This window comes from Phyllobacterium myrsinacearum, from assembly GCF_014138285.1.
Lineage (GTDB): Bacteria > Pseudomonadota > Alphaproteobacteria > Rhizobiales > Rhizobiaceae > Phyllobacterium > Phyllobacterium myrsinacearum_A.
The window spans coordinates 1-56,864 of the sequence record NZ_JACGXN010000014.1 but is presented as its reverse complement, the minus strand read 5'-3'; the positions used below and the strand labels follow the sequence as shown (position 1 = coordinate 56,864).

At 53.8% G+C, this 56,864-nt stretch carries 59 protein-coding genes (1 of these 59 running past the window's edge); 36 read left to right on the top strand and 23 right to left on the bottom strand.

Features of this window, described 5'->3' with window-relative positions; genetic code table 11:
• Nucleotides 1-174 carry the final stretch of a quinoprotein relay system zinc metallohydrolase 2 gene (locus FHW16_RS25115; protein ID WP_182552010.1) on the top strand. The gene continues 786 nt to the left of window position 1, outside the view, so the window shows 174 of its 960 coding nt (coding positions 787-960); the start codon falls outside the window, past its left edge; the stop codon is at nt 172-174.
• Nucleotides 175-401: 227 nt separating this feature from the next.
• Nucleotides 402-1,124, top strand: a complete 723-nt coding sequence (locus FHW16_RS25110) for a quinoprotein dehydrogenase-associated SoxYZ-like carrier (protein ID WP_246711943.1) — start codon at nt 402-404, stop codon at nt 1,122-1,124.
• A gap of 17 nt (nt 1,125-1,141) precedes the next feature.
• On the opposite strand, the gene FHW16_RS25105 is transcribed toward FHW16_RS25110, so the two are convergent.
• Nucleotides 1,142-1,492, bottom strand: a complete 351-nt coding sequence (locus FHW16_RS25105) for a hypothetical protein (protein WP_182552008.1) — start codon at nt 1,490-1,492, stop codon at nt 1,142-1,144.
• A 473-nt stretch (nt 1,493-1,965) separates the two neighbouring features.
• On the opposite strand from FHW16_RS25105, the gene xoxF5 reads away from it, so the two are divergent.
• From xoxF5 to pqqE, 9 genes are all read left to right on the top strand, one after another.
• Nucleotides 1,966-3,771: a lanthanide-dependent methanol dehydrogenase XoxF5 gene (gene xoxF5, locus FHW16_RS25100; protein WP_182552074.1), complete on the top strand. Its 1,806-nt coding sequence runs from the start codon at nt 1,966-1,968 to the stop codon at nt 3,769-3,771.
• A gap of 146 nt (nt 3,772-3,917) precedes the next feature.
• Nucleotides 3,918-4,442, top strand: coding sequence for a c-type cytochrome, methanol metabolism-related (locus tag FHW16_RS25095; RefSeq protein ID WP_182552007.1), 525 nt, complete (start codon nt 3,918-3,920; stop codon nt 4,440-4,442).
• Nucleotides 4,443-4,446: 4 nt separating this feature from the next.
• Nucleotides 4,447-5,307, top strand: a complete 861-nt coding sequence (locus FHW16_RS25090) for a substrate-binding domain-containing protein (protein WP_182552006.1) — start codon at nt 4,447-4,449, stop codon at nt 5,305-5,307.
• Entirely contained in the window at nt 5,285-5,884 is a 600-nt protein-coding gene (locus tag FHW16_RS25085) for a PQQ-dependent catabolism-associated CXXCW motif protein (RefSeq protein WP_432652085.1), read from the top strand. Before FHW16_RS25090 ends, FHW16_RS25085 begins: the two co-directional genes overlap by 23 nt.
• Before the next feature lie 59 nt (nt 5,885-5,943).
• A complete protein-coding gene (locus tag FHW16_RS25080; RefSeq protein ID WP_182552005.1) occupies nt 5,944-6,039 on the top strand; it encodes a pyrroloquinoline quinone precursor peptide PqqA in 96 nt (31 codons plus the stop codon).
• A 101-nt stretch (nt 6,040-6,140) separates the two neighbouring features.
• Nucleotides 6,141-7,079 (top strand): pyrroloquinoline quinone biosynthesis protein PqqB, encoded by a 939-nt coding sequence (gene pqqB, locus FHW16_RS25075; protein WP_182552004.1) that lies wholly within the window; start codon nt 6,141-6,143, stop codon nt 7,077-7,079.
• A complete protein-coding gene (gene pqqC / locus FHW16_RS25070) occupies nt 7,076-7,831 on the top strand; it encodes a pyrroloquinoline-quinone synthase PqqC (RefSeq protein WP_182552003.1) in 756 nt (251 codons plus the stop codon). The genes pqqB and pqqC overlap by 4 nt, the downstream gene beginning before the upstream one ends.
• Nucleotides 7,828-8,127, top strand: coding sequence for a pyrroloquinoline quinone biosynthesis peptide chaperone PqqD (pqqD, locus tag FHW16_RS25065; protein ID WP_182552002.1), 300 nt, complete (start codon nt 7,828-7,830; stop codon nt 8,125-8,127). The genes pqqC and pqqD overlap by 4 nt, the downstream gene beginning before the upstream one ends.
• A complete protein-coding gene (gene pqqE / locus FHW16_RS25060) occupies nt 8,124-9,248 on the top strand; it encodes a pyrroloquinoline quinone biosynthesis protein PqqE (protein WP_182552001.1) in 1,125 nt (374 codons plus the stop codon). The genes pqqD and pqqE overlap by 4 nt, the downstream gene beginning before the upstream one ends.
• Nucleotides 9,249-9,251: 3 nt before the next feature.
• On the opposite strand, the gene FHW16_RS25055 is transcribed toward pqqE, so the two are convergent.
• From FHW16_RS25055 to FHW16_RS25030, 6 genes are read right to left on the bottom strand one after another with little or no spacing between them, the layout of a single operon-like run.
• Entirely contained in the window at nt 9,252-9,878 is a 627-nt protein-coding gene (locus FHW16_RS25055; protein WP_182552000.1) for a hypothetical protein, read from the bottom strand.
• Nucleotides 9,875-10,678, bottom strand: coding sequence for an ABC transporter permease (locus tag FHW16_RS25050; RefSeq protein ID WP_182552072.1), 804 nt, complete (start codon nt 10,676-10,678; stop codon nt 9,875-9,877). Before FHW16_RS25050 ends, FHW16_RS25055 begins: the two co-directional genes overlap by 4 nt.
• Nucleotides 10,679-10,734: 56 nt before the next feature.
• Nucleotides 10,735-11,541, bottom strand: coding sequence for an ATP-binding cassette domain-containing protein (locus FHW16_RS25045; RefSeq protein ID WP_182551999.1), 807 nt, complete (start codon nt 11,539-11,541; stop codon nt 10,735-10,737).
• A 53-nt stretch (nt 11,542-11,594) separates the two neighbouring features.
• Nucleotides 11,595-12,089, bottom strand: a complete 495-nt coding sequence (locus tag FHW16_RS25040; RefSeq protein ID WP_182551998.1) for a hypothetical protein — start codon at nt 12,087-12,089, stop codon at nt 11,595-11,597.
• A gap of 29 nt (nt 12,090-12,118) precedes the next feature.
• A complete protein-coding gene (locus tag FHW16_RS25035) occupies nt 12,119-13,093 on the bottom strand; it encodes a YVTN family beta-propeller repeat protein (RefSeq protein ID WP_210278272.1) in 975 nt (324 codons plus the stop codon).
• A 26-nt stretch (nt 13,094-13,119) separates the two neighbouring features.
• Nucleotides 13,120-14,352, bottom strand: coding sequence for an ABC transporter substrate-binding protein (locus tag FHW16_RS25030; protein WP_182551997.1), 1,233 nt, complete (start codon nt 14,350-14,352; stop codon nt 13,120-13,122).
• Between the two features lie 160 nt (nt 14,353-14,512).
• Between FHW16_RS25030 and FHW16_RS25025 the strand changes: the two genes are divergently transcribed.
• The 5 genes from FHW16_RS25025 to FHW16_RS25005 are packed head-to-tail and all read left to right on the top strand — an operon-like array spanning nt 14,513 to nt 18,857.
• Nucleotides 14,513-15,682 (top strand): (5-formylfuran-3-yl)methyl phosphate synthase, encoded by a 1,170-nt coding sequence (locus FHW16_RS25025; protein WP_182551996.1) that lies wholly within the window; start codon nt 14,513-14,515, stop codon nt 15,680-15,682.
• A complete protein-coding gene (locus tag FHW16_RS25020; protein WP_182551995.1) occupies nt 15,679-16,314 on the top strand; it encodes a dihydroneopterin aldolase in 636 nt (211 codons plus the stop codon). Before FHW16_RS25025 ends, FHW16_RS25020 begins: the two co-directional genes overlap by 4 nt.
• The gene (locus FHW16_RS25015) at nt 16,311-16,853 is read left to right on the top strand and encodes a flavoprotein (protein ID WP_182551994.1); all 543 of its coding nucleotides are present in this window, start codon (nt 16,311-16,313) and stop codon (nt 16,851-16,853) included. The genes FHW16_RS25020 and FHW16_RS25015 overlap by 4 nt, the downstream gene beginning before the upstream one ends.
• Nucleotide 16,854: 1 nt before the next feature.
• Nucleotides 16,855-18,255 (top strand): DUF6513 domain-containing protein, encoded by a 1,401-nt coding sequence (locus FHW16_RS25010; RefSeq protein WP_182551993.1) that lies wholly within the window; start codon nt 16,855-16,857, stop codon nt 18,253-18,255.
• Nucleotides 18,252-18,857 (top strand): DUF447 domain-containing protein, encoded by a 606-nt coding sequence (locus FHW16_RS25005; RefSeq protein ID WP_182551992.1) that lies wholly within the window; start codon nt 18,252-18,254, stop codon nt 18,855-18,857. The genes FHW16_RS25010 and FHW16_RS25005 overlap by 4 nt, the downstream gene beginning before the upstream one ends.
• 1 nt (nt 18,858) lies before the next feature.
• Here the strand turns inward: FHW16_RS25005 and FHW16_RS25000 are convergent, their stop codons facing one another.
• Nucleotides 18,859-19,923: a hydantoinase/oxoprolinase family protein gene (locus tag FHW16_RS25000; RefSeq protein ID WP_182551991.1), complete on the bottom strand. Its 1,065-nt coding sequence runs from the start codon at nt 19,921-19,923 to the stop codon at nt 18,859-18,861.
• Nucleotides 19,924-19,950: 27 nt separating this feature from the next.
• Between FHW16_RS25000 and FHW16_RS24995 the strand changes: the two genes are divergently transcribed.
• On the top strand, nt 19,951-20,652 hold the full coding sequence (locus FHW16_RS24995; protein ID WP_348643932.1) for a HisA/HisF-related TIM barrel protein: 702 nt from the start codon (nt 19,951-19,953) through the stop codon (nt 20,650-20,652).
• Between the two features lie 132 nt (nt 20,653-20,784).
• On the opposite strand, the gene fae is transcribed toward FHW16_RS24995, so the two are convergent.
• The 7 genes from fae to FHW16_RS24960 form a co-directional block, all read right to left on the bottom strand.
• On the bottom strand, nt 20,785-21,291 hold the full coding sequence (gene fae / locus FHW16_RS24990) for a formaldehyde-activating enzyme (RefSeq protein ID WP_182552070.1): 507 nt from the start codon (nt 21,289-21,291) through the stop codon (nt 20,785-20,787).
• Nucleotides 21,292-21,446: 155 nt separating this feature from the next.
• Nucleotides 21,447-22,310, bottom strand: coding sequence for a triphosphoribosyl-dephospho-CoA synthase (locus tag FHW16_RS24985; RefSeq protein WP_182551989.1), 864 nt, complete (start codon nt 22,308-22,310; stop codon nt 21,447-21,449).
• Entirely contained in the window at nt 22,307-23,221 is a 915-nt protein-coding gene (locus FHW16_RS24980; RefSeq protein WP_182551988.1) for an ATP-grasp domain-containing protein, read from the bottom strand. Before FHW16_RS24980 ends, FHW16_RS24985 begins: the two co-directional genes overlap by 4 nt.
• An 8-nt stretch (nt 23,222-23,229) precedes the next feature.
• The gene (gene mch, locus FHW16_RS24975) at nt 23,230-24,183 is read right to left on the bottom strand and encodes a methenyltetrahydromethanopterin cyclohydrolase (protein WP_182551987.1); all 954 of its coding nucleotides are present in this window, start codon (nt 24,181-24,183) and stop codon (nt 23,230-23,232) included.
• Nucleotides 24,180-25,172 (bottom strand): ATP-grasp domain-containing protein, encoded by a 993-nt coding sequence (locus tag FHW16_RS24970; protein ID WP_246711942.1) that lies wholly within the window; start codon nt 25,170-25,172, stop codon nt 24,180-24,182. The genes mch and FHW16_RS24970 overlap by 4 nt, the downstream gene beginning before the upstream one ends.
• 109 nt (nt 25,173-25,281) lie before the next feature.
• Nucleotides 25,282-26,178 carry an NAD(P)-dependent methylenetetrahydromethanopterin dehydrogenase gene (locus FHW16_RS24965; RefSeq protein WP_348643931.1) on the bottom strand — a complete coding sequence of 299 codons (897 nt, stop codon included), beginning with the start codon at nt 26,176-26,178 and terminating at the stop codon, nt 25,282-25,284.
• The gene (locus FHW16_RS24960; RefSeq protein ID WP_182551985.1) at nt 26,175-27,191 is read right to left on the bottom strand and encodes a beta-ribofuranosylaminobenzene 5'-phosphate synthase family protein; all 1,017 of its coding nucleotides are present in this window, start codon (nt 27,189-27,191) and stop codon (nt 26,175-26,177) included. Before FHW16_RS24960 ends, FHW16_RS24965 begins: the two co-directional genes overlap by 4 nt.
• A gap of 101 nt (nt 27,192-27,292) precedes the next feature.
• On the opposite strand from FHW16_RS24960, the gene FHW16_RS24955 reads away from it, so the two are divergent.
• The 5 genes from FHW16_RS24955 to FHW16_RS24935 all read left to right on the top strand — a co-directional run bounded on the left by FHW16_RS24955 (nt 27,293) and on the right by FHW16_RS24935 (nt 32,210).
• Nucleotides 27,293-27,691, top strand: coding sequence for a 4a-hydroxytetrahydrobiopterin dehydratase (locus FHW16_RS24955; RefSeq protein WP_182551984.1), 399 nt, complete (start codon nt 27,293-27,295; stop codon nt 27,689-27,691).
• An 82-nt stretch (nt 27,692-27,773) separates the two neighbouring features.
• On the top strand, nt 27,774-28,871 hold the full coding sequence (locus FHW16_RS24950; protein ID WP_182551983.1) for a tungsten formylmethanofuran dehydrogenase: 1,098 nt from the start codon (nt 27,774-27,776) through the stop codon (nt 28,869-28,871).
• On the top strand, nt 28,865-30,499 hold the full coding sequence (locus FHW16_RS24945; RefSeq protein WP_182551982.1) for a formylmethanofuran dehydrogenase subunit A: 1,635 nt from the start codon (nt 28,865-28,867) through the stop codon (nt 30,497-30,499). Before FHW16_RS24950 ends, FHW16_RS24945 begins: the two co-directional genes overlap by 7 nt.
• Nucleotides 30,487-31,395 carry a formylmethanofuran--tetrahydromethanopterin N-formyltransferase gene (gene fhcD / locus FHW16_RS24940; RefSeq protein ID WP_182551981.1) on the top strand — a complete coding sequence of 303 codons (909 nt, stop codon included), beginning with the start codon at nt 30,487-30,489 and terminating at the stop codon, nt 31,393-31,395. Before FHW16_RS24945 ends, fhcD begins: the two co-directional genes overlap by 13 nt.
• Nucleotides 31,392-32,210, top strand: coding sequence for a formylmethanofuran dehydrogenase subunit C (locus FHW16_RS24935; protein ID WP_182551980.1), 819 nt, complete (start codon nt 31,392-31,394; stop codon nt 32,208-32,210). Before fhcD ends, FHW16_RS24935 begins: the two co-directional genes overlap by 4 nt.
• A gap of 50 nt (nt 32,211-32,260) precedes the next feature.
• Here FHW16_RS24935 and FHW16_RS24930 read toward each other — a convergent pair whose 3' ends face one another.
• Nucleotides 32,261-33,178 carry a cation diffusion facilitator family transporter gene (locus tag FHW16_RS24930; RefSeq protein WP_182551979.1) on the bottom strand — a complete coding sequence of 306 codons (918 nt, stop codon included), beginning with the start codon at nt 33,176-33,178 and terminating at the stop codon, nt 32,261-32,263.
• 474 nt (nt 33,179-33,652) lie between these two features.
• Here FHW16_RS24930 and FHW16_RS24925 point away from each other — a divergent pair, with 474 nt between their 5' ends.
• Together FHW16_RS24925 and FHW16_RS24920 are read left to right on the top strand one after the other, a co-directional pair.
• Nucleotides 33,653-35,032 (top strand): peptidase S41, encoded by a 1,380-nt coding sequence (locus FHW16_RS24925; RefSeq protein ID WP_182551978.1) that lies wholly within the window; start codon nt 33,653-33,655, stop codon nt 35,030-35,032.
• Nucleotides 35,033-35,257: 225 nt separating this feature from the next.
• On the top strand, nt 35,258-36,250 hold the full coding sequence (locus FHW16_RS24920; RefSeq protein ID WP_246711941.1) for an alpha/beta fold hydrolase: 993 nt from the start codon (nt 35,258-35,260) through the stop codon (nt 36,248-36,250).
• Between the two features lie 97 nt (nt 36,251-36,347).
• On the opposite strand, the gene FHW16_RS24915 is transcribed toward FHW16_RS24920, so the two are convergent.
• Both FHW16_RS24915 and FHW16_RS24910 read right to left on the bottom strand, forming a co-directional pair.
• Nucleotides 36,348-37,556: an MFS transporter gene (locus FHW16_RS24915; RefSeq protein WP_182551977.1), complete on the bottom strand. Its 1,209-nt coding sequence runs from the start codon at nt 37,554-37,556 to the stop codon at nt 36,348-36,350.
• A gap of 59 nt (nt 37,557-37,615) precedes the next feature.
• Entirely contained in the window at nt 37,616-38,605 is a 990-nt protein-coding gene (locus FHW16_RS24910; protein ID WP_182551976.1) for an AraC family transcriptional regulator, read from the bottom strand.
• A gap of 399 nt (nt 38,606-39,004) precedes the next feature.
• Between FHW16_RS24910 and FHW16_RS24905 the strand changes: the two genes are divergently transcribed.
• Complete coding sequence (locus FHW16_RS24905; RefSeq protein ID WP_182551975.1) at nt 39,005-39,187, top strand: hypothetical protein; 183 nt, start codon at nt 39,005-39,007, stop codon at nt 39,185-39,187.
• Between the two features lie 66 nt (nt 39,188-39,253).
• On the opposite strand, the gene FHW16_RS24900 is transcribed toward FHW16_RS24905, so the two are convergent.
• Both FHW16_RS24900 and FHW16_RS24895 read right to left on the bottom strand, forming a co-directional pair.
• Entirely contained in the window at nt 39,254-40,120 is an 867-nt protein-coding gene (locus FHW16_RS24900) for an SDR family oxidoreductase (protein WP_182551974.1), read from the bottom strand.
• Between the two features lie 86 nt (nt 40,121-40,206).
• Nucleotides 40,207-40,863 carry a class I SAM-dependent methyltransferase gene (locus FHW16_RS24895; protein ID WP_182551973.1) on the bottom strand — a complete coding sequence of 219 codons (657 nt, stop codon included), beginning with the start codon at nt 40,861-40,863 and terminating at the stop codon, nt 40,207-40,209.
• A gap of 86 nt (nt 40,864-40,949) precedes the next feature.
• On the opposite strand from FHW16_RS24895, the gene FHW16_RS24890 reads away from it, so the two are divergent.
• From FHW16_RS24890 to FHW16_RS24860, 7 genes are all read left to right on the top strand, one after another.
• A complete protein-coding gene (locus FHW16_RS24890) occupies nt 40,950-41,597 on the top strand; it encodes a TetR family transcriptional regulator (protein ID WP_182551972.1) in 648 nt (215 codons plus the stop codon).
• Nucleotides 41,598-41,855: 258 nt separating this feature from the next.
• Nucleotides 41,856-42,782, top strand: coding sequence for an ArsR/SmtB family transcription factor (locus tag FHW16_RS24885; RefSeq protein ID WP_182551971.1), 927 nt, complete (start codon nt 41,856-41,858; stop codon nt 42,780-42,782).
• A gap of 142 nt (nt 42,783-42,924) precedes the next feature.
• Nucleotides 42,925-44,436, top strand: coding sequence for an alpha-N-arabinofuranosidase (locus FHW16_RS24880; RefSeq protein WP_182551970.1), 1,512 nt, complete (start codon nt 42,925-42,927; stop codon nt 44,434-44,436).
• Nucleotides 44,437-44,445: 9 nt separating this feature from the next.
• Nucleotides 44,446-45,516: an ABC transporter ATP-binding protein gene (locus FHW16_RS24875; protein WP_182551969.1), complete on the top strand. Its 1,071-nt coding sequence runs from the start codon at nt 44,446-44,448 to the stop codon at nt 45,514-45,516.
• A 70-nt stretch (nt 45,517-45,586) separates the two neighbouring features.
• Nucleotides 45,587-46,855 (top strand): extracellular solute-binding protein, encoded by a 1,269-nt coding sequence (locus tag FHW16_RS24870; RefSeq protein WP_182551968.1) that lies wholly within the window; start codon nt 45,587-45,589, stop codon nt 46,853-46,855.
• Between the two features lie 67 nt (nt 46,856-46,922).
• Entirely contained in the window at nt 46,923-47,801 is an 879-nt protein-coding gene (locus FHW16_RS24865) for a carbohydrate ABC transporter permease (protein ID WP_182552067.1), read from the top strand.
• Nucleotides 47,798-48,628, top strand: coding sequence for a carbohydrate ABC transporter permease (locus FHW16_RS24860; protein WP_182551967.1), 831 nt, complete (start codon nt 47,798-47,800; stop codon nt 48,626-48,628). Before FHW16_RS24865 ends, FHW16_RS24860 begins: the two co-directional genes overlap by 4 nt.
• Before the next feature lie 282 nt (nt 48,629-48,910).
• On the opposite strand, the gene FHW16_RS24855 is transcribed toward FHW16_RS24860, so the two are convergent.
• Nucleotides 48,911-49,645, bottom strand: a complete 735-nt coding sequence (locus FHW16_RS24855) for an alpha/beta fold hydrolase (protein ID WP_182551966.1) — start codon at nt 49,643-49,645, stop codon at nt 48,911-48,913.
• 103 nt (nt 49,646-49,748) lie between these two features.
• On the opposite strand from FHW16_RS24855, the gene FHW16_RS24850 reads away from it, so the two are divergent.
• Nucleotides 49,749-50,672 carry a LysR family transcriptional regulator gene (locus FHW16_RS24850; RefSeq protein ID WP_182551965.1) on the top strand — a complete coding sequence of 308 codons (924 nt, stop codon included), beginning with the start codon at nt 49,749-49,751 and terminating at the stop codon, nt 50,670-50,672.
• 146 nt (nt 50,673-50,818) lie between these two features.
• Here the strand turns inward: FHW16_RS24850 and FHW16_RS24845 are convergent, their stop codons facing one another.
• Nucleotides 50,819-51,904 (bottom strand): LacI family DNA-binding transcriptional regulator, encoded by a 1,086-nt coding sequence (locus tag FHW16_RS24845; protein WP_182551964.1) that lies wholly within the window; start codon nt 51,902-51,904, stop codon nt 50,819-50,821.
• 216 nt (nt 51,905-52,120) lie between these two features.
• Here FHW16_RS24845 and FHW16_RS24840 point away from each other — a divergent pair, with 216 nt between their 5' ends.
• The 3 genes from FHW16_RS24840 (at nt 52,121) to FHW16_RS24830 (ending at nt 55,780) form a co-directional block, all read left to right on the top strand.
• Nucleotides 52,121-52,963, top strand: coding sequence for an ABC transporter substrate-binding protein (locus FHW16_RS24840; protein WP_432652084.1), 843 nt, complete (start codon nt 52,121-52,123; stop codon nt 52,961-52,963).
• A gap of 82 nt (nt 52,964-53,045) precedes the next feature.
• The gene (locus FHW16_RS29120; RefSeq protein ID WP_182551963.1) at nt 53,046-54,599 is read left to right on the top strand and encodes an amino acid ABC transporter permease/ATP-binding protein; all 1,554 of its coding nucleotides are present in this window, start codon (nt 53,046-53,048) and stop codon (nt 54,597-54,599) included.
• A 56-nt stretch (nt 54,600-54,655) separates the two neighbouring features.
• Nucleotides 54,656-55,780: an NAD(P)/FAD-dependent oxidoreductase gene (locus tag FHW16_RS24830; protein ID WP_182552065.1), complete on the top strand. Its 1,125-nt coding sequence runs from the start codon at nt 54,656-54,658 to the stop codon at nt 55,778-55,780.
• 266 nt (nt 55,781-56,046) lie between these two features.
• On the opposite strand, the gene FHW16_RS24820 is transcribed toward FHW16_RS24830, so the two are convergent.
• Nucleotides 56,047-56,682 (bottom strand): helix-turn-helix domain-containing protein, encoded by a 636-nt coding sequence (locus tag FHW16_RS24820; protein WP_348643935.1) that lies wholly within the window; start codon nt 56,680-56,682, stop codon nt 56,047-56,049.
• Nucleotides 56,683-56,864 lie beyond the last annotated feature (182 nt).

Here is a 56,864-nt window from a genome sequence, read left to right as displayed (position 1 = left end):
CGTCGGTATTTTGACGTGCTTGCGAGCGACATACGTAGAGCCATTGCTGACGGTGTGCCGATGACAAATGCCGTCAAGTCGGCTGCACAGCGCGAACGCGCAAACTGGAAACTTTTCGACGAATACAATCAACGTAACGCGATCGCGGCTTTCGCTGAACTTGAGTGGGAATGATTTGGCAATGTCGGCATTTGCCAGACCGTTCGGTTGGATGGTATAGTTCATGAGAAGCCGGGCACCGCCAAACTTATCCTTGGTGGAGGCAGAACACTATGTTTGCAACGATTCAACTGCGCAATCCTTTGGTTGCCGTTGTTCTTTTTGCGTTTTTTGGTTCGGCGATATCTTCCTCTGCCTGGGCTCAAAATGCAGATTCTCCTGAAAGTACAACCTGGAGCAGCTTGAAGGGTGATGTCTTCGGGCAGAAGTTCATTGAGCCCGCGAACGGTATTGTCAGTATCGAGGCGCCTAAGCGAGCGGAAGATGCTGCGATCGTTCCGATTGACCTGCATTTCAAAACGGATGCCGCATCCGGCCGCATCAAGACAGTGACCTTGATCGTCGACGAGAATCCATCACCGGTTGCTGCTGTATTCAGGTTTGGTGTCGATGCGGGCGTGACTCACCTGGCAACGCGATTGCGTGTGAATGCTTATTCCTATGTAAGGGCCATCGCGGAGACCGAAGATGGTAAACTCCGCATGACAGAAACCTTCGTCAAGGCATCGGGCGGCTGCTCTGCGCCAGCCATGAAAAATTCCGACGAGGCGCTCGCCAACCTTGGCAAAATGAAATTGCGTGTGTTTTCATCCAAATCATCCGGGATGGAGCCGATGACCCGTGCGACTGAAATGCAGCTCATGATCCGCCATCCGAACAATTCCGGACTGCAGATGGACCAGGTAACCCGGTACTACATACCGGCGCACTTCATTCAGGGACTGATCGTGTCCCAGGGCAACCGGCTGATCATGTCGATGGAGGGTGGAATTTCGATTTCGGAAGATCCGAATTTTCGCTTTGAATTTGATGCGAAGCCAGGAGAGGACGTTAAGGTAGAGGCGTCCGACACCGAAGGAAAGAAATTTCAGGACGAGTGGCCGCTTGCATCATCAAGCTTGTAACGAGATGAATCAAGGCTTTAAAAACAGCGTATGTCGGCTTCGGCCTGGGCGCGTTTCAGTTCCGTGATCGAAGTTTTCGCCGGAGCGCTTTCGCGAAAGAGGGCGCCATTTTCGCCGGGAACCATTCCCATTGATTTGTATGTTTCAGCGGCCACATAGTGATCATAGGAAATGACCGACGCAATGACATCGATCGAACAGGAACAGCGTTGCAGCGAATCCCGGTTCTCTCCGTTGGCCTTCATGCAGCCGTAAACGTATTCGGCAAGGGCTGGCGTGGGATAATTCGTGGCTGATTTTGCCGGCAAAGAATATGCAATTGTTGCGATTGCGAACAGGCTTAATTGCAGGGCTTTTGATATTGACATCGGGCCGTTGCCTTTGCGCTGATGAAGTGTCACATTTTTCAAATGGATAACAAATAATAATATTGATTGGAAAGAATTGTCTAGTATTAAAGTATCAAATTATGATGTTCCTATAGATTGCAGAATAAAATAGGAAAATGCAAAATATGCTGCAATGCAAAAAGTGTATATTGCGGTGCAGAAAATATAAATTGATAAACATGCTTGCCTAATGCAAATCTTTCTCCTATCGTCATCTTGTTTCCGGCTTCAAGGACGTTACCGTCAAGGGAGTGGTGACAGTCTTCGTAGGCCAAGCGGGGTGGGCAGTAACGGTGCCCTCTGCGCGCCTGGCTTAGGTCGTGACACGCTGCCGGAAATACTTCCCCATTTGCGTGAGCTAATGGAGCGGGCCGTTGCTATTAACGGTTTCGCCCGATGGTTCATAAATGTGAACTTAGGGAGGACTCATAATGCGTGTACACAAGAATTTAATGCGAGCGTTGGCTACTTTTACTTTGTCATTTTCATTGGCGGGAGGAGCTTTGGCCAATGACGATCTGCAGGCTTTGATTTCCAATTCCAAGGACTGGGCGATCCAGACCGGCGATTATGCCAATACCCGATATTCAAAACTCAACAAGATCAATAAGGATAACGTCAAGAACCTTCAGGTCGCCTGGACGTTTTCGACAGGCGTGCTGCGCGGCCACGAAGGTGGTCCGCTCATCATCGGGGATGTCATGTATGTCCATGCGCCCTATCCGAATACAGTCTATGCGCTTGACCTGAACAATGACGGCAAGATCCTGTGGAAGTATGAACCCAAACAGGATCCAAATGTTATTCCCATCATGTGCTGCGACACCGTTAATCGCGGCGTAGCCTATGGTGACGGAAAAATCTTCCTTTACCAGGCTGATACAACCCTCGTGGCTCTCGATGCAAAAACAGGCAAGCCCGAATGGTCAGTGAAGAATGGTGAAGCTGCCGATGGTAGCAAAGGCGAGTCCGGCACTTCTGCTCCGATGGTCGTGAAGGACAAAGTCATCGTCGGTATTTCCGGTGGTGAGTTTGGTGTGCGCGGTGCTTTGACTGCCTATAATATCAAAGACGGCAAGCAAGCGTGGCGGGCATGGTCGATCGGTTCCGACAAGGACACATTGATTGATCCGGAAAAGACGACCCAGCTCGGTAAACCGGTCGGCGCTGATTCCAGCACCAAGACATGGGAAGGTGATCAGTGGAAGATCGGTGGTGGAACAACCTGGGGTTGGTATTCTTATGATCCCAAATTGAACCTCATTTATTATGGCACGGGTAATCCCTCCACATGGAATCCCAGTCAGCGTCCTGGCGACAACAAGTGGTCCATGACAATCATGGCCCGTGATGCCGATACCGGTATGGCGAAATGGCTGTACCAGATGACCCCGCATGACGAGTGGGATTATGACGGTGTTAACGAGATGATCCTTGCAGACGGTATAAAAATAGATGGCAAGGATCGCAATGTTCTGGTGCATTTTGACCGCAACGGCTTTGCCTACACTCTGGACCGTGCAACCGGCGAACTTCTGGTAGCAAAGAAATACGATCCGGCTGTCAACTGGGCGACAGAAGTCGTGATGGACAAGAACAGCAAGGACTATGGGCGTCCTATCGTCGTCGACAAATATTCGACGGCAAAACAGGGTGAAGACGTCAATACGACGGGTATTTGCCCTGCCGCTCTTGGTACCAAGGACCAGCAACCCGCCAGCTATTCACCGAAGACGAAACTCTTCTATGTCCCGACAAACCATGTCTGCATGGATTACGAGCCCTACAAGGTCAGCTATACCGCCGGTCAGCCTTACATCGGTGCAACGCTTTCCATGTATCCGGCTCCGAACAGCCATGGCGGCATGGGCAACTTCATTGCCTGGGACGCAGCAAAGGGCGAAATAGTCTGGTCCAAGCCGGAGCAGTTCTCGGTCTGGTCCGGTGCTCTTGCAACCGATGGCGACGTGGTATTCTACGGTACGCTTGAAGGTTATCTGAAGGCAGTCGATAAAAACGGCAAGGAGCTTTACAAGTTCAAGACTCCTTCCGGCATTATCGGTAACGTCACCACCTATGAACACAAGGGCAAACAATATGTTGCCGTTCTGTCTGGTGTGGGTGGCTGGGCAGGCATCGGTCTTGCTGCCGGTCTTACAAAAGGCACGGATGGTCTGGGTGCAGTCGGTGGTTATGCCGGTCTGTCCGACTATACGGCTTTGGGCGGTCAGCTGACCGTTTTCGCCGTCCCCGAATAAACAGGGGCGGATGGACACATAAACAGGGTGCCCGGTTTCAACCAGGCCGGGCCCCTCGTGTCACCTGACCGACAATTGATGATCAATCATAACCGTTGAGCCGGCGCTGAGAGGTGCTGCCCGACGGGTGAATGCGAGGTTACCGGATGCCGATTCGAACAACACTTCTGGCGGTCGCAGCCGCTTTTGCTCTCCTTGCGGGGCAAGGCAGCAGCTATGCTGATGACAAGGCTGCAGCCGCAGTCGCTTCTGAGGACAACGGTAAATATGCCGACAAAGACGGAAATCCGACATTCAAGATACAACCGGATGGAACGGTCGATTGGTATACCTACAGTGGTTATCGCCGCTTCAATTCTGAATGCAATGTTTGCCACGGAGCTGATGGGGCCGGGTCGTCCTTCGCGCCGGTTCTGGCCAATTCACTCAAGACGATGTCCTATGCCGATTTTATGGCAATCGTTGCCGGCGGTCGTAAAAACCTGAGCAATGGCAATGACAAAGTGATGCCGGCTTTCGGCGACAACAAGAATGTCTATTGCTACATGGATGATCTCTACGTCTATCTGCGCTCACGCGCTGTCGGTGACCTTCCGCGAGGACGGCCGGCAAAGCATGAAGACAAGCCTGCGGCCGCCAAACAGGCGGAAGATTCCTGTATGGGTGGATGAGACAATGCAGAGCTCAAAATCTTTCCTGTACTGGTTTGCTGCCTTGTTGTTCGCGGCTATTGCCGTGGCGCCTTCGAGTGTCCGTGCGCAGGGGGCCGGCTTGGGAGCTGCCGGTGAACTCGTTGATCCTGATATACTGCGTGTTTGTGCCGACCCATCGAACATGCCGTTTTCCGATCAAAGCGGCAAAGGATTTGAAAACAAGCTGGCGGAACTGGTAGCGTCCAAAACCGGACGGAAGTCAGTGGCTTATACCTGGTATCCCATGGCTACCGGCTTTGTACGCAATACCCTGCGGTCCAACCACTGCGATATCATCATGGGTTATGCCCAGGGTGACGAACTTGTGCAGAACACCAATGCCTACTACCGCTCTACATATGTCATGGTCTTCAAGAAGGGCACCGGTCTGGATGATGTGGTATCGATCGAGGACAAGAAGCTGGCGGACAAGAAGATCGGTGTTGTTGCGGGAACTCCTCCTGCAGCCAATCTCGCCAAGGTTGGCTATATGCGCAACGTTCTTCCCTATCCATTGATGGTTGATACGCGATTGGCACCCTCCATGGCGGATGTCATGATCAAGGATCTTATGAAGGGGACTATAGATGTGGCGATCCTTTGGGGCCCGATGGCGGGTTATTATGCACATGAGATCAATCCGGACTTGACGGTCGTCTCGTTGGCAAAGGAAAAGTCCGGACACATGGCTTACCGGATTACAATGGGCGTACGCCCGTCGGATCAGGAGTGGAAGCGAACACTGAACAAGATCATCAAGGAGAACCAGCCGGAGATCAATCGGATCTTGCTTGAATATTATGTTCCGCTGATGGACGAAAATGACAAGCCGATCACGCAATAGCCGATCGGGCAACGCAGCGCCGATCTATTTGGCAGCCGTGGTCTTTTTGATGAGTACAGGTGTCAATCTGGCTGGTGAAAAGGACAATGTGCCCGAACCAGAGGAATACAGAACAAACACATACCGGGCTCCCGTTCCTGCGACCTTGAAGGGGGCAAAAGTTGTAACGACGGATGAGGTGATTGCTCTATGGGAGGACAAGTCGACGGTCTTTGTTGATGTGCTCCCACATGATCCTAAACCGGCGAACCTTCCAGCAGGAACTGTATGGCGAGACAAGGTGCGGGAAGATATTCCGGGGAGCATCTGGCTTGCAAATGTAGGCTACGGAATTTTGAACAAGGAGACAGAAGCCTATTTCCGCAAAGGGCTGGAATCGCGTCTCGGATCCGACAAGAATCGAAGGGTGCTTTTTTATTGTATGGAGAATTGCTGGATGTCGTGGAATGCCGCCAAAAGGGCAATCGAATGGGGATACCGCTCCGTGTTCTGGTATCCGCTTGGCACTGATGGCTGGATCGCGGCGGGGCGGGCTACACAAAAAAATGAACCCATTAATTTCAATCTTGCGCCATGATGGCGTACGATGGTGAGGGAAGATCACCTTGGTGATCTTCGAATAGAAGGAGGCATAGCATGAAGAAAACCTGGACAAAGCCAATCATGTGTCAGGTTGCTGCCGGTATGGAACTTACACGTTACATGCCCGCAGAACTGAAGACCAAGAAGTAATCTCCAGTCTTCGCCCTGCGTGATCGTTCACGCGGGGCGAGTTCGGGATTTGATGCAATATTCTGGAAAGCAATTTCCGGCTTTTTGGAGATTTACCCGCAATGCGATTGAAAATAATCGGTTCAGCGGCCGGAGGCGGGTTTCCTCAATGGAATTGCAATTATCGATTAAGTCGCGGAGCCTGGAACGGCGGAGCAAACTTTCGTCCCCGAACCCAATCCAGTCTTGCCGTCAGTGCAAAGGGAGCCGATTGGGTGCTTTTCAATGCCTCACCCGATATACGTCAGCAGATCGCAGCGACACCGGAGCTTCAACCACATGAAAATGGGCCTTTGCGCGCGACACCAATAAGAGCGGTGATCCTGACCAATGCGGATGTGGACCATATTGCCGGGCTGCTTGCTCTGCGCGAACGTGAGCCATTTGCTCTGTATGCGACAGCGCGCGTTCTTGAGGTGCTCGAGGCCAATTCCATTTTCAATGTCCTTGACCGGGCAATCGTTCACCGCCGCGAACTGAAGATTGGCACGCAAACGGACGTTCTGGATGCGACGGGAAAATCGACAGGCATCGTTGTCGAAACTTTTACCGTTCCCGGCAAGGTCGCGCTATTCCTTGAAGATCAGGCCAAAGCGGCAGAAGGTTTTGGTACTCAAGAGGGCGATACGATCGGGCTCCGGATTTCCTCAAAAGGCAATGAGCACTCTGTATTTTATATTCCCGGCTGCGCGCGTATCGACGCGATGCTCAAATCAAGGCTGGAGCGGGCGGATTGCCTGCTCTTCGATGGCACTCTTTATACAGACGATGAAATGATTACGGCGGGTGTCGGCTCTAAGACCGGCGCGCGGATGGGGCATGTATCTATTTCAGGTGAAGAAGGTTCACTGGCTGCTTTGGCAACGCTTGGAATTGGCGACAGGATTTATGTTCATATTAATAACACCAATCCTGTTCTCGACGACTCATCCGTCGAACATGCGGCGGTTGTCGGCGCCGGCTGGAAAATAGCATTTGATGGCATGGAGATCAGACTTTGAGTGAATTTGGTGATGCGGCACGCAATGGATTATCCCCGGCGCAGCTTGAAGAGGTCCTGCATGCCGTGGGTGCTGCGCGCTATCATAATCGTCATCCGTTTCATAATCAGATGACCAGTGGGGCCCTGACCAAGGGACAGATGCAGGCCTGGGCGCTTAATCGCTATGCCTACCAGTCGGTCATTCCGCGCAAGGATGCCGCTATCATTATGCGCTCGGAGGATCCGGAGTTTCGCGCCGAATGGCGCAAGCGGATCGATGACCATGATGGTGATGATGGCTGGAACGGCGGCATCGCGCGCTGGCTCAAACTGGCCACTGGTCTGGGCCTTGATGCCAATGTGGTCAAAAGCGAAAAACTTGTATTGCCAGCTACGCGGTTTGCCGTGGGCGCGTATCTTACCTATTGCACCAACCGCACATTGCTCGAAGCGGTAGCATCGTCGCTGACCGAACTGTTCTCGCCGATCATTATCAGCGAGCGTGTTCCGGCGATGCTGGCAAAATATGATTATATCACCAAAGATATTCTAGCCTATTTTGACAAGCGCCCGGCGCTTGCCTCTCGCGATTCCGATTTCGCGCTCGCCTATGTGATGAAACATGCCAACAATCCTGAAAAGCAGCAGGCGGCAATCGATTCACTTGTCTTCAAATGTGATGTGCTCTGGGCGATGCTTGATGCGTTGGCCCATGCTTACGGCGAAAAGGGCAATATTCCGCCCGGTGCCTTTGTGCCGGAGCCAGCATGATTGAAACATCCCGCTCCCGTGCCGTCGTGTCGATGCAATCACTGCCGATTTTACGGCGTCATGTGCGATTGCAATATGATGGGGTGCGCGAGGCGTGGGCATTGCTATCACCGGAGAAAGTGTTTTGGCCGAATGAAGTCAGCCTCGACATTTTGCGACTCTGTGATGGTCGCCACAGCGTGACGCAGATGATTGCAATTCTCGCGGATCAATATGCTGCGGAGCAGGAAGAAATAGCTCCGGATATCAGCGCCTTCCTGCAGGAGTGGTCCGACAAGTTTCTGGTGACGCTATGACAGACCCTGTGCTTCCTCCGATCGGTATGCTGGCAGAACTGACACACCGTTGTCCGCTGCAATGCGCCTATTGCTCTAACCCGGTCGAGCTTTTGAAGGCCAATCGCGAGATGGACACTGCAGGCTGGCTCTCGTTGTTCGAGCAGGCAGCGGACCTCGGTGTTCTTCAGGTTCATTTGTCAGGAGGTGAACCGACGCTGCGTACGGATTTGACCAAGCTTGTAGCCGGTCTTGCCAGGCGTGGTGTCTATACCAATCTCATTACCGCCGGTGTCGGTATTGCCGAAGGGCGTATCGAAGCGCTAGCTGATGCGGGGCTTGATCATATCCAATTGAGTTTTCAGGGCGCCTTCGCCGCGACCACCGAGAAAATCGGCAATGCACAAGGGGCCCATGAAAAGAAGCTTGAAACAGCCAGACGCGTTCGCGCCACGGGTCTGCCACTGACTATCAATGCACCGATCCACCGCCATAATATGGAAGAAGTACCCCAGTTCATTGAGTTGGCGCTTTCCCTCGGAGCGGAGCGGCTCGAGATCGCCAATGTGCAATATGCTGGTTGGGCACTCCTCAATCGCAAGGCTCTCATGCCGGAGCGCGAGGCGGTTGAACGTCAGGTGCAGATCGTCGAGGAGGCACAGGAGCGGCTGCGCGGCATCATGACGATCGATTTCGTCACACCAGATTATTTCGCCATTTATCCCAAACCCTGTATGGGAGGGTGGGCACGGGATGCCTTCATGGTTGCTCCTGATGGAGCGGTTTTGCCATGCCATGCAGCAGCAACGATTAAATCGCTGCATTTCGAGCGTTTCGGCGACTGGGATCTTGCTCGCATCTGGCATAAATCTTCCGCATTCAACGCGTTCCGCGGGACTGACTGGATGCTGGAACCCTGTCGCAGTTGCGAACGGCAGGAAATTGATTGGGGCGGCTGCCGCTGTCAGGCCATGGCGATTACGGGCAATGCTGCAGCGACTGATCCAGCCTGTATCAAATCGCCTTTACACGCGCGCATGGGCACACTGATCAATGAAGCGATGGAAACCGCTGTCTCCGATGCAAAGCCAGACGCCTTCACTTATCGCCGTATTGGTAAGGCTGCCGAGCCTATTACCTGAACGCTAGTTCTTGAGCATTGATTGGCCGATAGTCTTCGACAGACCGTAAAGCCTTTGTTCGATAATGGTTGGTACTTCACAAACATAGGTCAGGGATTGCACGCGTTCTTCGAAAACCCTTGTTTCCCATGTCAACCTCTCGTTGGCGCGGTCGAGGTCGTCTGGGTCCGTATCGGCCTTACCACGCATAGCATCGACCCTGGACGCTTCCTTGCGCAGATCCTCCGCCATTTCACGCTGCTTTCCGGCATAGCGTGAGATGCCGGATATAACTTGTACTCGTTCGCGGTTCAGCGTGTCGAATAGACCTTGGAACAACAATAACATCTTGTCATTTACCTGATCGCTGGGGAGGTTAGCAGCAAACTCGACGATCTTCCTTTGCGCAACATCCAGCGGATTGCGCCGCGCTGCCACTTCATCGACCAGAGCATGTATTGTTGCGTCGTCGTCCCAACTTTTCGCGGTTTCAGGAATATCCGGACCGTTCCAAACCTGTCCAACAGACAATTCGGGCACTTTGCGTTGCACGCAAGGCCAGGTGGGATCATTCTGTACTGCACTGAAAGACGCGCCGACCGAGGCTATACAGAGGAGAAGACTGGCAGTGATAATCCGGGACTGTCTCAATTGTTCCCTCCCTCTTGTTTCTTGATTACGAGGCCCCTCGATGGATCATAGGCGATGATGGCACCGGCGATGAACACAAGCGTAAAGCCACAGACAACAGCGAGGGATGTCCACTCGATTTTCCCGTAAAAAGCGAACCGCACCAGTTCAACGGCATAGGTAAAGGGATTAAGCAGACATATTTTGTAGAGCAGGGGACTTGCTTCTTGCACGCGCCAGAGCGGGTAGAGCGCGGAGGACGCAAAATACATCGGAAAAATCACGAAATTCATGATTCCCGCAAAGTTTTCCAGCTGTTTGATCATGGAGGAAAGCAACATGCCGAGTGCTCCCAGCATCATGCCCGCAAGGAATAGTGCAGGCATCGTCAAGAAGTATCCAGCTGGTGCCGCTTTCACCCCCCAGAACCAGGCGATGAACAAGAATGCGTAGACCTGGACAATAGAAACGGCGACACCCGCGAGCAGCTTGGATACGAGCAGGAACCAGCGTGGGAAGGGGCTGACCAGCAACGTGCGCATATTACCCATTTCCCGGTCATAGACCATGGAGAGCGAGGATTGCATGCCGCTGAACAACAGGATCATCCCGCACAGCCCGGGAGTGATGTAAACCTCATAAAGTACATAGGTCTGATAAGGCGGGATGATCGAGACACCGAGAACCTGACGAAAACCCGCTGCGAAGATGAAGAGCCATAGCAGCGGTCTTACGAGGGATGAGATAAAGCGCTCGCGTTGATGAAGATAGCGAAGCCCCTCGCGAATAAGAATACCCTTCAGACACACCAGATGTTGCATCACGCCAAAACGTTGGTATCCGGCGTTCTGGAGGGAAGCGTTGCCGGGAATGTCGGTCATGGACGGCCTCCCACATTCAAGGAAACGATGCCCGTGAGGCGGGAGAAAGCTTCGTTGATAGTGTCACTCCCGGCATCTTTGACGACGTCGTGCATGGTGCCATTGGCCACCAGCTTACCCTGATTGAGGACAATGACCTGATCGGCGTGGTTGACTTCATCGATCAGATGCGTTGCCCACAATACGCTTATGCCCTTTTCCTCGACCAGTTTACGAATATCCCTGAGGATCGTTGCACGGGACTTTATGTCGAGGCCGACGGTCGCCTCGTCCAGCAATAACAGCGAAGGCTTGTGCAACAGGGCACGAACAATTTCGACGCGCCTGATCTGGCCACCCGAGAGGCTGCGGGCTTTCTCATAAAGGCGGTCGCTCATATCGATCGACAGCATGAGATCATGAATTCGCCGGTTAGCCTCACGCGATCCAATCCCATGCAGTGATGCGTGGTAAGACAGATTTTGGTGTATCGTCAGGTCAAGATCAAGCGTGCGAGCCTGGAAGACAATTCCAAGATGTCGCAGCGCGTCTCCTGATCTGCGATCGACATCGTTGCCGAATACGTGGATACGACCATAGCGGGTCGCGAAGAGATGGCTGATCAGGGAAAACAGCGTTGTCTTGCCGGCGCCGTTCAAGCCCAAAAGCACCGCAAAGCGACCAGACGCTATTGAGAACGAGATGTCGTCCAGCGCCTGTCGCTTGCCGTAGAAATAGCTCACCGAGGTAAGTTCCAGTGCCGGTACATTGGTGTCTGGCAATGCTTTGGCATGAATAGTCTTCAATTCATTATTTGGACCCATCAAGCTCCACCCTCGGTACCCTATGCAGTTCCCATTCCAGCAAATACTGATGCTTATTTGATCGTAATTGTCCCCTTCATACCCTTGTCGGCAAGATCAGGTACAGACCAGGTATATTTGCCCGGCCGTACTGCCGTGAACTGGACGTTGATTGTACCCGGAGAGTCAAACTCCAGCCATGCGGGAGCTCCGTTCATGTGGACTTCAAGGTCATTGATGACGATTTGATTCATCCAGACATTGCGGAAAAGGTCCGTAACGAATTTGTATTCGAGGCCTGCTGCTGAGGTAATCTTCCAGCGATATCCCTGACCGGCAACCAGCTCGAAATCCTTCTGGTTTACAGTGAATTCATCGTCTTTGGAGCCAAGGATCAGTTCCGGTACATTCTTGCTGGCGCGCGTGACCGCAGGTGTCTTGGCCCCGGCTGTTGCCTTTGGTTCTGGCGCTGCCTTGTCATCGTCGTCATCCGCCTGAGCCATGGCGAAGGATGGGATAAGTGCCAGGCTGAGAAAGCTGGCCAGTGCAAACATTCTGAAAGTCGACATATGTTCCTCCCTTTTGTCGATTATTCCTGTTAGTTCGGCGCGACCGCTACACCCCATGGCAATTGGCCAACGGTCACCGATTTGATGGGTTCATCGGTCTCTGTGTCGATGAATGTTATGTCGTTGGAAAGGCCATTGGTGCTGATAATACTTTTGCCATCCGGCATGAAGGCAAGCTGCCAGACCCGCTGTCCCACCAGGACATACTTTTCTACTTGGTAGGTTTCCGCATTGACGACGGCGACACGGTTGGCTGGTCCAAGCGCAACATAGGCCTTCTTGCCGTCGGAACTGATGCGTATACCCACCGGCTGGATTTGCTCGGAACGCAAACCTTGAATTTCGAAGGTGATCTTGTGGGTCACTGTCCGGGTCGCGTTGTCGATGACGGAGACGGTGCCGCCAATCTCTGCGGATACCCATACCTCCGAACCATCTGGTTTGAACTGCGCATAACGCGGGCGTGAATCGACTAGAACGTTATCGGTAATCTCATGTGTAGACGTATCGATGAAATGCGCCATGTTTGTCGTTTCTGACGTGTTAACGATGGTCTTGCCATCGGGACTCACGCCCATGCCCTCCGGTTCGACACCAACAGGGATTTCGGCAATAACCCCCTTGGATTCCACGTCAATGACGGTAACCAGATTATCGTCCTCATTAGCGATGTAGAGGGTCTTTCCATCGGGAGACAGGGTGAAGAGTTCGGGGTCCGGACCTGAGGGCAGCGATCCGATGATTTCGCCCGTGGCGGTATCAATCATCTGCACGGTATCATCGTCGCTGGCGCAAACGTAAACTATCTTTCCATCAGGGGAGATGGTGATGCCGCGCGGTCTTTGCCCGACATCAATAGTTTTCACCACCTCCATGGTTTTCGAGTCAACAACCGTTACCGAATTGCCTTTCTCATTGGAAACATAGACCATGTTTGCCCAGCTGGGTTGCGCAAGAAACGGCAGCGCTACGGTCGCAGCAAGCAGGCACATGTGGTGTCGCATCTTATTCCTCCCATACGTTTATATTTTTATTTCAGCTTACATTCGGTCTCTGGCCTGTCGACGCCCAGCGTATCAAGTTCCGAGAACTGGTGCAGGAAGCCTGCCTGAGGTGAAGTCGAAACAACGCTGTGACCGTCACCAATCAGGATCGGCTGCCGCAATTGCCAGTTCCAATTGCGGAAACTGAGTTTTTGACCTTTGAAGGCGGCAATGGAGAATTCATCGGATTTGATATAGTCCTCGACCTGTTTCGTCTCCGCGCTTTTCGCCCGGGTAACCGCTTCTCCGAGAATGCGCACAGCCGTCCATGCCTGCATGTCTTTCGACAACATCCGACGTCCGGTCGTTTTGGCAAAGCGATTTTGAATCTGTACGCCGCCCCACTGTTCACTTGCCGGATGCCAGCTGGAGGCTACCAGACCTGCCGTTCCCGCCACCGGGCGCGGAGTCCATGTCCTATAGGGAACGTAGCTGCCAAAGACTTCGCTTTCGTCGGCGACAATGACAACATCATGCTCGGGCAGGTTCTGGGTAAAGACAGGCATCTGCTGCTGGACGAGAACAACACCGCTATCAGTTCTTCGCGCCGTTCCCTTGTCTTCATACAATCGCTCTTCGACGATTGTAGCACCAAAGCGGGTAGCGGCACGGCGGATAGCATCAGCATAAAGCTTGTCATCATCGTGAGAGCCGTAAAGCAGCACCCATTTGCGCCACTGTTTCCAAACGAGGTATTGTGCCAACCCGTCGGCGAGCATGCTGCGTGTGGGTGCCGTGTGAAAGACGTTCGACCGGCACTCCTTCTCACGCAGAATATCGTCAGTGGCGCCGACGTTGAAAAGCAGCACTCCAGCGTCCTTGGCCAAATCCGCTATAGCAAGCAATTGCTTGGCGGAAATATCCGTCAGGACAAAGTGGTTGCCGCGCGCAATCATTTCCTTGAAAGCCGGAACCACGTCTGCGTTGAATTTCGTTTCCTCGACATCGAGTGTAAATTTCTGGCCAAGAAATTTGCCGGTCGTATTGTTATCATTAATTGCAACATTTGCACCGGCAAGGCCTTCATCGCGGGGAGGGATATCCAGGACGGAAAGCGCCAGTTGCGGCTCATAGGCACGGAGGTAGCCGATACGTATATCGACTACCGGTTTTGCAGTTTGATTTGCCGGTGATTGCTGTGCCGATAATTCAGACACGTTGACGAACAGCAAAAAAAAGCCGAATAAAAACGTGAGAGTATTTGGCACCGTACTCTTCATGACCAAACCATTCATACTGCCGCCATTCAAGTAATGGCGGTGGATTAAGAACAGAGGTGCCCATAGTGTTTTTAAACAAACCCACCATAATCTCAACCCTCCGGGTCAGCTTTTCTTGCACACGAGGCAAGGTTTCTGTTTTTTATACGGGGGTGCGCCAATGACGAAGATGTTGGCAAGTGTCCAGAACCGTGAGGAAGCCGAAATCGTCTTTCAAAATGGTGCGGATATCATTGATATGAAAAATCCAGCCAACGGAGCGCTAGGCGCCGTCGATCTGGCCAAGACCTTGGAAGTCAAGGATTTTATATCGGGTCGGCGACCCATCAGCGCAGCTTGCGGCGATCTTCCGATGCATCCGGAAATGATCCTTCAAAAGGTAGAGGAGTTTGCGGCTGCTGGTCTGGATTATATCAAGATCGGCTTGTTTCCTTCCGCCCAACTTGAAGCTTGCGTGAACGCGCTGCAGCCACTTGCTTCACACAATAAATTGATTGCCGTTGTCTTTGCCGACAACTGGAACAATTATGATGAAGACCTGTTTGAAAAGTTGGCCATTTGCAGGTTTCACGGTTTGATGATCGATACCGCCGACAAATCCAGAGGCCGCTTGCTCAATCATCTGTCTCCTGACCAGATCGGCAAATTCATCAAGAATGGCCAGTCAAAAGGATTAATGATCGGCGTTGCCGGATCACTCGAAGCGCCGGATATTTCGCGGCTATTGACCTATGATCCGGATTTCATGGGCTTTCGTGGAGCACTTTGTGTTGATCTTGACCGCAGGGCATCAATTGATGCGACGGCAACTGCAAAGATACGTGGTTTGATACCCGAAGTGCTGGAGGAGGGGATACCGGCAAGCGTTGATTACAAATTGCTTGCGGCGCGTGGCTATTTTCCGGAACCGGAAGAAGCTGGGCTGGGCGCCGACAAGATTTTTGTCCGCGATTTTGTTCTGCCTGTACATATCGGTGCATATAGTTTCGAACATGGCAAAACCCAGAAGGTGCGTTTCGATGTAACCGCCGAGGTCTTGCGGGTGACACGCAATCCTGAAGACATGCGGCATGTGGTTTCTTACGATCTCATAATGGACGGCATTCGTGCCATCGTTGCCGAGGGGCATGTCGAGCTTGCCGAGACATTGGCTGAACAAGTGGCCGCATTCGTGCTGAAAAATCCGCGGGTGATCCGCGTTTTCGTTCGCGCCGAGAAACTCGAGATCGGTCCGGGCGGCGTCGGAGTTGAGATCGAACGTACACGCGATGTCAAAAGTTCGGCCAAGCTCCGCTTCACGCAAGTGCATGGCGGTCGGAAGTTTTCATGAAACCGCTCGTCGTCAAGCTCGGAGGAAGCACGGCGGGCCACGAGGAAATGCGTCGCTGGATTGATGTGCTGGTGAATGCAACCTTTCCCCTGATCATCGTACCCGGCGGCGGTCCCTTTGCTGATCAGGTTCGGGTCTCACAGAAGCGTCTTGGCTATTCGAACGAGGCGGCGCATGCGATGGCAATCCTCGCTATGGATCAGTTTGGTATTGCCGTTGCTGAATGCCATGAACGCCTGCGTCCTGCGCGATCGGTTGCGGAAACCAGTATCATGCTTGAAGCAGGTTCCGTCCCGGTTTGGTTGCCGTCGTTGATGACCATCGGTGCGCCGGATATTCCCATGTCATGGGATGTTACATCGGATAGTTTAAGTGCGTGGCTGGCCGGACAACTAAAAGCCGATGCACTGCTGCTGATCAAACAGACGGACGAGCACCAGTACTATTCGTCAGTTGCTGATCTTGCTGCTGCGGGTATTGTTGACGCTGTGCTGCCCGATGTGCTGGCGGATGCCACCAGCCTTCATGTTGCGGGTCCGGCGATGCTGGATCAGTTGGATTTGCCCTTGGCAGCTGTTCCGGGACGCGCGATGATGCGCAACAGGCATTTTGAAGTAACGGGTGAGCAATGACACGACTGCATACGCCACGATGGGCTTGGGCATTGACCGGCTCCGGTCATTTCTTCGTGGAAAGTTTCGACTTGATAAGGACGCTCGAACATTGCGATGTGTTCGTTTCAAAAGCTGCCAATGAAGTGCTGCGTATGTATAAGCTGAAGCTTGATTTTCCCGAGACGACGCGGGTCTTGCATGACAAGACCGCAAGTTCTGTGCCTGTGGGCGGCTTCTACAATGGCGTGTATCATACGGCGATTATCGCCCCTGCGACGTCGAACACCGTGGCAAAATGCGTTGCCGGCATTTCGGATTCGCTTCCCACCAATGTGTATGCGCAGGCGGGAAAATGCCTCGTTCCGTCCATTGTTTTTGCCTGTGATACGGCGCCTGAGCTTGAAACAATGGCGCCCGGCGGCATGGTCAAGGTCTATCCCCGGCCGATCGATCTCGATAATACGGCACGGCTAAAGACGTATGAACGGACCGAAGTTGTTGAAACACTGGCAGAATTGAGGGTGGCGATTGTGCGCCGCTCGAAAGAGGTTGCCTGATATGGCTGAGCGCCTCCTGTTTCTGACCGGGCATTTGGCCCGCTCACGGCTGGAGCGGATACTTTCCGATCTCAAAGACACGACCTTTACGTATGAGGTCGTCGATATTGGTGTGAAGGTCGCTGCACTTATGAGCGAGGAAATTATAGCGCGACGATTGAAGCCTCCTGTTGTGGCAGATCGCATCATTTTGCCTGGCCGCTATCGCGGTGATCTTGACCGTTTGAGCGCACGCTTCGGTATTCCCTTCCTGAGGGGCCCCGACGAGGTTGCTGATCTGCCTGTGTTTCTCGGGCGGGTGGGCAAGCCGATTGATCTCTCCCGGCACAATATGCGCATCTTTGCAGAAATCGTTGACGCATCAGCGTTGTCCCTGGAAACATTGGTACAGCGCGCGTTGAAGCTTGCTGCTGCTGGCGCCGATGTCATTGATCTTGGCTGCCTGCCGGATACGCCGTTTCCGCATCTTGCTGATGCCATTCGCCATCTCAAGGCCCAAGGTCTCTCTGTTAGCGTGGATTCGGCCAACATCGAAGAACTCGAAACCGGCGCTGCCGCCGGTGCGGATTATCTGCTTAGTCTGACTGAGGAAACCGTAGATCTGGCGGTGAAATATAACACAACGCCTATCCTTATTCCTTCGATCGCAGGAGATCTCGATTCACTTGGACGCGCGATTGAGGCCGCCCAGACAGCAAATATCTCCTTCATTGCCGATCCAGTGCTTGACCCAATTCATTTCGGTTTTGCCGCCTCGCTCGGACGGTTTCTGGAAGCACGCCGCCGCTGGCCGGATATATCCATGATGATGGGAACTGGTAACCTGACGGAGCTCACGGATGCGGATTCTTCGGGTGTTACTGCGCTTCTTTCGGGCATCTGCTCGGAGCTTTCGATCGACAATGTCCTCGTCGTTCATGTCAGCCCCCACACCGTTCGCACTGTCGAGGAGCATGATCGCGCCCGCCGCATCATGTTTGCGGCCAAACAGGATCATGCTCTGCCACGCGGTTATGATGCCGGCCTGTTGCAGGCTCATGATCGTAAGCCATATCCGAACAGTGTTGAGGATATTGCCGTGCTTGCCAAGGATGTGCGCGATGCCAATTTCCGCATTATGACTGCGCCTGATGGCATCCATATTTTCAATGCTAAAGGCCATACGATTGCACAGGATGCATTTGAGTTTTTTCCGAAGCTCGACGTTGAGTCTGATGGCGCCCATGCTTTTTATCTTGGCGCAGAGCTGACCAAGGCCGAAATAGCCTGGAAGCTCGGCAAACGTTACACACAGGATGAACCGCTTGCCTGGGGCGCCGCCTCCCCGGACGGACAAGCGGATCGTCTGAGATTAAAAGAAGCGGGCCATACGTTGCGGGCGAAGAAGGATAGGGCGACTTGACCTATATCAGGGAAACCATTGTCACCACGGTTGATGCGGCCGGTATTGCCCATATCGCCCCGCTTGGGATTATCCAGCAGGATGACGGGTGGGTTATTGCTCCATTCCGCCCTTCGAAGACACTGGAAAATCTTGCAGTTGTCCCCTTCGCTATCGCCAATTATACGGATGATATGCTGGTCTTTGCCGGCTGTCTCACCGGACGCAAGGAATGGTCAACTGTCGCTGTCAAGGGCTATCCAGTGCCGCGTTTGCAATCGGCGTTAAGTCATTCGGTGCTTGAAGTAGTATCTGTCGAGGATGACGGGTTGCGTCCTCGCCACTTCTGCAAAGTGGTTTCGGAAGCAACACATGCGCCTTTTACAGGTCTCAATCGAGCCAAGGCTGCGGTGCTTGAACTGGCTATTCTTGTCAGCCGCCTGCACATGTTGCCGCGAGAAAAGGTCGAGGCGGAAATTGCCTATCTTATGATCGCAATAGAGAAGACTGCAGGGCCGGATGAGTTGCAGGCCTGGTCATGGCTGATGCAGCGGGTGAGGGACTATCAGGAAATGGGCGATTCCAAAGGCAAGGCTGCAAATCATCACCCCGATACCGCCTGAATTATTCTCGTAAGAACATTGAAGCGAGTAGTGCAACAGCTGCAGCAGGCGCAGCTTTGCTGGCATCATCTTGAGCATCTGCTGTTGCAGGTATCAACGTGCCAAAATCAATGTAGGGCCGGTCCATGCGTTTGGCCAGTTGCTTGATCTGTGGTCTGCCAATGCCCGCACCAACAATGGGGGCGGTATAATCGGGCATCAGCTTGCGTGCTACCCGGAATGCTCCGTCGTGGATCATGCGCAATTGGTGTTCACTGAACCATCGTGCAATATCAGTCCATTCCGTCTCTTCAAGGTCACCACCATCACGCCCCACCATCCTCGCCAATCTTTGAATGGATCCTGCGACGGTTTTCGGTTGACGGTCGGCTGACGGATATTTGTCGTCAACTTCATCCAGCGTGCCGAGAATGCGACCAAGATCTGCGGTATTGGCGAAATACTCGTTCATAAGCGGTGTCATCTGTCCCCGTACGGGAACAAGGGCCGCGACACCAATCAGCGCCGAGCGGGTAAACCCGGTATAAACCAGTTCACCCGTCAATAGCCGTTCCGCATCGGAATAGCCGTCATGAACCAATTCACCGTTCTTGAAAGCAAGTATATCTGTTGTCGTCGATCCCATATCGATAAACAGACCTGCATCCGCCAGCTTTGCACCCAACGAAGCTGTGGCGTGCCAGTTTGCGGAAGCGATGTCCCCACCCAGATTGTGCGCCGCATCAATATCGCAAAAACCTGCGCGGCCCGCATAGACGAGCGTGTTCTCATCGCCGAATTGTTCTCCGATGAAATTGAGCAGCCCGGCAATTCCAGCGTCGCGTGACGTGAATGTATCCGAAAGTTCTCCAGTCATGGTGAAGACGTTGAGATTGCCTTCTGCCTGCAACGGCCCGATGTTACTGAGAGCATCGCGTACCTGATCAAGCCCCAGCCAAAGCGGAGTTTTGAAGATTTTAGCCGAGACGATTTCGCCATCTCGGCACTGCGCCATCTTGAGATGAGCCCCGCCTATATCCCAACCTGTAATCAGGGGCTTTCCTTCGTTGGCAAATCGGGATTTCATGAGTGCATCATTCCTTGGATTCTACCAGTGCATATCATTCCGGTACTCGACATAAAAGATGGTCTTGTCGTTCGCGCTTACATGGGCAATCGCGACGCTTATCGGCCTATTGAAACGCCACTCAGCCTGACTGCCAACGTGCTCGACGTGGCGGAAGGTCTGCGCAAACTCTATCCCTTCCCAGTTTTTTATGTCGCTGAACTCGACGCGATACAGTGCGGCCTTGCTGACGACACGCTGAAGCGGTTGAAGCCGTTATTCGCCACAGCAGATGTCTGGCTGGACGCTGGTTTCTCGGACTTTAGCCAACTAGAACAAATATTGACCATGGATAGCGTATCGCCCGTGTTGGGTTCAGAGTCTCAATCCGATGCTTGCGTACTCGAGAAACTGAGGGAAAGTCCGCGACTTATTTTGTCACTGGATTTTCGTGGGGATGAGTTTATGGGCCCTCCTTCCATTCTCGATAAGGCTGACAATTGGCCGTCCCGGATTATAGTTATGACGCTTGGCCGTGTCGGTGCCAATTCTGGTCCCGATTTTGAACGGCTGACTGAGATCAAGCGTCGAGCCGGTAATCGCACTGTTATTGCTGCCGGAGGCATTCGCCATACCCATGATCTTCAACAGTTGGAAGAAATGGGTATTCCGGCGGCACTTGTCGCGACCTCTCTGCACAATGGAACTCTGACACCAGAGACGATCTCGTCGCTGATGAAAAACAAGTAAACCGGAAATAGCAGAGCAAGGGATCGATTGCTCGCCCCTTGCTCAAGTCTAGAAGCCCAAACTTTTTGCCAACCGGCGCAACAGGCCATCCGGTGCAACAGAGGGTGTACTCTGTGCGGGGTTGTCTCGTGTCTAAGCGCTGAACGGATGTTTTACAGAATCGCGCTGAGCGGTTGCTTCGGCAGCAGTCGGCTTGCCCGTTACTGCGCGCTCGAGAGCTTCCTTGGTTGCACGATAATTAAAGTCCTGAATCTTCGCATCGTCCTCGGCCTCCCAATGGATGAAAACACCGACACAAATAAACAAATCATCAGCCTCATCCGCCGGAATAGTGCCATCTGCAACACTGTCTTGAACTGCCTTTGCCACCGCATGCTGTGCCGGGCCAAACATCTGGACAGCCTGTTTCGCTCCCTTGATGGTGACCTTGTTGAACAGAATGGTGTTTGGTTTACAGGCCAAATTCGGTGCGATAACCGCAAGAAGGGAAGTGAATCCATCCTTGTTATTCGTCAAAGCATTGCAGAATGCTGTTTCAACTGCACTGCCGCGCGGTCCGATCAACAGATCGATATGCGCAACTTCGTTACCATCGCCAACCAGCGACTCGCCAACCATTACCTTATTGATTTTAACCACGGCCAAATTCCTCCCTAAACTGTTTCCAAGTGGTTTGTCCAAAGACGCCGTACCTCTCGAGACACGACTCTCGATGGACAGCTATCCTTGTTCACAGCACCCTCAGTCCGGGGTCGGTTGGCCAGATAGCAGCGGACGAAATCCGCTGGAGAAATTCAAGCATTTACCTCGCCATTATGCAAGAGCCAGATGAGTTTGGATGCAAAAAGGCTTGCAACTGTAAGATCAGCAGACGTGCCGGGATTGATACCTTTGGCTTTAAGTTGAGCATCGAAAGCAAGGAGGAGTTTTTCACGTTCCCTACCGTCTTGTATCCCGATAATCCGGGCCAGGATTTTCTCTGCGGCCTGCCGGGTTTCTTCGGCAGTAACAGCGCCATGCTTGCGTACGATGTGACTATCCGGAAAATTTGAAAGGAAATACAGATAGACGAATACGCTTGGCCACATCGCATGTTCGTTGCGTTTAATTGCTGAACCATAGATTGATAGCCCGCCTGCGAAAATATCGGAAAAATTCGTCACATATTGCCGGGCGATCATGTCGCGGTCTGATGCCGCACGCATAGCCTCCAGAAGCGACACCTCCGGTTCATTGGCCACATCATGTTCCGATGTCGTTCCAAGGCCACCCGGCTGTGCCAATGTGATTGCCGTAAATACATCCCGCGTATCGCCCATATCGAGCATCTCAAGTGTTTTGGCGAGATCGGATTGCATGTCGGAAGTACCCTCGGCTGCTGCCTGGGCAAGCGGAACACAGAGAAGAAGTATACCGAGATTGGTATTGGTCTTAACTCTTGATCGGGTTGCGGCAACAGCAGCAAGAATGCGTTGACCGACGGAAAGGGCAGGATCACTCACTGGGCCGGATGAAACCTGTGCGCTGTCGAAAAACTGCTGCGCATTCATGCGATGCCCGTCTGCAAATATATGTACATTGCCTGGTTTCAGCGCCTCGATCTCCTGATAACAGGCATCGATATAGGCGCGGCGGATCTGTTCGCGCGTCAAAGTCACGCTGCAGGTCTTTCGTCCAGTTCGATTTCAATTCGCGCGACGAGAGCACCGGCAATGCAGTCAGCAATCCGGACCGGAACAACCGATTGCAATCCCGACCAGGCAGGCATGCTGTTGACCTCGAGAACAAGGAGTTTTCCGTCGGCTGCAGGGATGATATCGATTCCGGCAAAATCAGTGCCGATAGCCGCAGAAGCTGCGAGTCCAAGCTCTTCCAGTTTGTTTCGCAAAGGGCCAATAACGGGCTCCGCTTTTGCGCCCTTGGCAATATTGGTGATCCACCCCTCGGCGCGACGCGCCATCATGCCCAGAACCTCGCCCGCGCAGGTGAACACCCGGTAATCGCAATATGGCGGTCCTGGCCGCGCTACAAAACGCTGCAGATAATAAACGTCATCCATTTCTTCCGGCTCGGGCAAATCGTCGATGCTGCGGATCAGCCTGATACCTCGGCCTTGCGACCCGAAAAGCGGTTTGAGCACCAGTGGCCCGTGCATGAGTTCCCGTTCCGCGACGACTTTGGCATTTGCAAAACTTTCAACGGCAAAAGTTTCCGGTGTCGGCAACCCTGCCTGCGCAAGGAAGAACGTCGTTGTGGATTTATCGACGCAGCGCTCAATGGCCTTGGCGGAATTCCATACGGGGATGCCAAGATGGGCAAAGGCGTGCAGAATTCCAAGACGACGCGTAATCGCCTCGAATGTCCCCGAAGAAATCGACCGCACGATAACGGCAGCGGGCAGGACGCCATTCATGCGCGGGATGGCGATGCCAGACATATAACGTGTGTCGAAACCAATATCTGCCAATGGCAAAGCCTGAACATTGAAACCATGTGATCGCAGCGCAGTACGCAACTGTTTCACTTGGCGATCGGGCCGGTCGGAAAGGATTAGTATTGTTTCTGCCATTTTATCGTTCAGCCCAGGGATTGTTCGAGCATTGCGTCATGGATCGCACCATTGCGGAAAGTATCACCGGTTTCGATTGCCGTAACAATCACCTCTGCCGGGCTGAACAGATGCGGATCGATCGCATAGAAATCCCCTTTGAATTTCTTGAATATGTCGGCGAAAGGCTGGCCATGATCGCGTGATGTATGGCTGGGAAGCTGTTCTGCCAGCCTGCGAGCGGCGGCCGAACTGCCACGTACGAAAAGTTGAACGGTACCTCCATAGATGATCGCATCGTTGGTTCTGCCCATGGCTTTGAGAAAATCCGGGTGTGGCGCCGGGATTGGCGCACGCCCCGCTCCGTCCACGATGTCGCCCAAGGGAAATTTCAGATCGTGCGCCTTGTGCATTGCCACCTCCAGAACGCGCCCGACTATCTGCACTGCCCCCGTCAGACTTTGTGTCGGTGCAAAGATAAAAGTCAGTTTCTCGGGTGTAAATCCCGTTGCCTTGGATACTTTTTCAACAATAGCCGCGGGAGGCGGTGTCGCGGTTTCAAGAACGACGACTGCAGATTCCGCATCGGGTTCGCGATAGAGTATCTGGTCAAACAGCGGCTCGACCCGTGCCAGTGAGCGTGCTGGCCCCGATCCCATGGCGAAGTATTTCTCGTGTGAGAGATTCCAGCCAGCATATTGGCTGGCAAGACAGGCCAGGACCGGCTGCGAGGAACGCACATTCACGACGTAGGGCCATTTGCCTGCGCCAAGCGTAGCTGAAACCGTGCCAAGCCCGCCCATGCAAATCTCGACAATACGAAGCCCGGCATCGACACTCCCCTGACAACTGGCACCCGCGTCGATCATATGTTCGCCGGTGCTGCCGCGGCTATAGTTGATACCAAGCCGATCTGAATCCTCAATCATCCTGTTGGCAAGGTGTTGAGCATTTCGGTTGAGATAAGCGTGGCCGTCCCTCATGAAAACTCCTCCCTCCAGTTAACCGCGAGCATTTTGACGCGGCTCTTCACGGCTTTCATCGCTGCTGAAGCGGAGAGAGCCGTGGCGAAAACAGTACAGACAGGGTCACCCGCTTGAAGCGTGGTGCCTGCCATCTGGTGATCCGCGGTCAGCGCCGGCCAGACAACTTCGGGAAAAGCAGAGATGGCTTCGGCGGTATAGGCGATTGCGGATGCGGCTGAGTTTTTATAGCTGGGTGTCGTGAAATCGAATCCCGCAACCGCCCGTAAATGTTGGCGGAGAAGAGGTGTGTCCTCGGTATCGAAAATATCAAGTGTCGCACCGGGCCGCGGATTGATTTCAATCAGATGCAGACCGGCATCGCCAACGATAAAATCGGCACTGCATAATCCGGCCAGATCGGTACGGTAAGTCAATGCCGTAAGCCAATCCTCTATTTGCCGGGCATTTTTCTTGTCGTATCGGCGCAGCCGCACCGCGCCGCCATAGCGGAAAGGGCTGGTCTTCGACGGTGACGACCACTGTTGGCTGAATCCGACTATGTGTGCCTTTTCCCGGTTAGCAAGAAAGAGCGCTGATAGATTTCTGCCTGTGATGAAGCGCTGAAAATAGCGCTGCTGGTCCGCAATTCCGTCGTTCACGGGCTTCACGTGTGAACCGCCTGCGCCTCCTGCCAATTTGCTCAGCCAATCCTGGGGGTAATCCGGGATGTCAAAACGTATATCTGGATGCGGTATGCCGGACTCGTCGCATAGCTCTGCCAGACCGGCGGGATCTTTGATGAGACGAACCGTCTTGGTGCTGTTTCCAGCAACTGGAAAGCTTTGCGAAATTGCTTCTATCATTTCGGGGTTGCGCTCGAAACCGGAGCCGTAAACAACAGCAACCGGGTTATCCTCACCGGCTAGTTTTTTCAGCGCTTCCACGAGATGTCTTCCATCGATGCCGTCTTGCAGGCTCCCTGAAAGTTTGATGGCGCGCTCTGCCAATGCCAGCGTATCTGCATCATTGAACAGATCCGCAACCAAGGGCCGCAACCCCGCCCGGCGCGCTGCGGCGGCAAGCGAGCGTCCCGAGACAGCGGCAATTAAAACCGCATTATTTGGCGAGTTCGCGAGCAAGGGCAAATGCGTCCCGAAAATCAAAGATCACCGGCTTCTTCGCCTTGATCATCTGTTCAAACAATCCGGCTTGAGTCTTGTATTTGACATTGCCGATGGAAAGGGGGCCAATGCCGACAGCCTTTGTCGCATCGAGCGGCTCGCCATTGGCATTGACTTTCAATCCTTCGATGCCTGCTGGCGGAACCGCGTTGACATCGGCAGCGACCAGAAGCTGACTTGCCTTGCCAAGTTGCGCCGTCGATATCACCTGCACGCCCGCTTTTGCAGCCGCCAGCACCACCTCGACGTTTTGAAGGATGGTCATCTTTTTTGCCTCGGTTGAACCGTCGGCTGGCTCGACCGTCAAATTGAATCTTTGCTTGATCGATGCGGCAACACTTGTCACCCGTTCAATACCGTCGTGACCGATAATCGTAACGTCCGCCCCCTGTTGAGCAGTGATAACCGCCGTGCAATAGCCGACGACACCCGTTGCGCCGAAGATCGCTACACTGGTGCCTTCCAGCTTCCGGCCATGATGTTTGGCCAATGCCTTTTCGACTCTGGCAACCATAGCAGCAGCAGTTGTGAAAGAGCCGGCAGGGTCGGCAAATACCGATATTTTGAAGGGCGGAACCATCGCACTCTTCGCCGCATCAAGCATATCGAGAGCGATTGGGGCATCCTTTCCTGCAAGGAAAATGCCTGTCGCCACGCCGGCATCCGGTGGCCGTGAAAATATGGCATCTTGAATAAGGTTTACAATATCAGGAAGAGTGACATCGGTGTAGGGAACAACAGCGTCATAACCCGCATCGAGCGCCATATTGACGTCAAATGGGCTCATCTGCCTAAGGGGTGTTAGCATGTGCAGGATTGTTTTGCGGCTCACGGTATCCGCTCCTTTTTGATGACGGCGCCCATGGTAAAAGCTCTGGCAAGATTCAAAGCGGTGTGTGTGATGTCTGCCCCGGTATTCCTACCCGCGACGATTTGAATGGCACTGCCATAAATATTTTTGTCAATCACGTTGACGATCCGCTCGGCTTCGGTCTGTGACGGCGCGAAAGCAAATCCTGTTGGTCCCCAGGAACTCTGGCCGATGCCGACGGCGCCAGCCCGGGCAAGTTGCCGGATGGTGGCCTCGACGTGTTTGCTGGTGAAGATGCCACCCTGCGCCGGCGCAAAATAATTACCGATCTCGGTCTGGATGGCGGTGATGGCGCGGCCAAACAGGTCCACGTTCTTTTCGATAAGGCCTGGCATGACACCCATCAAGACATGGCGGCTGATCGCTGCCGATGTCGTCAACGGGAACGGGGGCAGCGCTTTGAAAGCCTTGATCTCGGCGTCACCATGAATGCCTTGTGTGGACGTGTCGAAGACAAGGATGATGCGCCATTCCTCGGGAAAAGGAATCCGCGATACAATTGTGGGGGCTGCACTGTTGGGGCCTTTGCCCGCATCGACGATGACGCCACCGTCTTCGAACGCAGCTATGCCTATGCCGGAGCGCGTCCCGCGTCCAAGCATGGAGGCATCATTGACGATATCCAGCGGCAAGGCGTGCAACGAGCGCAACGCTGCCGCAACGGCGAGGGCGATCTGTGTACCGGAGCCGAGCCCGATATGTCGGGGAATGGTTCGGTGAACAACAACCTTGTGTTGTGCCGTGATACCGAGATAGCGGGAAAATGTTGTAACATGTTGTGCAACAAGTTTTTGCTCATCTCCTTCGACCTGGGCTTTGGCAGCGCGGGAAATCGTCAGGACGGTTGCGATGTCCTGAATGGGCAGACCAATACTACCAAACCGGTCTTGGCCGGACTCGGGTACGTTGCGCGGTATATCAAGGAAGCCGAGGTGAATACGGGCCGGGACTTCAATCGTGACGGATTCCGACATTTGTTTAATTTACACAATCTCGAAAATCGGGCCCTGCAGTATGATATCGTCTTTCGAGCGAGGCGCAAGCGCCATGAGCAAAGAAGTGGAGGATTGGTAAAATGGCTGAGGAATCAAAGGAGACGAAGGCCGCGGAAAAGGTTTACTCCGATGCTGAAATTGTCGCAAAACTCGAGAAAGACCTGCCGCATTGGCGCTACGAGAACGGCTGGATCCGCCGGAAATACAAGACACATAGCTGGAAAGCTACTTTGATGGTCATCAATACAATTGGGCATCTTGCAGAGGCGGCCTGGCATCATCCTGATCTTAAAGCTTCCTATGCGTGGGTCGAAGTTTTGCTGATGAACCATGCGGCGAAGGGCATCACGGACAAGGACTTCGAACTTGCAGCAAAGATCGAAAGTGTTGTTCAGTGGCAGCCTGGCCAAGAGACGGGATCGCTTGAAGGAACGCCGCAAACTGACCAGCGCTTCGCCTATATCAAGTACGAGAATTGAACCTGCAAATTTTACGGCCCGGCAGGGTTCACATTCAGGAAAAAATAGTTAAGCTCAAGTTGGCACCAGAAAGTTGCGGAATATGTCGGTTGCATGGATTGGCAGCCAGCCGGTATCTTTGACGGATGCGATTCAGAATGCTGCGAAGCTTCTGGCATCAAGCCGCTGTCCAGTTTTCACCTTTGACGCGGATGTGCATGGTACCCGCAGTACCATAGCGCTGGCAACGATGTTAGGTGGTGCATACGATCACGCTAGCGGTCAGGTGCTTGCAAATGAAGTTGCATTGTTCACAAATCACGGCGGCATGTTCACGACGCCGGGCGAAGCCCGTCGCCGCTCCAGTTTGATCATTCTGGTTGGCGAAATCCCAACATTACACCACGACCTTTTACAGGCATGGGCATCGTCGAAACCTGATCTTGGAGACAAGCGCAGCCGCAGCTGGTTTCACGTGGGAGGTGCCGAAACAGACCCATCAAACGGCAAACTTCTGCGGCAATTGAAGGCCATTTCATTACGCAGCGAGGGCCTTTCACTGAATGCAGAGCTGGCGGTTCTGCGTGCCCAATTGCAGGGCCGTCAGGCACTCGTCTCGTTGAGCAATATTGCTCAGCTCAAGAAAGCTTTGGCCGCAGCACAGTTTCCGGTCTTTGTATTTTCCGGCAGTTCAGTTGCAACCGCAGGTCTTGTCATGTTGCAGGAATTGATTGTCGATCTGAACATAAGAGGGCGTGCCAGCAGTGTGTTTCTGCCTGCTGATGATGATGCATGGGGCTCTGCTCTTACCTCACTGTGGATGACCGGATTTCCACCTCGAACAGGTTTTACCAATAGCCTCCCAAGCTATGACCCGGTGCTATGGGACGTCCAGCGTATGATCAATGAAAAAGAAGCTGATCTTCATGTCTGGGTGTCCACGCGTGGCGGTCAAATTCCCCCCAAGGGGGGGCAGGCTGCTCTGATTTCATTGAACCGGACCGAGGTGCCAACCGGGGGGGCTGCGGTAACCATTGCCGTTGGCCAAGCCGGGATGGACCACGATGGCGTTACCTATTCGAGCAGGATCGGCACGTTCAGAACGTTGCAAGCTACCGCAGCTTCGCATCTGCCCAGTGCTTCAAAGGTCATAAGCCAACTGGCTGAAGCCTTGCCCGGGAAAAGGATTCTCGCATGTTGATCCGATTGTCAGGTGGTGAAGTCGTCGATCCCGTCAACGGCAAAACAAGCCAACGTGACGTTTGGATCAGAGATGATGTGCTGGTTGATGCACCCAAGAATGAAATGGCCGATCATATCCATGACGTTTCGGGCTGTATCGTCATGGCGGGCGCCATCGATATTCATTCTCATATCGGTGGCGGCAATGTGAACACCGCGCGCCTGCTCCTGCCGGAACACCATGCAGCACACCTGCCCAGACCCGCCAATACGCCGTTGTCAAATGCCGGATGGTCTACGTTTCAAACTGGCTGCCTCTATGCGCAAATGGGTTTTACGACGGTGGTTGAACCTGCGATGGCGCCTTATTCCTCTCTCCACACGCATCTGGAACTGGCTGATATTCCGATCATCGACAAGGCAACATTGGCGATACTCGGTAATGATGATTTTACGCTATCCTTGCTGCGTGACGACAAATCTTCCGCAATGATCGATGACTACGTAGCTTGGGTTGTAGGTTCAACGCGCGCACTTGGTGTCAAAGTCATTAACGCAGGCGCCGCTGCTGCTTTCAAAGAGAATGTCCGTGCTTTTTCGCTGGATGATGTGGTTCCCGAATATGGCGTCAGCTCGCGCAAGATCGTCAAATCACTTCAGGCCTCAGTGACCAGGCTTGGCGTCCCGCATCCGCTGCATGTTCACGCCAACAATCTCGGCATTGCCGGCAGCGCCGATACGGCAGCTGCAACTATTGCGGCGACGGAAGGTGTGCCGCTGCATCTGGCCCATCTGCAGTTCTATGGTTATGGCACTGAAGGCAAGCGCAAGTTCTCATCCGAGGCAGCGCGATTGGCTGAAGCTGTCAATGCCAATCCCGATGTTACAATCGATATTGGTCAGATCATGTTCGGCCAGACCGTAACAATTTCCTCGGATGTAATGCGGCAGTTTTCTGCCATCCGTAACGCCAGTCCGAAAAAGACCGTAATTTTTGACGGCGATGGTAATGGCGGCGGGGGAATCGTACCCTACCGCTATAAACAGGACTATTACGGCTCGTTGCAATGGGCCGTCGGACTTGAGCTCTTCCTGCTCATCACCGATCCGTGGCGGGTGTTCTTTACAACAGATCATCCCAATGGTGCGCCATTTACAGCTTATCCTGAATTGTTCGAGCTGCTGATGAGCAGCGCCGCTCGCGATGCGAGATCAAGCGAACTTAATGTGGCAGCGCTCGAACTCACGACCCTCGCTTCCGTTCGTCGCGAATACAATCTGGAAGAGATTGCGATTATGACCCGCGCTGCACCGGCAAGACTGCTCGGACTTAAGGATCGTGGTCATCTGGGGGCAGGGGCGATCGCGGATATTGCGGTGTACCGCAAGGGCAAGGATATTGCGAAGATGTTCCGCGAGGCGGCACTGGTTTTCAAGAATGGCGAGCTGGTCGTTAAGAACGGCAAGGTGACGCACTATCGATGGGGCAAAACGCTCCGGCTCAATCCACCGCCTGATAAGGCGATGGTCAAGCGGATGAAGGCCTATCACGAAGAGCGCTACGGCTTGTCGCTCGACTGGTTCACCTTTCCCGACTCCGCGATCCAGCGCGACGATCCGTTTGCGGAGGTGTCATGCAACAGCTAAGCCGCAACGGTATCCTCGTGGATGACACTTTTGCCGAAGCTTTCGGTATGCGCGCAACGGCGATCATCATCACGGCGCCGACGCTTAGATGGGCTCGTCAGGCGGCCATCACCATGACCGGCTATGCGACATCTGTCATTGGCTGCGGCTGCGAAGCGGCCATCGATGTTGATTTGCCAGCGTCCAAAACACCGGATGGACGTCCCGGGTGCCGCGTTATGATTTTTGCCATGGGCACGGACGAACTCCAAAAGCAATTGAAGAGCCGGCTCGGCCAATGCGTGCTGACGTCTCCAGGAAGTGCTTGTTTTGCCGGTCTTGATGGAACAGCATCGCTCGATCTGGGCAATTCACTGCGGTACTTCGGCGATGGCTGGCAGATATCAAAGAAATTTGGTGGAAAGCACTATTGGCGCGTACCTGTCATGGATGGGGAATTCCTGTGCGAGGCAACAACGGGACTGACCAAACTTGCCGTCGGTGGCGGTAATCTTCTGTTTCTCGCCGCCGATAACACCAAAGCCTTGAACGCAGCCGAGCGGGCTGTCACGGCCATCGAAAAAGTACCCGGGGCAATTATGCCATTTCCGGGTGGCATCGTCCGCTCAGGTTCGAAAGTTGGCGGAAAGTATAAGGGGATGATGGCCTCGACGAATGATGCATTTGCGCCCACGTTGCGCGGTGTCGTTGACACCTCCTTGACACCTGACATCAACGCGGTCCTCGAAATCGTCATCGATGGCGAAACCAGTGACGCCGTTGCGGCTGCCATGAGAGCAGGGTTGAAGGCTGTTATTGATTTTGGTCCGAAGAAGGGTGCATTACGAATAAGCGCGGGCAATTATGGCGGAAAGCTCGGCAAATTTCATTATCATCTGAAGGATTTGCTCTCATGAAAGCGCTGACCTTCACCCTGATTTCTCAACCGAAAGAACGTTTGGATCTGTCAGGCTTGACGCCCGCCGCCCTGGCTGGATTATCTGACATTCAGGTTGCCAGACTGCGTATCGGCACACGCCGCAGTCCAGTTGCCGTCGGGGATGTGTTCAAGATCACGGGCAAAGACGTGAGTAATATCGTGTTTGAGGGTGGTAGTGCGCGCTTCGACAAAATCGGAGCAGGACTAAGCGCTGGGTCTATGCGCGTGACAGGGGATGTTGGATGCCAGGCGGGCAGAAGAATGTCCGGGGGCTCTCTGTGTATCGAAGGAAGCGCCGGAGACCATGCAGGTTCATGCATAATCAATGGACGGATGGAAATAAAAGGCAATGCCGGAGACTATCTGGGCGGGCCGCTTGCCGGTGAACAAATCGGCACGGAAGGCGGAATCCTCATTGTTCGCGGGAAGGCCGGAGATTACGCAGGTGATCGTTTGCGTCGCGGTACCATTGCTATCCTGAAAGGTTGTGGCGATTATGCTGGTTATCGCATGATTGCCGGAACGATCGTCGTCTGTGGCCGCACAGGCGCGATACCGGGCTATCTGATGAAACGCGGTTCGCTACTGTTTGATCGACGGCCGGAAAATCTGTCGCCGACTTTTCTACCCTGTGGAGAGCCGGAGATTGCCTTCTCCACTCTGTTTGATCGCTTTCTCATAGACGAGAAAATCATGGACAGAGCTTTGCTTGGTTCCAAGCCGGGAAAATATGGTGGCGACAATGCAGTATCCGGGAAGGGTGAAATTCTTTTTCGCAAACGCGACCGTTGATCGAATCTTTAGGTACGTTTGCAAGATAGGGCATGACCTCCAACCTCCCGTCAGACCGCCCATTCAAGGTCCGTGGTGAATGCGATTGTCAACCACCGGTCTGCGCTTTCGTCACCGATGGCATCACCAATCTCATCCCGAATAGCGTCCCATTCCTCAAGACGCCTTGGTGGCCAGCCCATAGGGACAATGAAGTACAACTCAATCTGCTTTCCGCGTCCGACCTTTGCCACATAGGCACGGTAGGAAATGAAGTCATAACGCTCGACAAAATGCTGCGCGACGGTATCGACATGCAATTTCAGCGCTGAGGGCGTTACCAGAAAGATATCAGCAAGGGCCTGTCTGATCGTGCCGATGGGAAGTGGAATGATAACGACGCAGACGAGCGCAAGAACTGCCGGATCAATATAGGGCGTGATCCAGTTCAATTGCGTTCCCTCTATTGCATATCCAATAGAAAACGCCACGAATAATGCAGCAGTAATGCCCCCTGACATGATCCAGGCCTTGGCGTCCAAAGCGACGAAGTCGGAATGCAGGCGTTTATTGATTCTCATTTCAACGACTGCCATGACCGTGCAGGCAATCAGAGCAACTCCAGCATAGAAAATCGCAAAGCTGAACTCGAGATGGCGACCGCCGTTCATCAGGCTGCCGATCGCATTGATCAACGCATAAATCGCGACCCCCGACAGCATGATACCGTTGAGGCCAAGAACCATGGGTTCAAGATGCCAAAAGCCCATTGTAAAACGTTCCCGGAGTTTTCCGGTGGGAACAGTGGATAATGCGATCAGTTTCGCTACACCGAGCGCCAAGCCGCTCATAGCGGCATCGGCCAGCATGTACACGCCGTCAAATACGATGGAGAAGGACCCTGCAAGCAAGCCGAAGATCACTCCAAAGCCTGCAATAAAGATTGTGACCGCTATGGATATGCGCAGAATGCCTTGTTCGCTGTTCAACAGTGATCTCCATCAGAGTGGGAATAATGTCCCGATGAATCGTATCACCATCACAAAACGGTCGATAGAGTTTCGGTAATCAGGTATCACGACGTCAAGAAGATCTGGAAACTGGTCAAACCTCCGGCAAAGCAATTCGTTGCTCCTTCAACCATATGTCATTGCATGCTGCTTCAATAACAGAATGTATGCAGCTCAGGTCTCCAGTAAGAGAGTATCTTTACAATTGACATCGCCAATATGATCTCTTCTGCTTGCAGGCTACTGGGAATCGTTCAGGAAAGACGGCACGAAGTTGCAGGCAGGCAGGCTGTTTCGACTACGGAAATCATCGCCAAACGCCGGTATTGAGGAACAGTTCCCCGCGCGAAGATCAAATAGAAGTGGAGAACCAGAGCCACAATTCTATATAAAACGGGCACCAAAACGTGCTGGCGCTTGATCTGCGCTGAGATTGCAACGGGAGAGACTTAAATGAGCATGACTCTGGTGCAGTGGAAATCTGGCGCCTTGGCATTGGCCGGTTTCCTGATCCTATCCACTCCGACAGTCGCACAAACCCCTCCAACGAGTATTCTTCCCGATTTGACACCCGCTCAGATGCGGGAGGATCTGACTTTTCTGAAGAAAGAATGGGCCCCGCAGGACAAGAGCTTCACCGGCGAGGAGCAACGTGAGTTCAATCAGATTGTCGACAGCGCGATCTCCCTTACAGACAAATTGTCCTCAAAGGGCTTCGCATTGGAGGTCATGCGGGCGGTGGCAGTTTCCCGGAATGGACATACGGTAGCCAGAGCTGCAAATATGATGAATAGCCTGCCCATAAAGGCGTGGTGGTTCGCAGACGGCTTGTATATCATAAAAGCCCAACCGGAATTTGCCGATCTGCTTGGCGCACGCATCGATAAGCTGGGATCGCTCACATCCGGAGATGCACTACACAAACTTGCACCCTTTATCTCCGGTACTGACCAGCGCATCCGCTTTTTGAGTGCCAATCTTTTGACCAGCCCGGATGTTCTTGAACATATAGGCGCAGCATCCGGACCAGAGATTTCCCTGACATTGCGGCTCGCGGACGGGACCATCAGGGCCGTCAAATTGAGTCCTGCTTCAGCGCCCGATCCTGGCGACAAGGGCAAGAACATTAATAAGGGCTACACGGTGCTGGTGCCAGATGACGGCAGCCTTGAAGGGCGGTGGAAACACGTGCTCGACCCGATCAAGGAACGCTCACCGCTTTATACAAAACGTACGGATGTGACGACGTCCTGGCTGAACGGAAAACAGGTATTTTACATCCGGCTCGACACCGTCTCGAGTATTGATGATACGCCGCTGGACCAGAAATTTGCCGGTATCTTCCGTAAATCGCTCCTCCCCTCGATCCCGAAATTCATCGTGATTGACCTTCGCCTGAACAGTGGTGGAGACTTCTTCAACACAATCCTCTTTTCGCAAGCGCTTCCAAAACTTGTTTCTGCAAATGGGCGCGTTCTGGTTCTTGTAAGCCGGGCGACTTTTTCTGCGGGCATTTCAACCGCAGCCATGCTGAAGGGCGCATCGCAGGGCAACGTAACGCTCGTGGGCGAGACGATGGGCGATAGCGGTCAGTTCTGGTCCGAAGGCGAGACCATTCCACTTCCCAATTCCAAAATAGGTGTCGAATACAGCAACCAGTTTGAAGATTATGAAAATGGCTGCACTGATCCTGCAACGTGCTTCTGGGCAGTTGTTGCCTTCGGGCCAAAAAATATCTCCCTGACACCGGAGGAGAAAATCGATGTGACATTCGACGATTATGCTGCCGGACGCGATCCGGTTCTCGAGAAGGCTTTATCTCTGTCGAGGTGACGGTTGATTGATAAAGAGCGTGCACTCACCGATGGCTTTGCCAAAGTGGATACTGCGCAATTCGATTCAGCACACTTTCTACGTCCAGACGCAGGGAGTTTCTGTCCGCTTTTAGCGCAATGGCGCTATCTCTCACGATGACAATGACATCCTCCTTGGTTGGCTGTGCCAGAACCTATCGGACATGGCGACGGAGAATGAGCGGTTCTGCCACCGACTTGCCATTTGAGCGGTTCATCCGGCGGGTCAAATAATATTATACGGGTAATATTGATATATATTAAATTACCCGGATATAATGAGCTTTCAACGAAGGAAGCTGCACCTATGCCGCAAATTTTGGCAAACGGAATTACACTTGAGTATGATGTCTTTGGATCGGAGAGGACCAAATCCATAGTGCTGATTTCTGGACTAGGTGTTCAGATGATCCGCTGGGCTGTGCCGTTTTGCGAGGCGCTGGCTGCAAAGGGTTACCGTGTCATTCGTTTCGACAACAGAGATGCTGGCCTTTCGACCCACTTCAATGATGCGCCGGTGCCTGATCTGGCTTCTGTAGCCAAGGCTGTGGCCAATGGTGTGTGCCCGAAGATTCCATATACGCTCCATGATATGGCGAGTGACGTTACCGGGCTTCTTGATGCACTTGAAATAGAACAGGCGCACCTTGTCGGAAGATCGATGGGCGGAATGATTGCTCAACTGGTTGCAAGTTGTCATCCGCATCGCGTGCCTTCACTGACTGTGATCATGTCGGGGACAGGCAACCCCGAATTACCGCCTTCTGCTCCAGAGGCGATGGCCGCGTTGCTCCGCCCCGCGCCCAACCCGTTGGAGGATGAAGCTGGTTTCCTTGACCACGTCGTTGCCGCATCTCGTGTCATCGCCAGCCCGGCTTATCCGTTCGATGAGGTTGCTCAGCGTGCGCAGGCTCTCGCGGAAACCAAACGGGCCTATAATGCTGCTGGATTCGGCAGACAGATTGCTGCTCTCATCGCCGCCGGCGATATTCGAAATCGACTGCACACCATCACGGCTTCGACACTTGTTGTGCATGGAGCCGCCGATAAATTGGTGCCGCCAGAAGCCGGCAGGGATATTGCAGCGAACATAGAGGGAGCTGAACTCATGATGATGGAGGGGATGGGTCATGATCTTCCACCAGAATTGTACAACGTCGTCATTGACGCCATTGCGGAAAACGCATGTGCTACCTGACGCCTTGAAGATGCGGCGAGGTCTCGCCGCATCTTCAACTCATGCAACTTGGTGACTGCGTCTGGTTGCTCCACCTGCCACGCAGCAGGAGCAAGGTTTAGTTGCGGGGCTGTAGCAGTGCCAGAACAGCTGTCGATGCGGCAAGGATGACGGTGAGGGTCAGGGGGCCCGTTGCGCCGTAGGTGTCCACGACATAACCACCAGCAACCGCTCCGATAGTGATAGCGACCTGGAAAGAGGTAACCATCAGGCTGCCCGCTGCTTCCAGCGCATCGGGCGCCGCGCGGGACATATTGGTTGGCAGCACCACCGGCGCCATGCCAAAGGCGAGGCCCCACAGAGTAACGAAGCCGAAGGCAACGCCAATGTGTGCACCCCAAAGCACCAAAGCGAGTGCCGCCAACGCCATCAACGTGGCGGTAACCGCGAGGGCCATGTGGATGTTGGTGTCAGCCATGCGGCCACCAGCAATATTACCGATCACAGCGGCGATACCAAACCCGAGCAGCGCCAATGCAATTGGTCCGGTTGTGAGGAGCGTGACATGTTCGAGGAAGGGGCGCACATAGACCGAGCCAGCAAAATGTCCCGTCATCAGCAAAAGGATGGCAAGCATGCCGAGTTGAATGCCACGCCGCCGCGTCAGCCGAAGGACATCGGCAAGACTGTTGCTTGCGGTTGCAGGCAAGGTCGGCAGGCTGAGAAACTGCAGCAGCATGGCAAACGCGGCCAGCCCCGCTGTCATGGCCATGGCCGTGCGCCAGCCCAACCAGTCGCTGATCAATGCACCCATCGACGGTGCGGCTATGGTGGCGAGCGAGACGCCGAGGGTGACGATAGCCATGCCTCGACCTGTCGCATTGGCACCCACCAGCCTTGCTACGACCGCAACTGAGAGCGCCCAGAAAGCGCTGAGGGCGATGCCTAGCCCGGCCCGACCTAACAATAACAGCCAGAAATCGGTCGCCAATGCCGCAAGAACATTGGAACCGATCGCCAATGCGCTGAGACCAACCAGCACCGTCTTGCGGTTCAACCGGCCGATGAGAACATTGCTCAACATGGCCGTCACAGCGCCAACCGAAGCCGTAGCCGTGACAACCTGCCCAGCCGTTCCTTCACTGATGCCGAGATCGCGCGCCATTGGCGTCAACAGGCCTGCGGGCAGGAATTCGGCCGACACCAGAGCAAAGCTGGTGGCCGCCATTGAAAGGACCGCAAACCAGGTGGCCGCGCTCCATGCGACTGGCGCAGGGGCATCAACGTCTATCGCCGTGCCTTCAAGTTGTAATGTTGTATCCGTCATTGAAGTATCTCCAAGGTTTGGAGACCTTCATAAACGAGTCTTTACGGATGATATGTATCTTAAAATCCGAATTGCATGTCTGTTCGTCCGGAAATTGTGCGCCGCACAACACCCGGTGAGACGCTGGTGATCCGCTTGAACGCGCGCGCGAAAGATGCCTCGGATTCGTAGCCCAAACGGGTAGCGACCTCGGCAACGGACATGCCGCTTTGTCCCAACAACTCGCGGGCAAGCTGCATACGAAGACGAGCGAGATAGCGTGCCGCGCCTTCGCCTAAAACAGCACTGAAGCGCTCGGCGAAAATCGAACGCGATTGACCTGCCAGAGCAGCGAGGCTTTCCAGGGTCCAGTTATGGCCGGGGTCTCGGTGCATGGCTGCCAGGACGCGGCCGATATGAGGATCGCGGATGGCCGCGAGCCAACCGGTGGTCGAGGCTCCGGTGCAATTGACCCAGCAGCGGATAAGCCGGGCTGTCAGCAAGTCCGCCATGCGTGATAAGATGGTGGCGCTGCCCATCTGCGGTTGTGCGGCCTCCACCGTCATAGCCGCTAGCAAAGGACCAACGATCGGGTCATTGCCGGCCACATCACAGCCTTTGATGATTGGCGGCATCAAAGTGATCAAGGGGTTAAGCGCACAGGCGCCCAAAGCCATGGAGCCGCAGAAAAGGGTACTGGCCTCACCCGTGCCTTCCCGCACCACTTCGCAGACGTTGCTTCCCAACTTGGTCACCTGGCAACCCTCGAGCGAGTCGCCCACAACGTCCGGCGCACTGGCCAGCCGGTGGGCGATACCTTGCGGCAGCAGCACAAGATCGCCTTCGCGCAATTCCTGCCAGCCTTGCGCTTCGGTATGGATCCAGCATGGACCTTGGCTGACAAAGTGAAAACGAAGCAGCTGCTGTTGCGGAAAGGCGATGCTCCATGGATGTCGCAGCTCGCAACGGCCATAGTTGACACCGCTCAAGCGAAAGTCTTGGAGGACTTCGCTTAGCGCATCCATTGGGATATGCGGCGGTGAAGACGGTCGGGACGAATGGTCAAGCATCGGGTAAATATATATGCCGAGCGTCCGGAAGGCAAGGGGAGGCCGTTATTCTATACAACTGCCTTTCCAGCGACCTTCAGCGCGAAGGCATAATACGCCGGTTCGGCGAACCTGCTGCTGTTTTCCACAAGAAATTGACCCGCTTTGCCATTCAGCGCTGACCCGCTAGCGCGTGCCGATCCCGACCTCCGCTTCACGCGATAAGTTGTCTTGTGAATGTAGTTAGGGCGTCGATGGTTGAATCAACCCCTGTGGAAGCCGATCGACGCGCAGGTGAATTGCCACAAGCTGCACGGCCTATCTACGCGGCGGCCGGTCTGATCCGTATAATCGGTCTACAAGGTAATCGACAAAGCAGCGGACCCTTGCCGGAGTGTGTACTCCGCCGACGAACACCGCATGAACTTCCTCGCCGTCGCCCGGGTTGAACTCTTCGAGGATTGGCACAAGCTTGCCCGCTTTAATTGCTTCCGCCACTGTCTCAGCGCAGACGCGCACGATCCCAATTCTCTCTACGGCAAGCTGGCCCTGTGTTTCGCCATTTGCCGCAGCAGCGGCCCCAGGCTTTCGCCGACGCAGTGATGAAGGTTCGCGATTGGCTGACCTGAAGAATGCGCAACCTCGTCTGAAGCAACCCGAAGGCCGCTTTCAGTGTTCGTAATATCGGGGTTGATCGAGATCGTCGATGAGGCTTGGACCGGCCGGTATCCAGCCAAGTAACGAGCGAGTACGGACGCTGGATGCTGCCATATTGCCGGCAGCCCAGTTGGCAAACCAGCCGAAGTGCTCGCGCGGCCGGGATTCAACCGGTAAACCGAGCCGGTGTCCAATCACCTCGGCGATCTTCTTGAATGGAACAGCCTCGTCGGCTACGGCATGATAGACATTCTCCGTAAGTCCGCTTTCAAGCGCCATGCGATAGACACGCCCTGCGTCCAGACGATGAACACCCGACCAGCAGTTCAGGCCATCTTCCGGATAGGCAGACACTCCCTTCTCGCGTGCAAGGCGGATGACGATCGGAATAAACCCGTGGTCGCCGATGCCATGTACAGAGGGAGCAAGTCGAACAGTTCCTGCACGAATGCCTCGTTCTGCAAGCATCCTCGCGGCTGCTTCCGATTTTCTTGGCGATGCTGGATGCGGCAGGTCGACCTCAGTCGCGCCGCGTGGCAGACCCGATAGGCCCGAAGTGACGATCAGCGGTCGCTTTGATCCAGCGAGTGCGCTTCCCAATACTTCGATCACGCGCTCGTCCTGCGCCGCGTTCTCTAAGAATTTTGAGAAGTCGTGATCAAAGGCAGTGTGGATCACCGCGTCAGCTGCCGAAGCAGCATCGCGTAGGATCTCGAGGTCATCGAGCGAGCCTTCGACAACCTTCGAGCCGATGGCCGCCAGGGCAGCCGCTTTGTCGGCCGATCGGGCAAGCCCGGTAACCTGATGACCGGCACGCATCAAGTCCTCGGCGACGGCAGATCCAACCCAGCCTGTTGCGCCTGTTATGAATACACGCATTACAAATCTCCATTATTGGCAACGTCAGACTGACGGCCATTCATTGGGTGTTGTTGATTGGCAGGCGTTTTACGTCTGACTTGGCGTCAGGCGGTGCGCATCGACAGTTCGATATTGTCGGGGAAAGAAGTCGACATATAGCCACCGACAGACGAGCGAACATGTAGGAGATATTCTGGACAATAGTCCGCATTGTCGGCGATCACGAGCGCACCGGGCTGGAGACGGCTCTCAATCAGCGCCAGAACCTCCGTATAGAGTGACTTCGCACCATCCAGGAGCACCAGATCGATCCTCTCCGGAAGATCGGCGCTCAGCGTCTTGACCGCATCACCTTCACGGATTTCGACGAGGCCGATGAGGTCACCATCCGTGAGATTCTGGCGAGCGCGGGCAACCTTCGAGGTTTCGAACTCACTGGTGATCAGACGTCCGCCGCCATTGTCCCGGAGGGCAGCAGCAAGATAGAGGGTCGAAATACCAAAGGAGGTTCCGAACTCCACGATGGTTTTCGCCCTGCTGCTTCGCGCTAACATGTAGAGCAGCTCGCCAGTCTGCCGAGATACCGGGAGCCAGAGGTCCTTGAGGCGTCCGTAGAAGTCAAGATACTCAGTCTTGCTGTGCATGAGACGCTCCCGTTCGTCGCGGGTGAGCTCTGCCATGACCGGGCTCGTGGCTGCCTCAGCTTCATCGAACAACCGGTCAAGGAGGGGTGCAAATGGTTTCGTCGTCAGAGTATTCACTTTAAATCCTTCACTGCGCAATATTGCGCCGAGAGAAAAATACGACTAATTCGTCGCTTTTAATAATCGCATTAAGGATCACCAGGATGGCCAATCGAGCAAATGCCGGGATTTCCTCAAGAAAGAAGCCGAAGCAAGCTCGCTCAAATGATCTGGTTACAGCCGTTCTTCAGGCGGCTATTCAGGTTTTGGCACAGGAGGGAGCGCAGCGGTTTACCACCGCTCGGGTGGCCGAAAAAGCAGGTGTCAGCATCGGGTCTCTCTATCAGTACTTCCCAAACAAGGCAGCGATTTTGTTCAGGCTTCAGAGCGATGAGTGGCGGGAAACCTCGAATTTGCTGGGCGACATTTTAACGGATCAGTCGCAGCATCCATTCGAACGGCTACGATCCCTGGTCCATGCCTTTATCCGCTCCGAATGTGAGGAAGCCGCCGTGCGCGTGGCGTTAAGCGACGCTGCTCCGCTCTATCGGGATGCACCGGAAGCCCATGAGGCACGACAGGCTGACAAACCGATCATCGAGCGGTTTATGCTGGAGGTTCTTCCAGAAACTTCGGACACGGTCAGGCGCCGTGCCGGAGGCCTTGTTATGACGACCATGAGTACCGTGGGGAAGGAGTTTTCTGAAGCACCTCGCTCTGAAGAGGAGATTGAAGCCCATGCAGACGCGATGGCAGACATGTTCTGCGCTTATCTGCAACAGTTGGGTAAGAATACCCGAAGGGCAGGCTAGAATTTTGCGGGGATATTGTCGCAACCGCCATGCATTTCTGCATTGATGCAGGCCCGCCGTAAAGCGTTTCCACGCCGAGCCCAGCTTTGTAATTTGTGCCCGAGCAGCACAATTGCCTCAGTCGCTGCAAAATTGGAGACCCGAGTTCGAAACGTAATTGACCACTGCCAGCAAAGCACAAGAAATTTTCACAATGTGATTTATTTAAATCGATAATTTCGATATGAAACCAGAATCTTGGATCATTCGGTATGCAAAATGAATTCGAACTTCCTTGTCATAGATCCAGAAAAAGACTTGGTGGCAATCAAGGCAGTGTCCTCGTTGCCCCGGATCAAGCTGTTGAAAGAGTTGTCAAAGCAATCCGGCATGAACGTGAACGACCTCGCGAAGATGTCTGGGTTACCACAGTCCTCGGTATCGGCGCATCTTCAAGTGCTTGAAAAGGCGGGATTGGTCCGAACCGAGATGCAAAAGGCCCGCAAGGGAAATCAGAAAATCTGTTTTGCGGTGTATGACGAACTCGTCGTAACATTTAATCCGACCAGGCCCGCCCTGTCTTCAAATCTTATCGAGGTCTCGATGCCGCTCGGGCTCTATACGAATAATGCGGTGACGGGTCCCTGCGGAATCTGCTCTGTCCATGGAATTATTGGTCTTCTGGATGTGCCGGAGACGTTCATAGATCCGGAGCGGATGAAGACGAGCCTGCTGTGGTTTACCAGCGGCTTTGTCGAGTACCAGTTTCCCAACAACGCCAAACTCCGTGGAAGCAGTATAGAAGCCATTGAAATTGTTATGGAAGTAAGCTCGGAGGTCCCGGGCACCCTGGCTAACTGGCCGTCGGATATCGTCTTGTCCATCAATGGCACGGAAATCGGCGTTTGGACTTCGCCGGGAGATTATGGCGACCGCCGTGGCACTTACACACCGGACTGGTGGAAACTGAAAGGATCCCAATACGGTATGTTGAAGACTTGGTCTGTGGGGCCAGCGGGCACTTTTGTCGACGGCCACAAGATTTCGGATGTAAATACGGACGACCTGGCTTTGGATGCCCACCGATCCATACGGTTGCGGGTGGAGGTGAAAGCCGAAGGCCGGCACCCGGGCGGGATCAACATCTTCGGACGGGGTTTCGGCAATTATGATCAAGATATTATTTTGCGTTTGAAAACAAAGTAATGGTTGATTTCTCATAGAGAATTCCATCTCGTCTTGTGCGCTGCAGCACATTCTGGGCATTGACAAGCGCGGCGCACTGCTCTGACTATATCCAAAAATACGATTAATATCGTTTTATTGGATTTTAAGGGAGCGACATAGAATGAAAGCACGGGTAGCCGTCCATAGGGATTTTAAGATCAGTGACATTGATGAGCGCCTCTACTCCGCCTTCATTGAGCACATGGGTCGTGCGATCTATGGCGGTATCTATGAGCCGGGTCATCCGCAGGCGGATGCACAGGGTTTCCGCAAGGATGTACTCAAGTTTGTTCAGGATCTGAAGATTCCGGCTATCCGCTACCCGGGCGGCAATTTCGTCTCAGCCTATCGGTGGGAAGACGGTATCGGGCCAAAAGACCAGCGTCCCGTTCGGCTGGATCTGGCCTGGCGCTCGAAGGAAACCAATCAGGTCGGCGTCAACGAGTTCGCCGATTGGGCGAGCCTGGCGGGCATTGAAATGATGCTGGCAGTCAATCTTGGCTCACGTGGACTTGAGGAGGCGCGCAACTTTCTCGAATATGTCAACTTCCCATCGGGCACGTCCTGGAGCGATCTGCGGCGCTCGCATGGCAAGGACGATCCGTACAAGGTCAAAATGTGGTGCCTTGGCAACGAGATGGATGGCCCCTGGCAGATCGGGCACAAGGTCGCGACGGATTATGGTCGCCTTGCCAATGAAACGGCCAAGGCCTTCAAGGCCTTTGACCGTGACATTGAGGCGATTGTCTGCGGCAGTTCCAATGACGGCATGGCGACCTATCCCGAATGGGAAAGGGAGGTACTGGAGGAGTGTTACGAGAACGTCGACTATATTTCGCTGCACAAATACTTCGGCAACAAAAGCAAGGACACGCTCAACTATTTTGGCAAGATCGAGGAAACCGGACGATATATCCAAACCATTGCTGGAACGATCGATTATGTGAAATCAAAAAAACGCGCCAAGAACGATGTGCACATCTGCTTTGATGAATGGAATGTATGGTACCACATCCGTGACGAAGACAGCCATCGCTGGAGAACCTGGGATTGGCCAGAAGCACCGGCGTTGCTCGAAGAAACCTACAACTTTGAAGACGCATTGTTCGTTGCGGGCCTTCTGAACGAGTTCATACGCCGCTCTGATCGCGTGCGCATTGCCTGTATTGCACAGTTGGTTAATGTCATCGCACCAATCCGCGCGGAGAAGAACGGGCCCGCCTGGCGGCAGACGATCTATCACCCATACCGTTTTGCGTCGATTTACGGGCGTGGTGAAGCGCTCAATGTGGCGGTGGACGCGCCGATGTATAATTGCCATGTCGCCGATGATGTTTCCTATCTCGATGTTGCCGCAGTTTACGACCGCAAAGAGAGCGTTCTGACCTTGTTCGTCGTGAACAGGCACCTGACTGACAAAGCCGAACTCGACGTCAGTCTCACCGGTTTCGCCAAGCCCGCGCTCTTTGAGCATCATGCAATGGAAGGTTACGGGCTCAACGAAACGAATGGTCCGGATCGCCCGGATCATGTCGCTCCGAAACAGGGCGCGGGCGTGGGGATTGAGGACGGCAAATTGAAGGGGTCTATTGCACCGCTTTCCTATCATGTCTTTCGCCTCAAGACGAATTGAGGCATCGAGATGGGGATCAGTTTGCATAATGTGAGAAAGAGTTTTGGGCCCGTCGGCGTCATTCACGATGTAAGCATGGAAATTCCTACGGGAGACTTTGCGGTTTTCGTCGGACCTTCGGGATGCGGCAAGTCAACGCTTTTGCGGATGATCGCCGGACTGGAAAATACGACCGGCGGCACGATCTCCATCGAGGGGCGCGATGTCACGGATGTCGAGCCGGCCAAGCGTGAGGTTGCGATGGTGTTCCAGTCCTATGCGCTCTATCCGCATCTGACGGTCTTTGAAAACATGGCCTTCTCGCTGAGGCTGAAGAAGACCGCAAAATCGCGCACCAACGAAATGGTGCATGAGGCAGCCCGCATTCTCCATCTCGAGGACCATTTACAAAAACGGCCCTCCGAACTGTCAGGCGGTCAGCGCCAGCGCGTGGCCATTGGCCGTGCCATTGTCCGGCAACCGAAAGTATTTCTTTTCGATGAGCCGCTATCCAATCTCGATGCTGAACTGCGCGTGCAGATGCGACTCGAACTGGCCAAATTGCATAAGCAGATTGGTGCCACGATGATTTACGTCACACACGATCAGGTTGAAGCGATGACGCTGGCCGACCACATCTTCGTGTTGAAAAGTGGTGTGATCCAGCAGGCGGGTAAGCCATTGGAGCTTTACGATAATCCTGACAACCAGTTTGTCGGCGGTTTCATCGGTTCGCCCGCCATGAACTTTTTGCCGGGTCGGGTTCTCGGGCGGCAGCACGGGTTGCTACGGATTGGTTTGGACGGAACCGGGAAGGAATTACTGGCGAAAGTAAGGGCCGAGATCGGCGAAGGCACCAGCGTCAGGATCGGGCTTCGGCCCGAACATTTGCAAGCAGTCGATAACGGCATTCCGGCGACGGTCGAACTGGAGGAAGACCTTGGAGGCGTTTCCTATTTGCATGCGCGTTTAATCGGAGGGCAGGCCATCGTTGTTGAGACCCGCGAACGTCGCAAAAGCCTCGATGGGCAAACAATATCCCTCGGAGCGTCGGCTGAAGACATTCTTGTTTTTGCGGAAGACGGGCGTCGGCTACGCTGAACGCCTTCATGAAATAGGTTCAATCGCCACCAACGGGAGAAGGGTGGCATTTGATGAGGGAGGAATTCTTATGCGATATAAAGCTTTGCTTGCTGCAACGGCAATGGCCCTTACGGCGATACCGGCTCTGGCTCAAGAGAACGTCACCTGGTGGGATTTTTTGAGTGGCGGCGATGGTGTTCGCATGAAGGCATTGATCGCCCGCTTCAATGACGAACACCCCGACATTAAGATCACCGGTACGACCCTTGAATGGGGTATTCCATTCTATACCAAGGTCCGCACCGCTGTGGCTGTGGGGCAGGGGCCGGACGTCATGACGTATCACCTTTCACGTATGCCGCTTGGTCTGGAAGAGGGCGTGCTCGATGAAATTACGGATGAAGATCTCAAGAATGCTGGCGTTACGAAGGACAGCTTTTTTCCTGCATCGATAAAGGCTGCGAGTTCCGATGACGGCAAGCTTCATGCGGTGCCGTTCGATATCCATTCTATCGTTCTCTACTATAACAAGTCATATTTGGAAGGCTCGAAATTTCTCGACGCCGATGGCAAGCTGACAGGCATTAATAACCTCAAGGATTTTGAAGAGGCTCTGGCTCTGGCGAAAGAAAAAGGCGCAGAAGCACCGGTATCTTATGCAACCGGTGATGACGGAGGTACTTTCCGCGTCTTTTATACATTGTTGCGTCAGCAGGGAGGCGAGTTGATCACGGGCAAAGAAGTGCTTGCCGGAGACAACCTCGAAAAGGCCGCCAAAGCAATTGAGATCATGACCAATTGGGCTACCAATGGCTGGCAGCCTGAACAGGCGGAGTATGAAGCATCAGTTGCGCTGTTTACCTCCGGAAAGTCTGCATTTTCGTTGAACGGCGTATGGGAAGTTCCCACGATGATCGATCTGGAGAAGAAAGGAACGCTTGGCTATAAATGGGGAGCGGTTCAGGTGCCCAATCTAATGGGAACACAGACGACGTGGGCAGATTCCCATTCCTTTGCGATCCCGGCCAACAACAAGATGTCACCTGAAAAACGCAAGGCCGTCATGACAGTGATCGGTTGGATGGAGAAAAACTCACTCGCTTGGGCAGAGGCCGGACACATCCCGGCTTACAAGGAAGTGGCCGAAGGCGAGGCGTTCAGGAAGATGGAGCCGAATGCCACCTATGCGGCGCTCGCAAACACTGCCTCTTATGACCCGCGTTCGCCAATCGCTGGTGTAGCATCGCCAGCCTACGATGCAGCCATCAATGTGATCTCCCCGGCCATTCATGGCTATGCTGAGCCAATGCAGGCTGCGGAACAGATCAAACAGGACCTCCAGGAGAAGTTGAAATGATGACGTGCCGGTGGTCGCGCGTTAGGGCACGGCCACCAATAATTCTGGGGAGGTTCCTGACGTGCCTATGTTGACAAACCGGCGCAAGGAGATGGCCGTTGCCGCTTCGCTCGTTGCACCATTCGTGCTGACGTTCGTGGTGGTATTTCTTTACCCGACAATCCGGCTCGTGCAATTGAGCTTCACCAATGCGCCCCTCATCGGTTCAGGGGAATGGGTAGGATTTGACAATTTCATACGGCTTTTATCTGACAGGCTATTTCTGACGTCGTTGAAGAACAACGGATATTTCGTGCTCTTGACGGTCGTTCCGACAACTGCTGTGGCGCTAGGCTTCGCATTGATGATCAGGCGCCTGCGTGGCGCTTTGCAGGCGTTGGCGCTGGCGATTTTCTTCCTGCCATACATATTGCCTGTGTCTGTCGTTACGCAGATATGGACATGGATGTTGGACTTTCAGTTCGGCGTATTGCAGCCGGTGATAGAGTTTTTCACTGGAAAGCCCGTTTCTGTTTTCAAGAATCCCTATTGGGTCATGCCGACGGTTGCTGCCGTAACGATCTGGTGGACGAACGGATTCAATGTCCTGCTTTTCATCGCCGGTCTGCGCAATATTTCAAAGGACTACTACGAAGCCGCACAACTCGACGGCGCCACGCGACGACAGTTGTTCACAAAGGTAACCTGGCCGCTCCTTTGGCCGGTCACTGCCTTGGTGTTGACCCTTCAGCTGATATTGCAGTTGAAAATCTTCGATCAGGTCTATTTGCTTAGCAGTGGTGGACCGTTCAACTCGTCTTACGTGCTGCTCTTGATGGTTTACCGTGAGGCCTTTCAGTTAAACCACGGCGGCTATGCCTCAACGATTGCGCTTGTGCTGTTCATTATTATCGCAATGCTCTCGGTTCTGCAGTTCCAGCTCCTTCGTGCAGGAGGACGTCGATGAAATCGGTCAAAAAAATCGAAAACTGGGTATTGACGGCCGGCACTTTTCTCGCTGCGGCATTGTGGATTTTTCCGCTCTATTGGGCCTTTATAACCTCGATTCGCTCAGAGGAACGCGTGGTTTCGGATGGGGCGGGTATTCTCCCGGACGAAATCAATCTAACCTCGTATGTTGACATCCTCTGGAACACCAATCTCATCAATTGGTACATAAACTCGATCGGTACCGCTATCATCATTACGATAACGGTGATCCTGTCCGGCATGATGTGTGCTTATGCCATTTCCCAGATGCGGTTTCCCGGGAGGCGTATTCTCTATGGGGTGGTGCTGGCAAGCTTCATGGTACCTTCACAGGCTCTGATTGTAACCCAATTCATCCTGATCAACGACATGGGTCTCATCAATACCTGGGCTGGCATAATTTTGCCGCAGCTTATCGTTCCGGTTGTGATCATCGTCTACAAGCAGTTTTTCGATGCCGTGCCGAAGGAGATGCGCGAGGCTGTGGTGCTCGACGGAGGTGGCGATTACACACTCCTGTTTAAGATCTACTTGCCATTAAACTGGGGCATCACTACAGCGCTGGCCATCATCACCTTCATCATGGCCTGGAACCAGTTTTTTTGGCCCTTCCTTGCAGTCACTACAGAGGACATGATGACGATCCCTGTTGGTATTACACAGGTCAAGGACGCGTTTGGCGTGTTCTATGCACGGTTGATGTCGGTTGCGCTACTTGGGGCGATGCCTGTCGCGGTAGCATATCTGATTTTTCAAAAGAAAGTCACCGAGGCAGTCATGATCTCGTCGGGTGTCAAAGGATAAAAGGTGCCCGACTGTCATCGGTCCCGCTTTGGCACAACCGGGGCGGGTCGTACTTGTTGCCATGACAAGCAGAGTTCTTGCTGTAAGAAGTGCCGCTTAGTACCATCATAGCATTGTTCACGCCTCGATTTGGACGAGGAAGACTACTTGCAACCCTGAAAACAATACGAAGGTTTCCTAGCGAACAACTGCCCTCGAGGGCAAAACCGGACGACCTCCATATTCAAGGAAAAACCGCTCGCGCTATCGAGATAATCCATCCGGTGTCCGAGGCAGGGACAGTTAGTTTACCGACTTTACGGCTTTGAGGATGACGTCTGCGGTTTCTTTCGGATGAGACATGTAGACCATATGGCTCGACTTGATGTCCGTGGTTTTGGTTCCTGCCCGCTTGTACATCCAACGCAGCAACTCTGGAGGAATAACCCGGTCCTCGGTCGTTACGATGCCGAATGTCGGTTTCCCATGCCATGCCGCTTGGTGGAACCTTACCTGATAGGTTTCCAAAGTCATCGGCTTCGAGGATGCGGACATGAAGTCGGTTACATCTTTGGGAAGGTCTGCGGCGATCGTGTCATGATACGTCATCGGGCTAGGAACAAAAGTGTGAGCGTCGAGCATCTCCATATCGATTTTCATCGGGTACCGCTGGGAGAGTTCGGTCAAGTTCTCGCCTTTGTCGGGCTGCAGGGCGGCCACGTACACCAGCACCTTTACCACGTCGTCGGTTCCTGCCTCCGTGATCACCGCTCCGCCGTAACTATGACCAACGAGTACTGTAGGACCCTTCTGCTGCTTGAGGATGAGCCGGGTGGCGGCGATGTCGTCCGCCAAACTGGTGTGCGGCAGTTGGACGACGCTAACTTTCAGACCCTTCGCTCTCAGAATGTCGTAAACTGGCCGCCACCCTGATGCGTCCATCGTCGCACCGTGAACCAGCACAATATTTGTGGCATCCGCAAAGGCGGGGACAGCCATGGAGATTCCAATAAGGGCTGCCAGCATAAGTTTCTTCATTGTCTCACACCTCTTAACTCAATTTCATGTCTCGAATATAGCGAACGGACCGCCTATCTATTAGATCATGTAATTCGCATGTCCCTATCGATGAGTTAGATAAATGGATCGCCTCGTACTTCGTGACCTTGCCGTCTTCGAGACCGTAGCAAGACACCAGAGTTTTACGGCTGCCGCAGCCGAGCTTGGAATTTCGCAATCGTCGCTCAGCTATGCGGTAAGGCAGCTTGAGCAACGTGTCGGCGTAGCTTTGCTTGCCAGGACGACACGCACCGTCGCGCCGACCGAGGCGGGAAGGCAACTTCTCGGGACGCTCGTACCAGCCCTTCGGGATATCGGCGACGAACTGGCCAACCTGCAGGAGATGCGTTCTATTGTTTCAGGTGCCGTTCGGTTGACGATGGTTCCTGTCGCCTACGAGACCATTCTTCGTCCGTCACTTACGTCGTTTCGCGAGAAATATCCGAATGTGTCAATTGAGGTGTCGATCGACGAGGGATTTAGCGATGTCGTAGCCCAAGGATTCGACGGAGGTATCCGGTTCGGTAACCTGGTCGATAGGGATATGGTCGCTGTACCTCTTACGCGATCCGCACCTGTTATGATCGTGGGCTCCCCGGAGTATCTTCAAAAACACGGTCCGGTTCCCACGCATCCCAACGACCTCTCGGCGCATATCTGCATCGGATATCGTTTCGTCAGCTCGACGAGGCTCTACCGCTGGCCGTTGTCGAAAAAGGGCAAGACTGTCGAGTTCAAAACAGGCGGCCATCTGGTATTCAACGATGGAGAGGCGATACGCTCCGCGGCTCTCGACGGCTTGGGGCTCGCCTACCTTTTCGAGGTTCAGGTTCGCGGGGATATCAAGTCTGGGCGACTCGTCTCTGTCTTGTCCGACTGGCTTCCGGATTTGCCGGGTTTTAGCCTTTACTATCCGGATCGGACCAGAACATCTCCAGCGTTCAGGGCATTGATCAATCACTTACGGCTGTTGCGCGCCGACAATAAAACCATTGAGCCATCTTGACGACCGAGCGCAGATTGCCATGCCATGCCATGCCACGCAGCCAGCGAGGTAGGTAAGAGGGAGGCAACAGCACGGAGGTATTGATACAGCCGATCTGATTGAGATAGCGACTGATCGTTGCTCTAGGGGCAACGAGACCGCGCACGCTACTGACCGCCTTTAATACCAGGGGGTGGTCCAACCGAACCGCGTTCGATGAGTGATGTGTCTATAACAACTCTTTTGGGTGTGTGGGTTTCCCCTTTTAATCGCCGAATGAGAAGTTCCGCAATGGTTTTACCCAGTGTGTAGGCTGGCTGATCAATGACTGTAATGGGCGGACTCGTCACGCTTGTCCAATCTGCGTCATGGAAGGTAATTAATGATATATCCTCGGGAATACGCAGTCCGCGTTCGCGAATGACTTTGAATACTTCGAGAGCGATCAGGCTATCGGATGCAAGGATCGCCGTTGGTCGATCATGTTTCGAAAGAAGGTTCTCAGTGATTGTCCGTGTCTCTTGCGAATTCGTTGCGCCGAGTTGCACAAATCTCTCAGGTTTTTCTACGCCGCTCGCCCGACACGCAGCGAGAAAACCCTCGATACGCTCGCGAACTGAGGATGTGTAGATTTGCTTAAGCTCTCGATATTCGCGTCCAGCGAAATCAACTGCCGTGACATAAGCAATATTGCGATGCCCAGCCTCCGTCAAAATCTTCGTTGCCCGCATCGCAGCATCCCGGTCATCGACGGTAACCGTATCAACGTCGAAATCAGATAAAGCGCGATCGAGGAGGGCCAACGGCCTGCCAGAACGGTGGATTTCCCGCAAATGCGACACGTCACGGGATTCTGAGGGGGTGACGATCAGCCCGTCCACGCGTTTGCCGATCAAGACACGCACGGCAGCTTTCTCGACCTCGATTTGTTCACTGGAGTTTGCCAGGATAACGTTGAATCCCGCGGCTCTCGCTACATCGCTAATGCCGCGGACAGCAAAGCTGAAGAATGAGTTCTCTATGTCGCCGACGACCACACCGATAATTCCGGATTTTCCGGTCGTCATGCTTCGGGCCAGCTCATTGGGCCGATAATCCAGTGCCTTGGCAGCTGCTAGTACATCTGCGCGGACTTTTTCGCTGACAACGCCATATCCGCCCAGAACGCGTGCGGCAGTTGCTTTCGAGACGTTGGCCTCTCGCGCCACATCGCTGACGGTAACGGATCGAGATTTTTGAGCAGCAGTTTCCATATTTCAAGCACTACAAGGGTTGTTGACGGAAGGTCAATGTGAATATATCAATTAGCATTGAGACCGGTCTCAATCAATAAGAGACCGGTCTCATATGGCAATTTTTGTTTCTCAGCGATCCGGGCAATCTAAGAGCCGATAGCAATGAAGGGTCAGCCCGCCAGTTTCAAGTGCATGCCAAATTAGAAAAATAACTTTCAGAGTGGAGAACAAGACATGAGCAAATTAATACTCTTCAGCAGGATGATGAAGTCTGCCCGGGTTGGGATGATGACCTTGTCATTCGCGCTTGCCGGTTTTGGGGCCGTTTCCAGCATGGCGGCGGCCAAAGACAACCCTTATGGTTTGATTGACGAGAAAGTCATAAGCGTTGGCACGATGGGTGACGCAAAGCCCTACACGTTTACAACCGCGGATGGCCAATTCACTGGTTTCGACATCGAGCTTTTTCTGAATGTTGCAAGCAGACTTGGTTTTGGAAAAGATCAGGTGGTTTTCACGGGGCAGGAGTTCTCGGCACTCATGCCGTCCGTTGCCAATGAACGTTTTGATGTGGCTGTCGCCGCCATTGGAACGACGGAAGCACGCAAGAAGACTGTAGACTTTTCCGACGGTTATCTTGCCGGGTATCTCTCCGTTCTCACAGCCGATAAGGCAATTACATCCGCTGATGGATTGAAAGGCAAACGGTTGGGTGTGGTGCAGGGGACTCTTCAGGAAATCTATGCTGCCAAAAATTTCGCTGGCACGGACCTTGTCAGATTTCCCGACAACAATTCGGCAGTTTCGGGCCTCAACAACGGAACGATCGATGCCCATTTCCTCGATTATGAGGCCGCAAAGCAATATGGTGAACGTTATCCGGAACTCAAGATCGCGGTGAATATCCCCTCCTTCGATGCCCCAGCAGGTTTCGTTATTCGCAAAGGCAACGATGCGTTCCGAACGGCATTAGACACGGCCCTCCATGCGGCAATGCAGGATGGGACCTGGAAGACGCTTTATGAAAAGTGGTTTCCAGGCTCACCTATGCCCGACGCGTACCTTCCCAAGAAATGACCGTATGGCCGCTGCTTTGACGCCTGAAGGCGGCGGCCTTGCGGCTTGATCTTTATGGTCAATGCAACAAAAGGGGAATGGGATGAATTGGCTTGAAAATCTGCGTCGAAGTTTTCTGGATTGGGACGCAATGGCGGCGGTTTTGCCCGCCATGATCACCGTCGGAGTGAAAAACACCTTGATCCTTGCTGCGGCCTCGACCGTGCTTGGACTTCTTATTGGTCTATTGCTGGCAGTCATGGGCATATCCCGCTCAAGATGGTTGAGGCTTCCCGCGCGTATTTACACTGATGTCTTCCGCGGACTGCCCGCAATCGTGACCATTCTTCTCATTGGACAGGGATTTGCCCGTATAGGCCGGGAGATTTTCGGTCCTTCGCCTTACCCTCTTGGGATTCTCGCACTCAGCCTGATTGCAGGTGCCTATATCGGAGAAATTATTCGATCCGGTATTCAGAGCGTTGAGCGCGGGCAGATGGAAGCCTGTCGGGCCCTCAGTATGAGTTACGGGCAGGGGATGCGCCTGATTGTGATCCCGCAAGGAATCAGGCGTGTATTGCCGGCACTCGTTAATCAATTCATTGGAAACGTCAAAGACTCAAGTCTCGTATATTTTCTTGGTTTGCTGGCTTCAGAACGCGAGATATTCCGCGTTGGTCAGGATCAGGCCGTTGTTACCGGAAACCTGTCACCCCTTCTGCTCGCCGGAATCTTCTATCTCCTTATTACGGTCCCACTGACCCACGTGGTGAATTACATTGATAACGGCCTGCGGCTTGGCAAGCATAAGAGCGGTTCTGTTACGAGTGGACTTGCCGAGGTCAGCGAACTGGAGGGTATTCACAATGACAACGGTGCCCGCGACAGGCAGTCGACGACTGCCCGGAGTGAAGCCAGCAAGCCGCGTTTCAAGGGCGGAAGTCTCGGGGTCAGCAATCTGGATATGTCATACGGCGATCTCGACGTGCTCAAGCAGGTAACCTTGGCGATAAAACCGGGCACTGTCACATGTATTATCGGGCCATCCGGTTCGGGAAAATCAACGTTGCTGCGTTGCATCAATCGGCTTGTCGAACCGAAGGGCGGCGATGTGCGCATCGATGGTGAGAGTATTCTAGCGATGAAACCCGAGAAGCTGCGCAGACGCGTCGGGATGGTTTTCCAGCATTTCAACCTATTTCCGGATCATACGGCGCTTGAGAACGTCATGCTTGCGTTGACCAAGATAAAGGGCCTGCCCAAGGCGGAAGCGGAGCGTATTGCACATGCACGGCTTACCGATGTTGGGCTGGAAGCCCGCAGTCATCATCGCCCCAGCCGTCTTTCCGGGGGACAACAGCAACGGGTGGCGATAGCCCGTGCACTGGCTATGGATCCGGAGGTCATCCTCTTCGATGAGGTCACGAGTGCGCTTGATCCGGAACTGGTGAAAGGGGTTCTCAACCTTTTGGCTGATTTGGGGCAACGTGGCATGACCATGGTTGTCGTCACGCACGAGATGGGTTTCGCTCGTAAGGTGGCCGATCAGGTTGTCTTCATGGACGAGGGCCGTGTTGTTGAGGTGGGCACACCAAGCTCCATTTTTGACCATCCCCAAAGCTCCCGGCTGAAACGTTTTCTGGCCGAGGTTCTGTAACCGTCTATTGAATGCAAGTTCAATCTGAATCCATCATACTAATGAAAGTCTCTATCATGAATTCATCTTCCTTGGTGTCGAAAGTCATTGTCGTTGGCGGCGGTATTTTTGGTGTCTCGTCCGCTGTCCATCTTACTCGCTTGGGTGTTCAAACGATCCTCGTCAACGACGGTCCTTTGGCAAGCGGTGCATCGGGGCGCTCATTAGCCTGGCTGAATTCTTCGCGGAAACGCTCGGATGAATACCACCGTTTGCGGATGGCCGGCATAGATCGTTATCGCACCCTGGCAGCAAAGTATCCCGATGTCGCGTGGCTGCGTTTCGATGGAGGGCTAACGTGGGACGCAGACGATGATGCGAATGAGATTGCAGCGGTTTTTAGGTATGAACGCGACATCGGATACGATGCTCAGCTCCTTTCTGCGGATGAGATCGCAGCCGTTACGCCTGGCGTTGATAAGCGCTCTGTCACACCGCAAGGGGCTGTCTTCAATCCCGGCGAGGGTTGGGTTGATCTGCCCAGTCTAATAGACATCTTGAGTCAGGAGTTTTTGGAACGCGGTGGCACGCTGGTGACCGATGCAGGCTTGGCCATGGTTATGGTTGAGAATGGCCGCGCAACTGGGGTTACTTTGGCAAGTGGTATCACCTTCGAAGCCGATGCGGTCCTATTGGCTACCGGAGCCAATGTTCCGGGCACAGCGGCCGAGACGGGGCATTTTATTCCCGATGGCACACCGATTGCGTTACTTGTCCGGACGAAGCCGACACAATTGCCTCTTCGGGCTGTATTGAATACCCCTCGTGTGGCGATCAGACCGACGCCGACCGGCGCACTCGTACTCGATTCTGCATGGTCGGAGGAAGAGGTCATCGTGCGGCCGGGCGGTATCTACAAAGTAAAAGATTCGACGGTGGCAAGGCTCCTCGAAGAAGCTTCGAAAGTGCTCGACGGCAACCCAAAGTTGGAACTCGACACCTATTTCGTTGGACCGAAACCAATTCCTGGAGACGGGGAACCGGTTTTTGGGCAGCTCAATGACATCGCACGATACTACATTGCGTTCAGCCACAGTGGTGCAACCCTCGGCCTGATTGCAGGAGAATTGCTGGCTGGCGAAATTGCCAGCGGGCAATTGAATCCACTTCTGGAAACCTTCCGTCCGGGGCGGTTCGGATAATTATCCTGTTCATGATGCCCCTCGGTGGTTAAGATACCCAAGTTTACGAGGGGTATCATTCGCCACTTCTTGCCAGGGTTCCTCCAACAGCAATCAGGCTTGGATTAAAGATTCTGACAATACGAGGCAGACCCGTAAGCTTTCGTCAGGCTTATACATATCGCTCGGCTATCGTCGTCCCTTTCGTGATCCAGACCATCATAGCCGACGGACCACTCAGATAGGGACAGTTCTCGCAAAGTGTGGAGACTGGTCGAAAAACTCGATCAGGAGTTCGGTGAGGACCCGTATTTTCCGTGCGGGATGCTGACCTGGCGGGCGGATGACATATGCACCTGCGGGGGCGGCGGATAACGAGTCATGATCGGTACGAGCGCACCGGAGGCCACATATTCGTGGGTGAGGCAATCGGGCAGGTAAGCGATTCCGAGTCCTGCCGCCGCGGCGGCGACGAGAGCTGTGCCGTTGTCTGCCTGAATCAACTCGCCATCACATTCCCGTCGCAGCCGTGGCTGGCGAAACGTCCGGCGCTGTTTGCGTGATAGCCATAAACCGTCCTTTGCCATCCACTTGCGCAGCGTCTCGCGCGATACGGAAAATCCTTGCTCAGAAAGCTTCTCGGCAGCCAGCGTCGGCCCAAAGTCCGCGTAACGTTCCCGCACCAGTTGCAGCGCCAAGTCACGCACGCCATCATTGATGCGGTTGTTCGATCGTCGGCCGCGGCCGCGATGACGCAGCGCCGCAGCGCCTTCAAAACAGAAGGTCCGCAGGATCCGCTGCACCTGACGCACGCTCAACGACAGCACAATGGCCGCCGAAGCCAGCGTGCGGCCACCTTCAACAACCTCTGACAAAACCTCAATACGATGCAGTTCGCGCTCGCTCATCAAAATCAGTCCCAAAATCCGCATCCCAAATCTCGTTGCAATCAACGAGAAGGTGACACAGCGACGTTTCTACTTTGCAGAAACAGGACACTTTAACTTTGTGGTGTGAGTTCACGCTGAAGCGCGACTTGCGCGCTTTTGAAGCTAACCCGCACGCCGTCTCTGTGCGAGCAGTTTTTGCCGGAAGACTTCTGCTG

Coding starts and splice junctions, on each gene's coding strand:
- FHW16_RS25105 (WP_182552008.1), bottom strand. CDS start 1,492: ATGTCAATATCAAAAGCCCTGCAATTAAGCCTGTTCGCAATCGCAACA.
- xoxF5 (WP_182552074.1), top strand. CDS start 1,966: ATGCGAGCGTTGGCTACTTTTACTTTGTCATTTTCATTGGCGGGAGGA.
- FHW16_RS25095 (WP_182552007.1), top strand. CDS start 3,918: ATGCCGATTCGAACAACACTTCTGGCGGTCGCAGCCGCTTTTGCTCTC.
- FHW16_RS25090 (WP_182552006.1), top strand. CDS start 4,447: ATGCAGAGCTCAAAATCTTTCCTGTACTGGTTTGCTGCCTTGTTGTTC.
- FHW16_RS25085 (WP_432652085.1), top strand. CDS start 5,285: ATGACAAGCCGATCACGCAATAGCCGATCGGGCAACGCAGCGCCGATC.
- FHW16_RS25080 (WP_182552005.1), top strand. CDS start 5,944: ATGAAGAAAACCTGGACAAAGCCAATCATGTGTCAGGTTGCTGCCGGT.
- pqqB (WP_182552004.1), top strand. CDS start 6,141: ATGCGATTGAAAATAATCGGTTCAGCGGCCGGAGGCGGGTTTCCTCAA.
- pqqD (WP_182552002.1), top strand. CDS start 7,828: ATGATTGAAACATCCCGCTCCCGTGCCGTCGTGTCGATGCAATCACTG.
- pqqE (WP_182552001.1), top strand. CDS start 8,124: ATGACAGACCCTGTGCTTCCTCCGATCGGTATGCTGGCAGAACTGACA.
- FHW16_RS25050 (WP_182552072.1), bottom strand. CDS start 10,678: ATGCAACATCTGGTGTGTCTGAAGGGTATTCTTATTCGCGAGGGGCTT.
- FHW16_RS25045 (WP_182551999.1), bottom strand. CDS start 11,541: ATGGGTCCAAATAATGAATTGAAGACTATTCATGCCAAAGCATTGCCA.
- FHW16_RS25040 (WP_182551998.1), bottom strand. CDS start 12,089: ATGTCGACTTTCAGAATGTTTGCACTGGCCAGCTTTCTCAGCCTGGCA.
- FHW16_RS25035 (WP_210278272.1), bottom strand. CDS start 13,093: ATGCGACACCACATGTGCCTGCTTGCTGCGACCGTAGCGCTGCCGTTT.
- FHW16_RS25030 (WP_182551997.1), bottom strand. CDS start 14,352: ATGAAGAGTACGGTGCCAAATACTCTCACGTTTTTATTCGGCTTTTTT.
- FHW16_RS25025 (WP_182551996.1), top strand. CDS start 14,513: ATGACGAAGATGTTGGCAAGTGTCCAGAACCGTGAGGAAGCCGAAATC.
- FHW16_RS25020 (WP_182551995.1), top strand. CDS start 15,679: ATGAAACCGCTCGTCGTCAAGCTCGGAGGAAGCACGGCGGGCCACGAG.
- FHW16_RS25015 (WP_182551994.1), top strand. CDS start 16,311: ATGACACGACTGCATACGCCACGATGGGCTTGGGCATTGACCGGCTCC.
- FHW16_RS25010 (WP_182551993.1), top strand. CDS start 16,855: ATGGCTGAGCGCCTCCTGTTTCTGACCGGGCATTTGGCCCGCTCACGG.
- FHW16_RS25000 (WP_182551991.1), bottom strand. CDS start 19,923: ATGAAATCCCGATTTGCCAACGAAGGAAAGCCCCTGATTACAGGTTGG.
- FHW16_RS24980 (WP_182551988.1), bottom strand. CDS start 23,221: ATGGCAGAAACAATACTAATCCTTTCCGACCGGCCCGATCGCCAAGTG.
- mch (WP_182551987.1), bottom strand. CDS start 24,183: ATGAGGGACGGCCACGCTTATCTCAACCGAAATGCTCAACACCTTGCC.
- FHW16_RS24960 (WP_182551985.1), bottom strand. CDS start 27,191: ATGTCGGAATCCGTCACGATTGAAGTCCCGGCCCGTATTCACCTCGGC.
- FHW16_RS24955 (WP_182551984.1), top strand. CDS start 27,293: ATGGCTGAGGAATCAAAGGAGACGAAGGCCGCGGAAAAGGTTTACTCC.
- FHW16_RS24950 (WP_182551983.1), top strand. CDS start 27,774: ATGTCGGTTGCATGGATTGGCAGCCAGCCGGTATCTTTGACGGATGCG.
- FHW16_RS24945 (WP_182551982.1), top strand. CDS start 28,865: ATGTTGATCCGATTGTCAGGTGGTGAAGTCGTCGATCCCGTCAACGGC.
- fhcD (WP_182551981.1), top strand. CDS start 30,487: ATGCAACAGCTAAGCCGCAACGGTATCCTCGTGGATGACACTTTTGCC.
- FHW16_RS24935 (WP_182551980.1), top strand. CDS start 31,392: ATGAAAGCGCTGACCTTCACCCTGATTTCTCAACCGAAAGAACGTTTG.
- FHW16_RS24925 (WP_182551978.1), top strand. CDS start 33,653: ATGAGCATGACTCTGGTGCAGTGGAAATCTGGCGCCTTGGCATTGGCC.
- FHW16_RS24915 (WP_182551977.1), bottom strand. CDS start 37,556: ATGACGGATACAACATTACAACTTGAAGGCACGGCGATAGACGTTGAT.
- FHW16_RS24910 (WP_182551976.1), bottom strand. CDS start 38,605: ATGCTTGACCATTCGTCCCGACCGTCTTCACCGCCGCATATCCCAATG.
- FHW16_RS24905 (WP_182551975.1), top strand. CDS start 39,005: ATGAACTTCCTCGCCGTCGCCCGGGTTGAACTCTTCGAGGATTGGCAC.
- FHW16_RS24900 (WP_182551974.1), bottom strand. CDS start 40,120: ATGCGTGTATTCATAACAGGCGCAACAGGCTGGGTTGGATCTGCCGTC.
- FHW16_RS24890 (WP_182551972.1), top strand. CDS start 40,950: ATGGCCAATCGAGCAAATGCCGGGATTTCCTCAAGAAAGAAGCCGAAG.
- FHW16_RS24885 (WP_182551971.1), top strand. CDS start 41,856: ATGAATTCGAACTTCCTTGTCATAGATCCAGAAAAAGACTTGGTGGCA.
- FHW16_RS24880 (WP_182551970.1), top strand. CDS start 42,925: ATGAAAGCACGGGTAGCCGTCCATAGGGATTTTAAGATCAGTGACATT.
- FHW16_RS24875 (WP_182551969.1), top strand. CDS start 44,446: ATGGGGATCAGTTTGCATAATGTGAGAAAGAGTTTTGGGCCCGTCGGC.
- FHW16_RS24870 (WP_182551968.1), top strand. CDS start 45,587: ATGCGATATAAAGCTTTGCTTGCTGCAACGGCAATGGCCCTTACGGCG.
- FHW16_RS24865 (WP_182552067.1), top strand. CDS start 46,923: ATGTTGACAAACCGGCGCAAGGAGATGGCCGTTGCCGCTTCGCTCGTT.
- FHW16_RS24860 (WP_182551967.1), top strand. CDS start 47,798: ATGAAATCGGTCAAAAAAATCGAAAACTGGGTATTGACGGCCGGCACT.
- FHW16_RS24855 (WP_182551966.1), bottom strand. CDS start 49,645: ATGAAGAAACTTATGCTGGCAGCCCTTATTGGAATCTCCATGGCTGTC.
- FHW16_RS24850 (WP_182551965.1), top strand. CDS start 49,749: ATGGATCGCCTCGTACTTCGTGACCTTGCCGTCTTCGAGACCGTAGCA.
- FHW16_RS24845 (WP_182551964.1), bottom strand. CDS start 51,904: ATGGAAACTGCTGCTCAAAAATCTCGATCCGTTACCGTCAGCGATGTG.
- FHW16_RS24840 (WP_432652084.1), top strand. CDS start 52,121: ATGAGCAAATTAATACTCTTCAGCAGGATGATGAAGTCTGCCCGGGTT.
- FHW16_RS29120 (WP_182551963.1), top strand. CDS start 53,046: ATGAATTGGCTTGAAAATCTGCGTCGAAGTTTTCTGGATTGGGACGCA.
- FHW16_RS24830 (WP_182552065.1), top strand. CDS start 54,656: ATGAATTCATCTTCCTTGGTGTCGAAAGTCATTGTCGTTGGCGGCGGT.